Below are 57,671 nucleotides of genomic sequence, written 5' to 3' on the forward strand. Positions count from 1 at the left end.
GGGTGGGGGTGTACATCGGCAACTCGGTGGCGCGGCCGGTGGCGCGGCTGTCGGAGGGCGCGGCGCGGCTGGCGCGCGGGGACCTGGACGTGCGCATCCCGGAGGATGACCCGGGGGAGCTGGGGCACCTGGCCGCGCAGTTGAACCGCATGACGGTGGCGCTGCGGGAACACCAGGCGCGGCTGGTGCAGCACGAGAAGCTGGCGGGCATTGGCCGGCTGGCGGCGGGCGTGGCGCACGAAATCAACAACCCGTTGGGCGTCATCCTCGGGTACGTGCGGCTGTTGCAGCGGCGGGCGGAGGGCGCGCTCGCGGAGGACCTGCGCGTGGTGGAGGAGGAGGCGGTGCGCTGCCAGGACATCGTGGAGGGACTGCTGGACCTGGCGCGTCCGGGGCGCGGACCGCTGGAGCCGGTGCCGCTGCGCGACGCGTGCGAGGAGGTCGTCTCCCGCCTGCGCGAGTCCACGCGCGTGGGGCCCCAGGTGTCGGTCGCGGTGCTCGGGGAGGGCACCGCGTGGGCACAGGCGCCCCGGCTGCGGCAGGTGCTGCTCAACCTGGTGAAGAACGCGGCGGAGGCGGCGGGCGAGGGCGGACGCGTGGAGGTGCGCATCGCGGTGGACGCGGAGGGAGCGTCGCGCGTGGCGGTGTCGGACTCCGGGCCCGGGGTGACGGCGGAGGCGCGGGCGCGGCTGTTCGAGCCCTTCTTCACGACGAAGCTCTCCGGCACGGGGCTGGGGCTCGCGGTGAGCCAGGCCATCGCGGAGGCGCACGGAGGCCGCATCGACGTGGACACGGGGCCCCTGGGCGGCGCGCGCTTCACGCTGTCGCTGCCCGCGCCGTCGCATGAACAGGAGGCGGCGGCATGAGCGACGTGAAGCAGACGCCCGAAGCGCGCGAGATGGAAACCGGCGCCCACGACCTGCGCGGCGGGAAGCCGCTGCCCGATGCGCGCCCCTCGGTCCTCGTCGTGGACGACAAGGAGAACATGCTCAAGCTGTTCGCGCGCATCCTGGGCGACGCGTACGCGGTGACGACCGCGCCCGACGGTGTCCAGGCCCTGGCCCTGCTCTCCGCGCGCACGTTCGACGTGGTCGTCAGTGACATCCAGATGCCGGGCGCGGACGGCTTCGCGGTGCTGCGCGAGGTGAAGCGGCGCGCGCCGGACACGGAGGTCGTGCTCGTCACCGCCTACGCGAGCATTCCCAAGGCCGTGGAGGCCATCAAGGAAGGCGCGTACGACTACCTGTCCAAGCCCTTCGACCCGGACGAGGTGGCCCTGGTCGTCGCCCGCGCCCTGGAGCGCCAGCGCCAGCGCCGTGATGCACAAGGGCTCGCCGCCCGCGTGGCGCGCATGCCCGACTTCCACGGCCTGCGCGGCACCAGCCCCGCGCTCCAGAAGACGCACGCGCTGCTCGCGCAGGTGGCCTCCCGCGACCTCACCGTGGTGCTCACCGGCGAGACGGGCACCGGCAAGGAGCTGGCCGCCCGCGCGCTGCACCGCGAGAGCCCGCGCCGCGACCGGCCCTTCGTCGCGGTGAACTGCGGCGCGCTGCCGGCGGAGCTCGTGGAGAGCGAGCTCTTCGGCCACGCGAAGGGCGCCTTCACCGGCGCGACCGGCGCGAAGACCGGCCTCTTCGAGGAGGCCCACGGCGGCACGCTCTTCCTGGACGAAGTGGGGGACCTGCCCCTGCCCGTGCAGGTGAAGCTCAACCGCGCGCTCCAGGAGAAGGAGATCCGCCGCGTGGGCACCACCACGCCGGTGACGGTGGACGTGCGCGTGGTCGCGGCGACGCACCGGGACCTCGCGGCGGAGGTGGCGCGGGGTCGCTTCCGCGAGGACCTCTACTACCGGCTGGACGGCATGACGGTGCGCATGCCCGCCCTGCGCGAGCGCCGCGAGGACATCCCGCTGCTCGCCATGCACTTCCTCGCCGCGGCGAACCGGCCGGAGCTGGAGGGCTTCACGCCCCAGTCCCTCCAGGCGCTCACCGCCGCGCCGTGGCCCGGCAACGTGCGGCAGCTCCAGAACGCGGTGGCGCGCGCGGTGGCGGTGGCGGCGGGCCCCCGCATCACCCCGGAGGACCTGCCGCCCGAGCTCAGCGCTCCACGTGCCCCCGCGGCCCCGGGACCGCTGCCGGCGGAGGCACTGGCGAAGCAGCCCTACCGCGAGGCGGTGGACCGCGTGCGCGACGCCGTGTCGCGCGACTACCTCACCGCGCTGATGCAGGAGTTCTCCGGCAACGTCACCCACGCGGCCGAGCGCGCGGGCATGGAGCGCGAAAGCCTGCACCGCCTGCTCAAGCGCTACGGCGTCCGCACGGAGGACTTCAAGCGCGGGGACTGAGGCCTAGCGGGGCTCGTGCTGCGAGAGCACCTTGTCCAGCGCCTCCGCCTGCGCGCGAACGTCCGCGTCGGTGTCCTTCATCGCCTTGGCGGCGTGCGTCCGGGCCTTGGCGGCCTCCGTCTTCGCCAGCGCCATGGCCATACACAGGTTCGCCTTCGGGTGGTCCGGAGCCGCCGCCAGCGCGGGCTTCAGGACGGCCGCGGCCTGATCATCCTCCTGCTTCTCCAGGTGGAACATGGCCAGGACACAGGCCGGCTCCACCGCGGAGGGCTGCTGCTTCAGCGCCTCCTGCAGGAGCTCCGTGGCGAAGCCGCGCTGGCCGTGCCCGTCCATCGCGAACGCCATGGCGTGGAGCTCTTCCACGGTGGCGTCCCCCTGCTTCTTCGCCTGCTCCACCAGACGCTGCGCGTTCTCGAAGTTGCCAGCGCGCAGTTCCTTGATTCCTTCGGAATACAGGTAGTTTCCCACGGTGTCCTCCAGTGCACCACGCGGTGCGTTGCACGCATTCTGCGCGACTTTGGGCGGGGGGCCGCAACTTTGGGGAGGCGGTTTCCGAAAAATCGAGAAGACTTCTCCCCCAGGCCCCCCATGATCATCCGCAACACGCCCGTCCGCCAGCCGCTGACCTCCGGTACGGAGTCCACCGCCGCGCGTCCCGCCCCCACCGCGCGCAACGTGGTGAAGGACTCCTTCTCCTCCGGTGGCGCCGCCGCCGCCCAGCGCACGGGCGCCGTCACGGGCGCCCCCCCGGGCGACCACGGCAAGCTGATGAGCGAGTACCTCACCGGCGCGCGCCCGCCCCCGGCGGACTTCGAGCAGGTCATGGGCTACAAGCCCTACGCCATCCAGACGCCGCACGGCCAGCGCATGCAGGATCCGCTCGGCTACGCCTCCGTCCCCGGCAAGATTGGCCCGGACAAGGAGTTCGACCCGGCGGCCAAGACGCACGACTACGGCTACGACCTGCTGCGTTACTACGACCGCAAGGGCACGCCGCTGAAGCCGGAGGCCCGCAAGGCCGCGGACGCGCAGTTCCGCAAGGACATGTTCGACTACGCGAACGACCAGAAGGGCACGATGGCCAAGTTCAAGTACCGCGCGTGGGCACAGATCTACGCCACCGCGGTGGAGCTGAACTCGCGCGTGCAGGGCTACGGCCCTCCGTAGCCGCATGGACGCTGCTGAAGGGCCAGACGCGGGGCTGCCCCCGGACCGCGAGGACGTGGTGGCGGCGCTCCTGGCCCATCAGCGCCGCTTCCTCGCCTTCGTGGAGCGGCGCGTGGGCAGCCGGGCCGTCGCGGAGGACCTCCTCCAGACGGCCTTCGCCCGCACCCTGGAGAAGGGCGGGGCGCTGAAGGACGGCGAGGGCGCGGTGGCGTGGTTCTACCGCCTCTTGCGCAACGCCCTCGTGGACCACCACCGCCGGCAGGCCGCGGAAGGACGCGCGCTGGAGGTGGAGGCCCGCGACGCGGACGCCGCCACCGGCGACCTGGAGCTCAAGGGCGCGGTGTGCGCGTGCCTCACGGACCTGCTGCCCACGCTCAAGCCCGAGTACGCGACGCTCGTGCGCCAGGTGGACCTGGAGGGGCGGGCGGTGCCGGACGTGGCGCGCGAGGTGGGCATCACGCCCAACAACGCGGGCGTGCGGCTGCACCGCGCGCGGCTCGCGCTCAAGCGTTCGCTGGAGCGGGGCTGCGGCGCGTGCGCGGCGCACGGCTGCCTGGACTGCTCCTGCAAGCCCCGCCGCTGAGGCGGACCGCTCAGGGGCAGGTCGCCGCGTCGTCGTTCATGTCGATGTTCACGCCCGTCACCGGGTCGCCCGTGAACACGCCCGCCGCGAGCGCGGTGGCCCGGCACGTGGGCAGCTTCGGGTTGTCCACGACGACGAAGGCCAGCGACACGCGCGAAAGCTCCGTCAGGCCGAAGCCCGTGAGCGCCGCGTTGCCCTGGAGGCTGAGGAAGTCCACCTCGCGCAGCAGCGCCAGTCCGCCCAGGTCCGGCAGCGCCGCGTTCCCCAGCACCTCCAGGGTGGTCAGCCGGGTCAACCGGTCGAGGCCCTCCAGGGACGTCAGCGCGGGGTTGCCCACGGCGGCCACCGTGGCCGCGCTGCGCAGGAAGGGCAGGTGGTGCACGCGCTGGAGCTTCTCGTTGTACTTCACGGAGAAGGACTCGGTCACCTGCTCCAGCGCGGGCATGTCCCCCACGCTCAAGAGCTCCTTGTTGCCCTGGATGTGGATGCGGCCCGCGTAGGAGAGCCGGTCGAGCCCCGCCGTGTCCGGCAGCCGGGGGTTGCTGACGATGACCAGCGCGCCCACGGAGGCGAGCCGGCCCAGCGGGTGGAGACGATCCATCACTGCGTTCTCGCGCAGCTCCAGGGTGCCGCCCACGTCGGTCAACTGATCCAGACCGGAGGGGGCCGGCATCGCGGAGTTGTTCGCCAGGCGCACCTCGCCGTGGACCTGGGACAGGTTCACGAAGGGCGTCCGGTCCAGCCGGAGATGGTCCTCGATGATCAGCGACCCGAGGAGCACGGTGACATGGGGCAGCAGGCCGGGATTCACCAGCGCGTTGTTCGCGCGCAGGGAGATGCTGTCGCGAGGCTGCACCGCCGCCAGCCCCTCCAGCGTGGGGAGCATGGGGTTGTCCTCCACGAGCAGGCTGCGCTCGACCCACACCAGGGCGTCCGAGGCCGTGCCCAGCGTCAGCGAATCCAGCCGGGCGTTGGAATACACCGCCGCGTCGCCGCCCACGAAGCGCAGGCCGGGCAGGGACAGGCGCCGCAGGCTGGCGTTGCCCCGCGCCGTGAGGCTCCCCTCGATGACCGCCAGGGAGGGGAGGGAGGCATCCGCGAGCGTGGGCGCGGAGATGATCAGCTCGCCCCTCAGGTGGGTGACGCCTTCGAGCGCGACCAGGTCCACGGCGCTGGCCACCACGAAGGTCCCGTCATGCACCCGGGCGCCCTGACACACGTACAGGGTGGACGCGAAGCCGCCTTTGTCCAGCTCCCCATCGCGGTCCCGGTCCTGGATGGTGTCCACGCGGGTGCCACCCCGGGCGCAGTTCGGCCCCGCGGGCTCGCCATCGTGGTAGACCTTCAGGTCCGAAGGTTCCAGGCCGCAGGCGTAGGCAGTGGCTTCGACCTCCGACATCGCGAGCGCGGTGTCGCCGTTCAGGTCGAGCCCCGCCTCCACCGCGGTGCCGCCGCTGTCGTCGCCGTCGCACGGCGCGGTGAAGGCCGGAAGCGAGCGCAGGCGGGACAGGACGGGGGCCGGCTCGTCGCAGGCGTACACCTCCCGCGAAATCTCCTCGTCCTCCAGCAGCCCGTTGCCGTTGGCGTCATGGCCGGCGTGTGACACCTGTCCGCCCAGGGGACACTCTGGCGTGCCCGGGGCCACGGGCCGCACGCGCAGGAGCACGTTGGCGACCGAGGTGGCGCAGACGAAGTCGGTGAGCGTCACCTCCGCGTCGTCGAGCTGTCCGTTGCCGTCCCTGTCCAGGCCGGACAGCACCGCCATTCCGCCCAGCGTGCAGTTCTCACCGTGGGGCTCGGCCTGCGTGCGGGTGCGGACCTTGGGGATGGCGGCGTCGCAGACGTAGTCGGTGGCGGTGACCTCCGAGTCGTCCAGCTCCCCGTCGCGGTCCAGGTCCAGGCCGGACAGCACCGCCTCCCCGCCGAACTCACAGTGCTCGCCATGAGGCTCTGGACGGACCCGGATCTTCGCGTCGCGCCGGCTGATGTCCGACAGGTCGATGGCATCACAGCCGCCGGCGAGGAGGGCCAGCACCGCCCCCCACGTCCCCCACATGCGTCGCATTCGATGCCCTCTCTGGTCGGGCCCCGACCTTGCTCCCCTGGCCATACGGAGCGAGGGGATTTTCCAGGCTGTTTCGCGGAGCATCCCATGCGGCCGGACGCGCAAGCCCCTGGAACTCCAGGCTGCCAGTGCCGCCTCCTACCGGAAAAGGCCCCTCGCGGACAAACCCCCGGGCCCGCCTGGTGCCCCGCCTTCCAGTGGAAGGAGCGCGGGCGGCTCAGGGGGCGCCGGGAGGGGGGATGACGCATGTGTGTAAGAGCGCGCCGGGTGCCGCGTTGGCCCGGGGAAAGGAGGCTCCACCATGACGCATCCCCATCCGCATCCCCCTGTTCCGCCTTCACCCCGGCCCCTGCCCGCTCCGGGCGGAGAAGGGCCGGCCGTCGACCCCGTGTGCGGCATGGAGGTGGACCCGCGAGCGCCCCGGGGCGGGAGCTGGGAGCACGAGGGCCACACCTGGTTCTTCTGCGGTCCGAAGTGCCGCCAGCGCTTCCAGGCGGACCCCCGGCACTTCCTCCAGCCCCGGACGCCGCCACCGTCCGCCGCGCCGGGCGCCGTGTACGTGTGCCCCATGGATCCGGACGTGCGCCAGGACGCGCCAGGGGCCTGCCCGAAGTGCGGCATGGCGCTGGAACCCGAAGCGCCGCCCGCCCTCCAGACGCGCGTCGAATACACCTGCCCGATGCACCCGGAGGTGGTGCGCGACGGGCCCGGCACCTGCCCGAAGTGCGGCATGGCGCTGGAGCCGCGCACGGTGACGGTGGAGGAACCGCCGGATCCGGAGCTGCGTTCGATGACGCGAAGGTTCTGGGTGGGCCTGGCGTTGAGCGTGCCGCTGATGCTGCTGGGCATGTCGGACATGTTGCCGGTGCGGCGCGCGTTGTCGCCCTCGGCGCTCGTGTGGGCGCAGTTCGCGCTGGCGACGCCGGTGGTGCTGTGGGTGGGGGCGCCGTTCTTCCAACGGGGCTGGGCGTCGGTGCGCAACCGGCACCTGAACATGTTCACGCTCATCGCGCTGGGCGCGGGAGCGGCGTACGTCTTCAGCGTGGGGGCCACGCTGTTCCCGCACCTGCTGCCGCACGGCGCGCGCACGGGGCACGGCGGCACCGTGCCCGTGTACTACGAGGCCGCCGCCATCATCCTCACGCTGGTGGCGCTGGGGCAGGTGTTGGAATTGCGCGCCCGCCACGCGACGTCTGGCGCGCTGCGGGCCCTCCTGTCACTGGCACCCGCCACGGCGAGGCGCATTGCTGACGACGGCCACGAGGAGGACGTGCCGCTGTCCCAGGTGCACCTGGGACAGCGCCTGCGCGTACGCCCCGGTGAGAAGGTGCCGGTGGACGGCGAGGTGCTGGAGGGCGCGAGCGCGGTGGATGAGTCGCTCGTCACCGGAGAGCCCGTGCCGGTGGAGAAGGGCCCGGGCGCGAAGGTGACGGGCGGCACGGTGAACGGCACCGGAACACTGGTGATGCGCGCGGAGCGCGTGGGCCAGGACACGCTGCTGTCGCGCATCGTCCAGCGCGTGGCCGAAGCGCAGCGCACGCGCGCGCCCATCCAGCGGCTGGCGGACCGCGTGGCCGGCGTCTTCGTGCCCGCGGTCATCGCGGTGGCGGTGGCGACGGCCGGGGTATGGGCAGTGTGGGGACCGGAGCCGAGGCTCGCGCACGCGCTGGTGAACGCGGTGGCGGTGCTCATCATCGCCTGCCCGTGCGCGCTGGGCCTGGCCACGCCCATGTCCGTGATGGTGGGGACGGGGCAGGGCGCGCGCATGGGCGTGCTCATCCGCGACGCGGCGGCGCTGGAGCGGATGGCGGCGGTGGACACGCTGGTGGTGGACAAGACGGGCACGCTCACGGAGGGCAAACCGCGCCTCGTGACGGTGGAGCCCGCGCCGGGCGTGGACGCATCCGCGCTGTTGCGCCAGGCCGCGAGCCTGGAGCGTGGCAGCGAACACCCGCTGGCCGCCGCCGTGGCCGCGGGCGCAAGGGAGCGCGGCGTGGCCCCGGGAGGCGTGGAGGACTTCCAGGCCGTGCCAGGGCAGGGCGTCCGGGGCCGCGTGGACGGACGCGACGTCGCGCTGGGCAACGCGGCGCTGATGCGGAGCCTGGGCGTGGAGGTGGAGGCGCTGACGGAGCGCGCGGAGGCGCTGCGCCAGGAGGGCCAGACGGTGGTGCTGGTGTCGGTGGACGGCCGCGCGGCGGGGCTGCTGGGCGTGGAGGATCCGCTGAAGCCGTCCACGCCGGAGGCCCTGGCGCGGCTGCGGGACGAGGGCCTGCGCGTGGTGATGCTCACCGGTGACAGCCCGACGACGGCGCACGCGGTCGCGCGCAGGCTGGGCATCACGGAGGTCATCGCGGGCGTGCAGCCGGACGCGAAGGGTGACGCCGTGAAGGCGCTGCAAGCCCAGGGACGCGTGGTGGCCATGGCGGGCGACGGCGTGAACGACGCCCCGGCGCTGGCGCGGGCGGACGTGGGCATCGCCATGGGGACGGGCACGGACATCGCCATGGAGAGCGCGGGCGTGACGCTGGTGAAGGGCGACCTGCGAGGCATCGCGCGGGCGCGTGGGTTGAGCCAGGCCGTGCTGCGCAACATCCGGCAGAACCTCTTCTTCGCCTTCGTCTACAACCTGCTGGGCGTGCCGCTGGCGGCGGGCGTGCTGTACCCCGTCCTCGGGTTGCTCCTGAGCCCGCTGTTCGCGAGCGCGGCGATGAGCCTCTCGTCGGTGTCCGTCATCGGCAACGCCCTGCGGTTGCGGCGGCTGAAGTTCTAGTCCGGGGCTGTCGGCCAGCCGTCCGTGGGGGGCGGGATGGTGGCGGACCGGCGCGTGTCCACCATGAGGCCCGAAGTCCGATGGCTTGAAAGGAAACCCACCATGGCGAACGCCGAAGCGATGCGAAGCAAGGAAGCGATGCGCGAGTGCATCGAGAACTGCATGGCCTGTCACCGCATCTGCCTGGAGACGCTGGCGGACTGTCTGAAGCGGGGAGGCAAGCACGCCGAGCCGAAGGTCGTCCGGATGCTGATGGACTGCGCGGACATCTGCGACACGAGCGCGCGCTTCATGATGCGGGGCTCGGACATGCACTCGCGCACCTGCTTCGCGTGCGCGGAGGTGTGCGCCGCCTGCGCGACCGTCTGCGAGCAGATGGGAAATGACGCGATGATGAAGGCCTGCGCGGAGGCGTGCCGCCGCTGCGAGGAGTCCTGCCGGAGGATGAGCGGCGGCGTGATGCCCCAGCCCATCAATCCGGAGGCCGCCCAGCGCGCCGCCGACCTGCCCGCCTGAAGGGGGCGTGCACGAAAGCCCGGGCCCATTAGACTGGGCGCATGAATGCCCGCGAGGAGGGGCGCACCCCCGGTGCGCCCCCCAGTCACATCTCCGTCGTCCGGCTTCCCCACTCCTGGTTCATCCTCTGCTCGTCGCGCGAGCTGGGGGCCACTCCGCTCGCGCGCACGCTCCAGGGCACCCCCCTGGTGCTGTTCCGCGGCGAGGGCGGCAAGCCCGGGGCGCTGATGGACCGCTGCCCGCACCGCAACGTGCCGCTGTCGCTGGGGCGCGTGAAGGACGGGCAGCTGGAGTGCGGCTACCACGGGTGGCGCTTCGACACCGGGGGCCAGTGCCGGCTCATCCCGGGGCTGGTGGGGGAACCCGAGGCCCGCTCCCGCTGCGCCTCGTCCTACGCCACGCGCGAGCAGGACGGCTTCGTCTGGGTCTACTCCACGCCCGGCGTGGAGCCCACGACGGAGCCCTTCCGCTTCCCGCTGCTGGACGCGGCGGACTACACCACCGTGCGCCGGGTGCTGCGCGCGCCCGGGTCGCTGCACGCGGTGCTGGAGAACACGCTGGACGTGCCGCACACGGCCTTCCTCCACGGCGGCCTGTTCCGCACCCCGGAGAAGAAGAACGAAATCGACGTGGTGGTGCGCAGGAGCGCGGACCGCGTGGAGGCGGAGTACCTGGGCGAGCCCGCGCCCAAGGGGCTCGTGGGGAGGCTGCTCGCGCCGGGCGGCCAGGTGGTGCAGCACTTCGACCGCTTCCTGATGCCCTCCATCGCGCAGGTGGAGTACCGCATCGGGGAGAAGAGCCACATCCTGGTCAACTCCGCCATGACGCCGGTGGGGGACTTCGAGACGCTCGTGTACGCGGTGGTGACGGTGAAGCTGCCCGTGCCGCGCTGGCTGCTCAAGGCCGCGGTGCCCTTCGTGCTGCCGGTGGGCCTGCACATCTTCGGGCAGGACGCGCGCATCCTGGCGAAGCAGACGGACTCCATCCGCCGCTTCGGCACGGAGGCCTACGCCTCCACCGAAATCGACGTGCTGGGGCCCAGCATCCTGCGCCTGATGCGCGCCCAGGAGCGCGAGCGCACCGCTCCGCCCCCGGACACGGTGCACGAGACGCGCGTGCGCATGCGCACGTAAGGCCTCAGCCGGCCTTGGGCGCGGGCCGGGGCTGCACGAGCTCCGTGGAGAAGTAGCGCTCCATGCGGTCCGGGAACACCGTCACCACCTGGGCCTGCGGGCCCAGCCGCTTCGCCGCCTCCACCGCCGCCGCGTAGTTGAGGCCGGAGGACGGGCCCACCGGGAAGCCCCGGCGGATGAGCGCCCGCGCGGTGCGCATGGCCAGGTCATCCGACACGTCCAGCTCCACCCGGCCCGGCATGTCCGCCTCGCGGTACAGCTTCGACAGGCCGTCCACCACGCCCGGCACGCGCGCGCTGAAGCTGCAACACTCGATGTCGCAGCCCAGCCCCGCGATGGGCCTCGCCACGAAGGGCGTCACCGGACAGCCCGCTTCCGCGAACGCCTGGAACAGCCCCACGATGGTGCCGCCCGTGCCCACGCCGCTCACCACGCCGTGCACCAGCCCGCCCGGCACCTGCGCCAATATCTCCTGCCCCGTCCACACGCGGTGCGCCTCCGCGTTGTCCGGGTTCTCGAACTGGCGGGGCGCGTAGCCGCCGCGCTCCTTCGCCAGGCTTGCCGCCCGGGCGATGGCGCCCCGGATGCCCTCCGCGCGCGGCACCAGCTCCACCTCGCCGCCGTAGGCGCGGATGGCGATGAGCCGCTCCTCCGTCACGCCCTCCGGCATCACCGCCGTGAAGCGGCAGCCCATCTGCGCGCTCGCCAGCGCCATCGCGATGCTGGTGGAGCCGCTGGACGCCTCCACCACGTCGCCCCCCGGGCACAGCTCCCCCAGCCGCCACGCCTTCTCCAGCATGTACCGGGCGATGCGGTCCTTGGTGGACCCACTGGGATTGAGGAACTCCAGTTTGCACCAGATGGTCGGACCTTCCGGGTCCAGCCGCACGGGCACGAGCGGCGTGGGCCCCACGGCCTGGAGGAAGCGGCCATCAGCGGGAAGCGGGCGGCAGGGAGGGCGCATGGGTCATCCCTACCGCGAAACGCGCCAGCGTGGGAGTCACCCTGTCGGCCAGCGAGCGGCGGCGGACGCCCGGCCCCCTGGCTGTTCCTTCGAAGAAGACATTTTCCCACGTGCGACACTTGGCGCGCCGGGGGCCAGCCATTACGAAGGAGGGCCACGGTTCTCTCATCACGCATGCCCTCCGCGCCCATCATCCTCAACGTCAACGACGACCTGGCCAGCCGTTACGTCACGTCGCGCGTGCTGTCCCTGTCGGGCTTCCAGGTGCTGGAGGCGGGCACGGGCGCAGAGACGCTGGCGCTCGCGGACGAGCAGACCGACCTGGTCATCCTGGACGTCCGGCTGCCGGACATGAGCGGCCTGGACGTCTGCCGGCGCCTGAAGGCCTCTCCGCGCACGCGCAACGCGCTGGTGCTGCACCTGTCCGCGCAGGCGGTGGGCCCCGGAGACCGGGCGCAGGGGCTGGAGCACGGCGCGGACGCGTACCTGGTGGCGCCGGTGGATCCGGAGGAGCTGGTGGCCCAGGTGCACGCGCTCCTGCGCCTGCGCCGCGCCGAGCGCGAGGTGCGCGTCCTCTCCGACCAGGTGCAGCAGCAGCGCCGGCTCCTGGAGCTGGCCATGGCCTCGGCGGCGGACCCCATCGCGCTCTATGACGGCGACGGGACGCTCATCTACGCGAACCAGGCGGTGGCCGCGTCGCGCGGCTCGCACCACGTGCACATCCCGGGCAGGACCATGGACGGGCTGCGCGTGCTGGACCCGCAGCTGGAGCCCTATGCGAAGTCGCTGGACCTGGCGCGGCGCACGGGCCAGGTGCAGCGCGGCCGTGTCTCCCTGTCCTCGGACCGGGGCAACCGGCACTTCGAGTACACGATGTCGCCGGCCACCGGGCCCACGGGCGCGGTGGAGGCCATCATCGCCACCGGCCAGGACGTCACGGAGATGCGCAACGCGGAGGACTTCCGCGAGCAGTTCATCGGCATCCTGGGCCACGACCTGCGCAATCCGCTCAACGCGCTGTCCATGTCCGCGCAGCAGCTCCAGCGGCAGGGCGAGCTGTCCGACCGCCAGCGCGTCTTCACCGAGCGCATCCTCACCAGCGCGGAGCGCATGGACCGGATGATCCGCCAGCTGTTGGATTTCGCGCGGGCGCGGTTGGGCGCGGGGCTGCCGGTGGTGCGCTCGCGGTGCGACCTGTTCGACGTGGTGCGCGGCGCGGTGGAGGAGTCGCGCGCCAGCCAGCCCCACCGCGAGGTGCTGCTGGACGTGCGCGGCGACGGGCGCGGCGCGTGGGACGCGGACCGGCTGGAGCAGGTGGTGGGAAACCTGGTGTCCAACGCGCTCAAGTTCAGCCCGCCGGAGTCGCCCGTGCGCGTGAGCGCGGAGGGCCTGGAGTCCGAGGCCGTGCTGCGGGTGCACAACCTGGGCGCGCCCATCCCGGAGGACCAGCTGCCGCACCTCTTCGCCGCGTGGCGCCGCGCCGGCCGCAGCGACCGGGAGCGCGGCGTGACCGCGGGGCTGGGGCTGGGGCTCTACATCACGGAGCAGCTCGTGAAGGCCCACGGCGGCACCGTGCAGGTGAGCTCCACCCAGGCCCAGGGGACGACCTTCACGGTGCGTCTGCCGCGAGGCTGAAAAAGCTACGGGTTTGACGACTCGTGGACGGATGCGTTGCGGTGGCCCTTCCGGATGCGCAGGGGCGACTCCACCCTGGGGGCATGGTCCCATCCGAAAAGCAAATCTTCGCCCAGAGCGTGGAAGCCCTCTTCGTGCGTGCGTTGGGGCCCTACCTGACGCGTGACGGGCGCCAGAAGCTGAAGGCCGCGGGCCTGAACCTGTCCGAGCCGCTGCGCCCCCACTACGGGCTGGAGCAGTGGCGCCTCTTCCTGGACGTGGCGGCGAAGGACGTCTTCCCTGGCCAGCCCCTGGAAGCGGCCTACCTGGAGCTGGGCGCCCGTTACCTGAAGGGCTTCCAGCAGACGTCCGTGGGGCGGGCGAGCATGCAGCTGGTCACCCACCTGGGCCCGAAGAAGACGTTGGAGCGCGTGCCGTACAACCTGCGCGCGGGCAACAACTTCAACGAGGTGCGGGTGGAGGAGCTGACCCAGCAGGACGCCACCCTGTGGGTGAAGGACGTGCTGGCGGACAACCCCTTCTTCGCCTGCGGTTTCCTCGCGGAGACGCTGCGGGCGTCGGGCGCGGGCTCCCCGGAAGTGAAGCCCATCGCCTTCGACGGGACGGCGGCGACGTACCGGCTGACGTGGTCGCAGGCGAAGTCGCAGCGGCCCGCGGGCACGCTGGCGCCGGTGCGCCGGCTCTACGGGTAGCGCACGGGCGCGGGCGGATCATCCGGCGGCAGGGGGATGAACTCCGTCTCCGTCGGCACCTGGCCGAAGCGGCCTTCCTTCCAGTCCGCCTTGGCGGCCTCCAGGCGCTCCTTGGAGGACGACACGAAGTTCCAGAACAGGTAGCGCGGGCCGTCCATGGGCTCGCCGCCCAGGAGCATCATCCGCGCGGAGGACTCCGCCTTGAGGATGATCTCGCTGCCCGGCTTGAACACCAGCAGTTCGCCGGGCTGGAAGCGCGTGCCCTCCACCTCCAGGGTGCCCTCGACGAGGTAGAGGCCTCGCTCCTCGTACTCGGCGGAGAGCTTCAGGCGGGAGCCCGCCTCCATCTTCGCGTCCGCGTAGAAGAGGTCGGAGTGGGCGCGCACGGGGGATTTGCCGCCGTGCACCTGGCCCGCGATGACGGTCAGGTGGATGCCCTCGCCGTCGATGACGGGGAGCGTGTCCGCGGGGTGGTGGACGAACGCGGGGGCGACCTCCTCGTGCTTCTTGGGGAGGGCCACCCAGGCCTGGATGCCGAAGAGGCGGCCACCGGCGGCGCGCGTGTCCGGGGCGGTGCGCTCCGAGTGGGCGATGCCCTGGCCGGCGGTCATCCAGTTCACGGCGCCGGGGCGGATGGGCTGCACCATGCCCAGCGAGTCGCGGTGGAGGATTTCGCCCTGGAAGAGGTAGGTGACGGTGGAGAGGCCGATGTGCGGATGCGGGCGCACGTCCAGGCCGCGGCCGGGGTCGAAGTCCGCGGGGCCCATCTGGTCCAGGAAGATGAAGGGGCCGACCATGCGGCGGCGCGCGGAGGGCAGGGCGCGGCGCACGTGGAAGCCGTCGCCCAGGTCGCGCACGCGCGGGACGATGAGCGTCTCCAGGGAGGGCGGGGGCTCACGGCCCTGCAGGTCTTCTTCCCAGCTCATGGTGTGGCTCCTTTTCGAGGGGGGCAGTGTGCCCCAGTTCAGGCGGGTGCGCCGCCCTGCTTCGTCATGAGAACCCGCAGTAGCGGCTGAATCCGCCATCATCGGTCCTGCACGCCGAGCCCCCGGGCGAGTCGGGGCAGGCGCAGACGTCGGGCGCGTCGCACTGGCTCGAGTCGGTGCAGGGCTGCTGACAGGTATCCGCGTCGATGTCGTGCGCATGTTCGTGGATGCAGAGGAGTCCCTCGGAGCAGTCCGCGTTCGTGTCGCAGCTGTGCGTGCCGGAGGTGCAGCGTGTGAGCGTGAGCAGGACCGCGAGCCCGAGGAGGCAACGCTTCATGAGGACGCATCCTTTCTTGGAGTGGGGATGCGGCCTTTGTGCAGTCGAGATGCCAGGGCACACCCACGGGCAAGGCCAGGCCGCACCGTGGGGCGGACCGGGGCGGCGGTGTCGCGGCAGGCGTGGTTTTCCTTGGGGATGGGCAGGCGCTTAACCTGGGCCGCGCATGAACCCCTGGCTTTCTTCGATCGTCGTCGCGGCCGCCCTGGCGATGTCACCGATCGTGTTCCAGGCCTGGCGCCGTGAGCGGATCCGGCGTCGCTGGCGGGCGCTCGGGCCAAAGCTGGAGCTGTCCCCTTCGGTGGTGCCTGCACGCCAACTGCTGGTGGGCAGCCACCGGGGGTATCCGGTGGAGGTGTCCCTGCCTCGCACGGGGGGCTCGCGGCTGCGGCTGCTCCTGGATGCGAAGCTGCCGGAGGGCTTCGCGTTGACGCCCCAGCGGCGGGGCTTGCGTGGCGCCTCGGAGATTCAGGACCTCCAGGTGGGGCAGCCCTTGCTGGACGCGGCGTACCTCATCCAGGGGGCGAATCCGGCGGCCGTCCTCCGTCTGATGCAGGAGCCCGCCGTGCGGGAGGCGCTCCTCACGCTCCAGCAGCAGGGCGTGCGGATCCAGCTCACGGGCCAGGAACTGCTCGCTCCCGTGCGAGGGGACTTCGACGAGGAGGCCTGCCGGGCGCTCCTGCGGGACCTGGCGAGGCTCGCCTCGGCGTTGCGGGGGGCGGCGGAGCAGCACCGCTCGCAAGCGGATGCCGCACGTGAAGCGGTCCGGAGCGAGGTCCCCGTCGCTGGGAGCCGTCAGCCCCTGTTCGCGCGCAGGGACTTCCAGGATCTGGCGCGGCTGCGAGCGGTGTTCGGCGAGCGGTGGACGCGGCACAAGGCGTTGGTCTTCGCGGGCGGTTTCGTGGGGCTGTTGGTGGGCGGGGTGCTCTGGGCCGTGGCGCGGGACCTGCCTCGCCCCGAGGGCTGGGACCTGACCGGGCTTCCCGTCGCGCTGGTCTTCATTGGCGCCTCCGTGGCCCACGGGTGGAGCATCCGCCACCAGCTGCTGTGTCCGTCGTGTGGGAACGACGTGCGTCATGTGGATCCGGATCCGCTCGCGTCGGGCGAGGAAGCCCAGCCCACGCTGTCGCTCGACCGCTGCCCGCACTGCGATCTCCGGCTGAGGTGAGCGGCTCACTTCGATGTCGGTGGCAGGCCGGACGGCCTGGCCTCGGCGCTTCCGCCGCTGAACTCAGTGAATGGAGCCCGTGCGGGATGCCGGTACGACACCGGCTTCGCGGAACGTCACATCGGATGGGCCCAGGGCCTCGATGGCTTCGACGAAGTGTTCGTTGACGAAGGTGTACGTGCTTCCGTTCCTGGGACGGAAGAGGTCCACGTCATGGGGGAGGGCATCTCCCTCCAGCCATGGCTCGGGTGAGATTCGCACCTCGTCCCATCCACAGGTCGGGCACTTGGGACCTGTCAGGACTGCGTCCCGGTGCAGAAGCCCGCGCAAGGGAAGCTCCAGCTCATACAGCACGACTCCTGCATCAAGCCCCTGTAACTCCGCGCGCACGGGAACAAGCCCCCGGATCCCCACGGCTTGAAGGTGCCGCAATGCTTCCTGAGTGATCAGCACCTCCCAACCGTATCGAGTGCTCAAGGGGCCAAAGATTCCGTGCGCCGTGCCGTTAAGCGGGCCGAACCGCATGCCGGGTTCCGGGGGCAGGCCGGATGGGAGGAACGGCTGCACGTGGGACGCAAGGCGTGCGTATTCCGCATGGGCTTCGACACGGGGTTCCACCAGCAGGTCGCGTTCGGACAAAGAGGACAGGTCGACGCTGGGATGCGTGAACTCGCCACTCCAGGTCTCATGGCAGGTCGGGCACTCCACACCAGGCAGCCTCCAGACGTGCTCGGCGGAGAGGCTGCCGCTCCAGTGTCTCGGAGTGGAAGGTGCCGGACGTTGGAGTTGGTAGAAGCGCATCGGACTCCCTGCTGGGAATGGCGGTGAGCCTGGGAAACATCAGGGAGGCCGTCATGACGGCGCCCCTTCTTCCTACCAGGACGTCAGCGGGCCTTCTTGCGCGCGAGCTTCTGCAGCCGGGGCAGGGGCCTCGCTGGCTTCTCCAACACGTCCACGAGCCGGTCGAAATCACTGTCGGGCAGCACGACGCGGCCTTCCTCCCCTGCAGTCCATTCCAGCCGGGTGATGGAGGGCGAGTTGTCCTCTGCGAGCATCTGATGCTTTGGGTTCATGAATGTGACGCGGCGGCCTGGACCGGCCTCGAATACCGCCTTGGAAACTCAGTAGAAATCCACTGACGTCCCAGCTGCATTCAATCTGCCACCAGGGTGATGCACGGAGTCAGGCATCACCGGAAAGGCGACATCGCGGGCACATGAAGCCTGCCCGCCTGAGTGCCCGGCGTCCTGCTGGGGAGACGAAGCCGTCGACGGTTCGGGGGGATACGCGGGGCCTCCGACATCCCCTGACCTGGGGGCCAAATGGCGGCACCTGGCGTCCGTTGACGCCGCGCTGTACCTGTGTTCAGGCTGCCTCTCTGGGAGCCCGCCATGTCCCCTCAAATCGCCCTCGCCTTCGCGTCCGAGTCCGCGGCCCATCCAGCGCTCGCCGCCTTCCATCCGGTGGTGCGGCGCTGGTTCACGTCACGCCTGGGGGAGCCCACCCGGCCCCAGGTGGAGGGCTGGCCCCTCATCCACGCCGGCCATGACGTGCTCATCGCCGCGCCCACGGGCAGCGGCAAGACGCTCACGGCGTTCCTGGCCGCGCTGGACTCGCTGTTCCGCCTGGCGCTCGACGGCACGCTGCCCGACCACACCCGCGTCCTCTACGTGTCACCCCTGAAGGCCCTGGGCAACGACGTGCAGAAGAACCTCCTCCAGCCGCTGGAGGAGCTGATGGCCCTGGCGCGCGAGGAGGGCTACGAGCCCCAGCACCTGCGCGTCCAGGTGCGCACCGGCGACACGCCCGCCGCCGAGCGCGCCCAGATGGTGCGCCGCCCGCCGCACATCCTCATCACCACGCCGGAGTCCCTCTACCTCTACCTCACCGCCGAGCGCGCCCGCGCCACCCTGCGCTACGTGCGCACGGTCATCGTGGATGAGATCCACGCGCTCGCCAGAGACAAGCGCGGCAGCCACTTCGCGCTGTCCATGGAGCGCCTCAAGGCCCTCACCGACGTGCGCCCCCAGCTCCTGGGCCTGTCCGCCACGCAGAAGCCGCTGGACGCCATCTCGGGTTTCCTCACCGGCGCGTCCCTCACCGAGTGCAAGCGCGTGGAGGTGGGCCACCAGCGCCCGTGGGACCTGAAGGTGGAGATTCCGGACGCGGAGCTGTCCTCCATCGCGAGCCACGAGATGTGGGGACAGGTCTATGACCGGCTGATCCAACTCGCCAGCGAGCACCGCACCACGCTCATCTTCGTCAACACGCGCAAGATGTCCGAGCGCGTGGCGCACGACCTGGGCGAACGCCTGGGCCAGCAGTGGGTGGCCGCGCACCACGGCAGCATGTCCCGCGAGATGCGCCTGTCCGCCGAGGAGCGCCTCAAGGCCGGCCAGCTGCGCGTGATGGTGGCGACCGCGTCGCTGGAGCTGGGCATCGACGTGGGCAACGTGGACCTCGTCGTTCAGCTGGGCACCACCAAGGCCATCTCCGTGCTGCTCCAGCGCGTGGGCCGCGCGGGCCACCACAAGGCGGGCATCTCCAAGGGCATCCTCTTCGCCATGACGCGCGACGAGTTGGTGGAGTGCGTCGCGCTCCTCAACGCCGTGCGCGAGGGCGACCTGGACGCGGTCCGCATCCCCAAGAAGCCGCTGGACGTGCTGGCGCAACAGATTGTCGCCGCGTGCGCGTGCGAGGAATGGGACGAGCGCGCCCTCTTCAGCATCTTCCAGCGCGCGTATCCGTATCAGGACCTCACCTGGGAGGAGTACCAGCAGGTGCTGGAGATGCTCTCGGAAGGCGTCTCCGAGCGCCGCGGCCGGGGCAGCATCCACCTGCACCGCGACCGGGTGAACCAGCGGCTCAAGGGGCGCAGGGGCGTGCGCATCACCGCGCTCACCAACGGCGGCGCCATCCCGGACACGTTCAGCTTCAGCGTCACCGCGCAGCCGGAAGGCAAGGTGGTGGGCACGCTGGACGAGGACTTCGCGGTGGAGTCCTCGCCCGGGGACATCTTCCTGTTGGGCAGCACCGCGTGGCGCATCCAGCGCGTCATGGGCAGCACGGTGATGGTGGAGGACGCGAAGGGTGCTCCGCCCAACGTGCCCTTCTGGCGAGGCGAGGCGCCGGGCCGCACGGACGAGCTGAGCCTCCAGGTGGGCCGGCTGCGCGAGGAGCTGCTGCGCCACGACGACCCGGCGGGCTTCCTGGAGAAGCTCCTGCGCATGCCGCCGCCCGCGGTGGACGCGCTGCTGGGCTACCTGCGGTTGGGCAAGAAGATGCTGGGGGACGTGGTGCCCAGCCACACGCAGGTCGTCGCCGAGCGCTTCTTCGACGAGGCGGGCGGCATGCAGCTCATCATCCACGCGCCGTTCGGCAGCCGCATCAACCGCGCGTGGGGCATGGCGCTGCGCAAGCGCTTCTGCCGCTCGTTCGACTTCGAGTTGCAGGCGGCGGCCACGGAGGACGGCATCCTCCTGAGCCTGGGCGAGCAGCACTCGTTCCCGCTGGCGGACATCTTCGACTTCCTGCACCCGGACAACGTGGAGGAGGTGCTGGTGCAGGCCATCCTCCAGGCGCCCATCTTCGGCACGCGCTTCCGGTGGGTGGCGTCGCGGGCGCTGACGCTGCACCGGATGATGGGGGGCAAGCGCGTGGCGCCGAACCTCCAGCGCGCGCGCAGCGAGGACCTGCTGGCGGCGGTGTTCCCCGCGCAGGTGGGCTGCCAGGACAACCACGGCGGCGGAGATGTGGAGCTGCCGGACCATCCGCTGGTGAAGCAGACGATGGACGACTGTCTGCGCGAGGCGATGGACATCGACGGGCTGCGCGAGGTGCTCCGGCGCATGAAGGACGGGCGCATCCAGCTGGTCGCGCGAGACGTCCCGGAGCCGAGCGTCTTCGCGCACGCGCTCATCAACAGCCAGCCCTACACCTTCCTGGACGACGCACCGGCCGAGGAGCGCCGCGTGCGCAACGTGGCCCTGCGCCGCGCGATGCCGGCCGAGGACGCGGCGGCGTTCGGCGCGCTGGACGCGAACGCCATCCGGCAGGTGGTGGAGGACGCCGCGCCGCCGATGCGCGACGAGGACGAGCTGCACGACGCGCTGTTGCAGTTCGTGCTGGTGCGCGCGTCGGAGGTGCCGCGAGGGCAAGAGGTGGGGCTGTTCAAGCAGGGGCGCGTGGCGTGGCTGGAGCGGCCGGGCGGGCGGTTCCTGGTGTCGGCGGAGCGGGGCAACGCGGTGCGCGCGCTGTTTCCGGACGCGGTGACGGAGCCGGTGTTGCCGGTGCTGGAGTACGACCGTCCGGTGGAGCGTGACGCGGCGGTGCTCCAGGTGGTGCGGGGGCGGATGGAGATGGTGGGGCCCATCACGGTGACGGAGCTGGCGCGGCTGACGCTGTTGGAGCCGGACGACATCAACCTGGCGCTGCATAACCTGGAGAGCCAGGGCAGCGTGTTGCGAGGCCAGTTCCGCGCGCAGGACGACGTGCCGGTGGCGCGGGACGCGGATGGAAGCCCGGTGCTGGAGTGGTGCGACCGGCGGCTGCTCCAGCGCATCCACCGGCTGACGGTGGGGCGGCTGCGCCGCGAGATCGAGCCGCTGAGCGCGCAGGACTTCATGCGCTTCCTCTTCCGGTGGCACCACCTGGAGGACGTGGACGCGCTGCGGGGTTCCACGGGGCTGCTCAAGGCGGTGCGGCTGCTGCAGGGATACGAAGCGCCGGCCTCCGCGTGGGAGCGCTTCCTGTTGCCCGCGCGCATGCGGGGCTACACGCCGGACCTGATGGAGCGCGCGTGCTACGCGGGCGAGGTGGCGTGGGGGCGGGTGACGCTGAAGGATCCGCCGAAGCCCCCGGGGCCGCGCCGGGGTGCGCCGGTGTTGGAGGCGCCGGAGCCGGTGGTGGCGAAGCGGTCGTCGCCCACGCGCAACGCGCCGTTGACGTTCACGGTGCGGGAAGACCTGGAGTGGATGCTGGCGGCGGCGCGTCCGCACGCGGTGCTGGCGGATGGGGGCGTGTGGACGCCGCCGGACCTGAGCGCGGCGGCGAAGGACGTGGTGGGCGTGCTGGAGCGGCGGGGCGCGTGCTTCTTCCAGGACCTGGTGACGCGGGCGCGGCGGCTGCCGGCGGAGGTGGAGGACGCGCTGTGGGAGCTGGTGGCGAAGGGGCTCGTCACCGCGGACGCGGTGCAGAACCTGCGCATCCTGCAGAGCCCGGTGCACCGCAAGCGGCAGAAGCTGCTCAACCGGGGCGGCCCGGGCCGCTGGAGCCTGCTGGCGCCGTCGGAGCCGAAGTCGCAGGAGGAGGTGACGGAGTCGCTGGCGAAGCTGTTCCTCCAGCGCTACGGCATCGTCTGGCGAGACCTGGTGATGCGCGAGTCGCTGGCGCCCACGTGGCGCGACCTGTTGTTGGTCTACCGGCGCATGGAGGCGCGAGGCGAGCTGCGAGGTGGGCGCTTCGTGTCCGGCTTCGTGGGTGAGCAGTTCGCGCTGCCGGAAGCGGTGGACATGGCGCGAGCGGTGCGGAGATCGGCCCCGTCAGGCCTGCGCATCCAGCTGTCCGGCGTGGATCCGCTGAACCTCACGGGCGTGGTGACACCGGGCCCGCGCGTGGCCGCGCTGCCGAACAACGTCGTCACCTACGTGGATGGGATTCCGCAGGGCGTGGATGCGGTGGAGGACGCGTCGGAGAACGAGGACGCGGAAGTCGATGGGCCGCTCGCCCAGGTGAACTGACCGGAGCAGGACAGGGAGCGGTCGAGACGTTGTGTGCGTCTGGGGTTCATGGGTGGAGTGACTCCCCATGAACCCCCGCATCCGGCACGGAGGCCCCGGTTCGTACGTCAGGGCCGTCCTCGTCCTCACGGTGATGATGGCTGCCGCCTGTGGACACACCCAGCGTCCCGAGCGGAAGACCTACGTCGTTTCCGAAGATGCGCGAGGCGTCGGGACGGCGGAAGGGCCTGGCACCGGCGGCTCTGGCGCGGAGGCCTACTGCGGCGAGCTACAGAAGCAATGTTTCCAGAAGTGCTGGAGCCGCAAGCCCACCGTGGAAGACATGGAGAAGCATTCGGAGGGCCACCATCGTCTCTGCACGAGCCAATGCCTTGAAGCGTTCATGAAATGCCTCAAGGAACAGGAGGCACTGGAGCAACAGGGCGCGAAACGGGAGCTGCGATTCCCTGACATGGCGGCCGCATTGGGCTGGCTCAGGGAGCACAAATCCGAGGTGGCATTGGGAACCGTGGTCGTCGTCGCGGGAGTGGCTTTCTCGCTCGCCGTGGCTCCTGCGGGATTATTGGTGTTGAGTCCCATCTGAAAGGAGGCATCCGTGAGCAAGGCGCCGGAAGTCGATGTGGAGGATGTGCTCTCTGTCTTGAATGACGAGACCCAGCGTCACGAAAAGGGCTCACGAGAATGGAATGCCCTCCAGGTTGCGGCGATCTGCCTTGTCTACGTCCGGCACATGAACAAGCTGGACGACTTCACCAGCTACTACCGTGAGATCCTCGACCCCGATTTCAAGATCAAGGTCGAACGGGATTTCGAGACGCGTGCTGAAGCCGAGGCGTGGCTCAAGGAAGGTACGGCCGCACACGGCATGCACATCCGGATCGGAGGCAAGGGCTTCCTGGTGGTGCAACTGCCAGGACGACTCACCCTGATGAACGCCCCGTTGCCAGAAGAACTGAACGCGATGGAACCGGAGGAGGACTGACCCGGTTGGACAGTTCGGCTTCGCGCGCGATATCCGTCCCGCTGGGAGGTAGCGGTGATTCGATTCGGCCCTTGGAGCACCACCCTGGGACTGGCCGCGGGCTTTGGCGCCCTGGTGTGCGGGCTGCTCCTGACGGCTCGTGGGAACCGTTCGGCGAACCGGATCCTGGCCGGGCTGTTGGGCGTCTCCGTGCTGCGGCTGATGCCCTATGTGCTGGGCTTCGCGGGCTTCTATGACGTCCACCCGTGGCTGTCCTTCGCGCCGTTCGACCTGGGCCTCGCCACCGGGCCCTTGCTCTACCTCTACGTCCACCGCCTCGTGACGCCCACGCTGCCCGGTCGCGCATGGCGGCACTTCGTTCCCGCGGGCGTCATGCTCGGCTACACGCTGTGCGCCTTCGCGCTGCCGCTGGAGCAGAAGCTGCGCTGGAACGACTCCGTCCATGAGCCGTGGGTGGCCCCTCTGGAATCCGCCGCGAAAATGCTCTCGCTCGCGGTCTACCTGGTGGCCACGGTCCGCTTCCACGGCCGCTATCAGCGCTGGCTCGTGGAACATGTCAGCGACCGGGACTCGCACCGCCAGCCGTGGATCGCGACCGTGCTCGTGGCGCTGGAGCTGGGCTGGACCGTCACCGTGGGCTTCGCGTTCGTGGACCGGTTCCTGACGCCCCTGAGCTACTACGACCGCTTCCCGCAATATCTGCTCTTCGCGGCCATCGTCTTCTGGCTGGGATTGGAAGGCTGGCGCCATGTGGGCCACCGCTTCCCCCAGTGGGCACTCCGAGCCGAGGGCACCCCTGTTCCGGACCGGGACTGGGCCGCAACTTCAACGCCGTCATCAACGCCATGCGCGTGGCCGCGGTGCAGGAACGGCTGGCCTCCGGCGACCCGGCCTCCCTGCTGACGATGGCGCTGGACGCAGGCTTCGCATCCAAGGCCAGCTTCAACCGCATCTTCCGCGAACACACGGGCCTCAGCCCCTCAGCGTGGCGGACGGCTCAACAAACGAAAAACCGCACGCCTCCAGGACTTGAGACGACGGACGAGGAGGTCCCGGCCTAGCTCTCAGGGCCATGCTGCTCCCTTCGCTGGCCCTGACCCTGCTCCTCGCGGTTCCTGCTCCACCCTCCATCACCCTGGACCCGGCGAAGGCGCGAGCCGATGCCGCGCTCCTCCGGCGGGCGCTGGAAACCATCCATCCAGGCCTCCACCGCTATCGCGGCAAGGCCGAGACACAGGCCGCCTTCGCCCGGCTGGAGGCGGCGGCGTCACGGCCCATCACGGACCTTGCGCTGTGGCGGGAGGTCTCGCTGCTCCTCGCCGGGATCCACTGTGACCACACCAAGGTGGAGCTTCCGGAAGCGATGGAGGCGTGGCGCCGCGCTCAGCCCTCGCACCTGCCGCTGCGCTTCAAGCTCATCGAAGGCCGGATGATCGTCGTGTCGAACGACGGCCAGCCCGGCGCCCCACCGCCCGGCGCCGAGCTCGTCACCATCAACGGCCTCCGGGTGCCCCAGGTGTTGATCACCCTGGGCCGCACCGTCGCCTATGACGGCCGCACGGATCAGGCCATCGCCGCCAAGCTGGGCTCGGACGGCGACCTGATGGGAGACGACTTCAACGAAGCCTGGCCCGCCTTCCATGGGTTCCCGTCGCGCTGGGAACTCGACTGGAAGCGCCCGGGAGCGCTTCACACGTCACATGTCAGCCTGGAGCCCGTCTCGTTCACCCAGTGGACCGCGTTGCCCTGGCCGGGCAGCCCCTACCGCGACGAGTTCTACAAAGCCATCCACTGGAGGCTCGACGGCAAGGTCGCCACGCTGCGCATCGGCACCTTCGTGAACTACCGCAACCCCGTGGATGCCGACGCCTTCCTGGGCGCCTTCTTCCAGGTGTTGAAGGCCCGTGCGGTCCAACATCTGATCCTCGACCTGCGCGAGAGCGGCGGCGGTTCGGACGACGTGGCGGTCGCGCTGGGGCGCTACCTGCTTCCCGAGCCGTTCACCTGGTTGAAACCCGCCCTGCTCAAGGCGGTCCGCTACGGAGACCTTCCCCAGCACATCGAGAGTTGGGGCAATCGCCAGGAAATCTTCGAGCCGCCCCTGGACGGCTTCCACCGCACGAGGGACGGCGCGTGGGAACGGCTGCCGCGTCCGGATGAAGCGGCGAGGCAACCCCAACAACCCTCGCCAGACCGTTTCACCGGAAGGCTGACGGTCCTCACCGGTCCCATGAACGCCTCGGGCACGACGATGATCCTCGCGCACTTGAAGGAGAAGGGCGGGGCGCGACTGGCAGGCGAGGAGAGCGCGGGCAGCGCGGAAGGCCCCACGGCGGGCCGCATCTTCCTCCTGACGCTGCCTCACAGCGGCCTGCGGATCCGCATCCCCATCGCCTGGAACCGGACGAACGTGGAGCACTTCCTCGCCGGACGGGGCGTCCCCGTGGACGAGACGGTCCTCCCCACGCTCCTCGACTTCGAAGCAGGAAGGGACCGCGTGACCGAGGTTGCGAAGGCCTCCACTCCGCCCGCTGTCCCGTCCCTCGCGTCCGCGCTGGCTGGCAACTGGCGCGGAACGCTCGATTACCGCGACTTCGGAAGCGACCGGCGTGTCGTCCTCCCCACGCTGCTCACCGTGACAGGGGAGGGGAACGAAGCCCGCCTCGCCTTCACGTTCGATGACGGCCCCGGCAAGACGGTCCGCGCATCACAGGTCCTGCGGATCCGCGCGGACGGCGGGGGACTCGAAAGCGAAGAAGAGACCTCCACTGAGCGGATGCGCATCCTCGAACGCCGTGGAGGCCCCGACGCCCGCGAGCTGACCCTGGTGGCGGATGGGTCCGGGCACGAGAACGGAGCGCCTGTCGAAGTGCGCACGGTCCTGACCCGTCGTGGCGACGTCCTCTCCCTCAGCCGGCTCACACGCCGTCCCGGCGAGCCGTTCCTGCTCCGCCATGTGTACCGGCTGACGCCTCGGCCCTGAACCCCCGCCCGCGCGTCCGGTTGCGGGTTGCGTCAAAAGCCCCTGGCTGCCCGGAGGAGTCGCCAGGGGCCTGGCTTGATGGTTGCTGCTGAAAGCGCTCGTTTCAGGGCTTCTGGGTTTCCCAGTGTGCAATCTAGGCTTAATTCTTCTGAATCTAGCTCAAGCAGGATTGAAAATAGTCCACCTGGAGCCTACAATGCATCGCGTCAGCTCTCTGGAGAGGTGCGGTGATGCAGAAGTGGATGGCGATGGTCCTGCTGGTGGGCGTGGCGGTGGCGGGACTCGTGGTGGCCCCGGCGGCGCAGGTGAAGCAGGGCGGTCCCATCAACGCGGCGGACACCGCGTGGCTGCTCACCGCCACGGCGCTGGTGCTGCTGATGACGCCCGGCCTGTCGTTCTTCTACGGCGGCATGGTGCGGCTGAAGAACGTGGTCTCCACGCTGATGCAGAGCTTCATCGCCATGGCGGTCATCAGCCTGCTGTGGGTCGTGGTGGGCTTCAGCCTGTGCTTCGGTGACAGCTTCCACGGCCTCATCGGCGACCCGCGCACCTTCTTCATGTTCAGCGGCGTGGGCGGTGAGACGCACCCGGACCTGGCGCCCACGGTGCCGCTGCTGCTCTTCGCGCTCTTCCAGCTCAAGTTCGCCATCATCACCCCGGCGCTCATCACCGGCGCGTTCGCGGAGCGCGTGCGCTTCAAGGCGTACCTGCTCTTCATGGTGCTCTTCAGCCTCTTCATCTACGCGCCGCTCGCCCACTGGACGTGGCACCCGGAGGGCTTCCTGCGCCAGTGGGGCGTGCTCGACTTCGCGGGCGGCACCGTGGTGCACATGTCCGCGGGGCTCGCCGCGCTCGCGGGCGCCATCGTGCTGGGCCGCCGCCAGGTGCACCTGACGCACGCCACGCACGCTCCCGCCAACGTGCCCTTCGTGATGCTCGGCACGGGCATGCTGTGGTTCGGCTGGTTCGGCTTCAACGCGGGCTCCGCGCTGTCCGCCTCGTCGCTGGCCACGCTGGCCTTCGCCACCACCAACACCGCCTCCGCCGCCGCGATGCTCGGGTGGATCGCCTTCGACTGGCTGCGCGGCCGCAAGCCCAGCGCCATGGGCGCCTGCGTGGGCGCGGTGGTGGGCCTGGTCGCTGTCACGCCCGCCGCGGGCTTCATCACCGTGGGGCAGAGCATCCTGGTGGGCCTGGTCGCCAGCTTCGTCAGCAACGCCGCCGTGCACTTCAAGAGCCGCACCGCGCTGGACGACACGCTCGACGTCTTCCCCTGCCACGGCCTGGGCGGCATCGTCGGCATGATCCTCACCGGCGTGCTCGCGAAGGACGTGGGCCTCATCTACGGCACCACGCGCACCTTCCTCATGCACCTGCTGGCGCTGGTCGTCGTCTCCGTCTTCTCCTTCGTGGGCTCGTACATCCTCTACAAGATCGTGGACCGCATCGTCCCGCTGCGTGTCACCCGTGAGCAGGAGGAGGAGGGCCTGGACCTGAGCCAGCACGGAGAGACCGTGGGCGAGGTCCCCACCGCGGCGCTCGCCGTGCCCACGCCGCCCGCGCCCGCCGCGAGCGCGTCCACCGCGGCGGCCACCCCCCCGGGACACGCCGCTCCGTCGGAGCCCGTGCCCGCGTAGCACCCTGCTTCCAGTCCTGCCGGTGGTCACGGGGCCCCTCGCTTCACGCGGGTGGGCCCCGTGGTGCGTTGGGGCTCCAAGCGTGCGGGCCCCACGAGGCCGGAACCTGTCGGGAAGGGGATGGGCAGCGCCCCCGCTGATCATTCACGCGGGCAGCTCCCTGTCCGGGCCCCGACTTCGACCTGCCATGGATCGAACGTCTGTACATGCACGCGCGCCTGCGGCGTTGAGCCAATGCCAGCCATGAAAAGGCAAAGGCTGGATTCGCCGGAGGAACTGCATGTTGCGGAAGTGCAAGGAATTGAGAATCGCTTTATTGGGAGCCGTGCTGGCGGTCAGCGGATGCGCGAAGGAGGAGTTGCCCGCGCAGGCCCCGCCGGTGCGGGACGTCCCGGATGACGTGCAGGCCGGCCAGGGGAACACCACCAGCCTGGGCGAGCTGCCCTTCGTGCCGGGCCTGTCGGTCGCCGGAACCTTCGCCCAGAAGCTGGAGCAGCCCACGCCGTTGGGGGAGACCACGGCCGTGCACGTGAAGCTGCCGCCTCCGGCCAACCGGCTGCTCGCGGACAGTCTGGTGCGCGTGGTGGGTGACCCGGCCCGGCCCACGGTCCTGTTCCGCTCCGACACGCTGGCCCGGCTGGGCGCGATTCCCTCGAGCCCCGGTCCGGACTTCTTCACCCTCTTCTCGCAGCTGCCGGACTCGGAGCTGGAGCGCCGCAGGGAGAACGAGCGCCGGCTGGCGTCAGGCGAGTTCGGGACGCCCACCCGGGAGACCATCCTGTTCAACGGCCGCCACCCGGCTGCCCGCTACGAGGGGCTTCCCGTGGACGCCGACGCCTTCGGGCAGGGCGGGCTGGTGCCGCTCACGAGCTGTCCCCAGATGCCGTCCTCCACCCAGGCCTGGTGGGAGCGCACGCTGCTGATCCGCGACCCGGCCGTGGTGCTGGACCCGGCGCGCACGTGGGATCCGTGCACCGGCGCGGGGACGAAGGGTGGGGTGTGGACCTTCGCGCACCTCATGCGGGAGATGGCCCAGGGGTCTGGCGCGCGTCCGGAAGCGTTCGTGCTGAACTGGCTGTCCCTCTGGCTCAATGACTTCCAGTCCAACGGCGACACGGTGCCCGCGCGCCGCAAGATGTATGACGAAGTGATTGCCCCCTGGGCCGCCGCCAGCGGCGCGTCCAGCTCCCTCCAGCTCAACGCCTCCACGGGCCGCTGGGAGGTGATGCTCAGCAAGCCGCTGGACCTGGACATCGCGCCCTTCCGGCTGCTGTCCATCGTCAACCGCATCGACCTGGCGGGCAGCTCGGGCGACTACAGCCGGCCGTCCAACCCGGGCGAGCTGCGCTTCCTCTTCGGGCTGACGCGCCCCTCGCCGTGGGGAAGCGGCGGCACGGAGGCGACCTGCAACCTCAAGCCGTTCACCGTCATCTTCGAGTACGGCGTGCCGGGCGAGGGGTGTCCGGCGCTCATGGGTTGGGCGCGGCAGTGGGCCGGGATGGGGAGCTACGCCACCTTCAACGTGGCCTACCGCGCGCGGCTCGCCTTGATGACAGAGAGCGTCGTCCAGCGAGGTCGCGCTCCGGGGAAGGGCAACGGGAACGCGCTCAACCAGCTTCGCACCAACGAAGTGGCCCTGGGGTTTCCGTGGGAGCTGCGGGAGTTCCGGCTCGTGGACGAGCACCCCGTCACCGGCCAGAACACCCCCTCCAACGGGTTCCTGCGCGTTCACACCATGGCGCTGACCCCCGATGACGCGACCCACGACTTCCGGACGGACCCCGACGTGGACTTCGTCGTGCGCACGCACGTCAAGAACGGTGTTGAACAGCCGGTGACCGTGCCCACCCGGTGCTCCGCGCACTTCACGATGCCTCGAACCGTCAATGGCAGGCCATTCCTGGGCGCCAACGCGCAGGTGGCGCCGCCCACCCACTGGGAGGGGCTCACCGTGGTGCCCACCGACGCCACGGAGGTCTGCGCGCGGAAGGAGTTCTCCGCCAACACCTGCAATGGCTGTCACTTCAAGGACACGGGCACCAATGACTTCTCGGGCGTGAACAACCTCGCCTTCACGCACGTCAGCCCGACGTCGGGCATCCCGGCCCGCCTGTCGAAGTTCCTGACGGGTGGGGGCAGCGGCTTCATGTTCGTCGTGCCGGATGCCCAGTTCGGGGCGCAGGTGACGTCGTGGCCGTTCGCGGACCTGCTGCGCCGGCACCAGCGGCTCCAGGAACTGGCCAACTGCACCACGTGCGGATGGTTCATCGACCTGGATGTGGGCTACCTGGCCCGGATGGAGGCGCTCGCCGGCAGCGTGCCCCTGGACCTGCCGCCCGGCTCCCCCGAGCCGGCGCTCACGGTGGGCCCCATCCGCGACGTCGGCGTGGTGAAGCAATTGCTGGAGCTGCGCCCCGGCTTCAGGACGCAGCTCCAGGAGCTGCCGCTCGACTTCCTCCAGCCGCCAGCGGCCCGCGTCCACTGACGTTCAGCTCCGACTACGGGTAGTTGCAGGAGGGCGCGCAGTGGGGCTGGACGAGGACGCCCGTCGAGGCGTTGTAGTAGCCCAGGCAGCACTGCTCGTTGCTGCGACACTGGGACGACGGGCCTCCAGGCTCACACGCGGCGCGGCAGATGCCGTCGTAGTCACAGACCCGGCTGCCGTCCGCACGGCAATAGACCGCGCCCTCCTCGCACAGCTCCAATGCCTGCTCCGTGGTCGCCAGCGATTCCTCCGCGGGCGCCACACCGCCACAGCCCAGCACCGCCACCGCCCACAGCGCCGTCAGGATTCCAGACACTCCCAGCTTCCGCATGCTGCCTCCCGAGCGGCCCTCCAGGACGGGGGCCGTGTCGGGAGTCCGGCGGGTCCAGGATGGAAAGGCAACCCGGTGTCCCGTTTTCCTGTGAAGCGTCTGACTTTGAGCGGGTCGCTAGCGCCTGTCAGAACGCGCAGTCCTGGCCGCGCGTGGGCAGCACGGAAGCGGAGCCGGACAGCCAGGTGTCCAGCGCGCGCGCCGCTTCACGGCCGTCCGCGAGCGCCCAGACGATGAGGCTCGCGCCCCGGCTGGCGTCGCCCGCGCAGTACACGCCCGGCGCGGAGGTGGCGAACTTCGCGTCCACCTGCACCGTGCCGCGCGGCGACAGCGTCACGCCCAGCTCCTCCGGCAGCCGGTCCGTCTGGGGGCCGGTGAAGCCCATGGCCAGCACCAGCAGGTCCACCTCGAACACCTGCTCGGAGCCCGGCACCTCCACCAGCTTCAGCGCACCGCCTGGCTCGCGCTGCACCTCCACGCGCACCGCGTGCAGCCGCTTGAGCTGGCCGTCCTCGCCCTCCAGCCGCTTCGTCATCAGCGCGAAGGCGCGCTCGCCGCCTTCCTCCTGACTGGACGACGTGCGGAACACCAGCGGCCAGCGCGGCCACGGGTTCTCCTTCGCGCGCAGCTGCGGCGGCGCGGGGAGCAGCTCCACCTGCATCACGTTCGCCGCGCCCTGGCGCAGCGCCGTGCCCAGGCAGTCCGAGCCCGTGTCGCCACCGCCCAGGATGATGACCCGCTTGCCTTCGGCCTCCAGGCGCGCGTCCGGCTGCGCGCCCGCCGTCACCACCCGGTTCTGGTGCTCCAGGTAGTCCATGGCCTGCACCACGCCGGACAGCTCGCGGCCCGGCACGTCCAGCTCACGGGCCTTGCGTGCGCCCAGGGCCAGCACCACGCCGTCGTACTGCTCGCGCAGCGCGCGCCAGCCCGGCGTCACGGCCACGTCTTCACCGGTGCGGAAGACGATGCCCTCCGCCTCCATCAGCGCAATGCGGCGGTCCAGCACCGCCTTCTCCAGCTTGAAGTCCGGGATGCCGTAGCGCAGCAGGCCTCCGGCGCGAGCGTCCTTCTCGTACACCGTCACGCTGTGCCCGGCCGCGTTGAGCTGCGCCGCCGCCGCCAGGCCCGCGGGGCCGGAGCCCACCACGGCCACGCGCTTGCCCGTGCGCCGCGCCGGAGGCCGGGCCTTCACCCAGCCCTCCGCGAAGGCGCGCTCCGAAATCTCCTTCTCCATCTGCTCGATGGTGACCGCGTCCCGGTCGATGGCCAGCACGCACGCGGCCTCGCACGGCGCGGGGCACAGCCGTCCGGTGAACTCCGGGAAGGTGTTGGTGCGGCTGAGCACCTGGTACGCCTCCTTCCACTGGCCCCGGTACACCGCGTCGTTGAAGTCCGGGATGAGGTTCCCCAGGGGACAGCCCTGGTGGCAGAAGGGGATGCCACAGTCCATGCAGCGCCCCGCCTGCCGCTTCGCCTCCTCCGGCGCCAGCGGCAGGTGCAGCTCACGCCAGTCCTCCAGGCGCTCCGACTTGTCCCGCTTGGGGGCGGGGACGCGCTGCCACTCCATGAAACCCGTGGGCTTGCCCATGGCTCAGGCCCCCCCGCCGACGACGTGGAGTTGCTGCACGCCCGCGGCCGGTGGCGGCCTGCGCGCCGCCCTGCGCGCCTGGAGCACGCGCTTGTAGTCGGACGGCATCACCTTCATGAACTGCGGCACCATCAGCTCCCAGTTGTCGAGCACCCGCCGCGCCAGTGCGCTGCCGGTGTGGTGCAGGTGGCGTTCAATCATCCCGTGCACGAGCCAGATTTCGGACTCGTCCACCAGCGACTCCAGCTCCACCATCTCCAGGTTGCAGCGCTCGCGGAAGTTGCGCTCGCGGTCCAGCACGTACGCGGTGCCGCCGCTCATGCCGGCCGCGAAGTTGCGGCCCGTCTGGCCCAGCACCACCACCACGCCGCCCGTCATGTACTCGCAGCCGTGGTCGCCCACGCCCTCCACCACCGCCTGCGCGCCGCTGTTGCGCACCGCGAAGCGCTCGCCCGCGAGGCCCCGCAGGTACACCTCACCGGCCGTGGCGCCGTAGAGCACCGTGTTGCCGACGAGCACGTTCTCCTCGGGCGTGAAGCGGCTGCCCTCCGGCGGATAGACGATGACGCGTCCGCCGGACAGCCCCTTGCCCAGGTAGTCGTTGGTGTCGCCCTCCAGCTCCAGCGTCACGCCCGACGCGAGGAACGCGCCGAAGCTCTGGCCCGCGGAGCCCTTCAGCTTCACCCGCAGCTTCCCGTCCGGCAGCCCCTGCGCGCCGTGGCGGCGGGCAATCTCACCCGACAGCATGGCGCCCACCGCGCGGTGCGTGTTCGACACCGGCAGCGACAGCATCAGCGGCGGCCCGCCCGCGAGCACCGGCTGCGCCTTGGTCAAGAGCTCGTGGTCCAGGTGGTCCGACACGTCCTTGCGGTGCGGCGTCTGGCAGTGGCGCGGCTCGCTGGCCGGCGCGGACGGCGCGGTGAGCAGCGCGGACAGGTCCACCCTGCGCGCCTTCCAGTGGTCCACCGCCGCGCGCTGGCGCAAGAGGTCCACGCGGCCCACCAGGTCCTCCAGCTTGCGCGCGCCCAGCTTCGCCATGTGCCGGCGCAGGTCCTCCGCCAGGAGCAGGAAGAAGCTCACCACGTTCTCCGGAGTGCCCTGGTAGCGCTCGCGCAGTGCCGGGTCCTGCGTGGCGATGCCCGCCGAACAGGTGTTGAGGTGGCACTTGCGCAGCATGATGCAGCCCACGGACACGAGGCTCGCCGTGGCCAGGCCGAACTCCTCCGCGCCCAGCAGCGCCGCCACCAGCACGTCGCGCGCGGTGCGCAGGCCGCCGTCCACCTGCACGCGGATGCGCGAGCGCAGGCCGTTGTGCACCAGCACCTGCTGCGTCTCCGCCAGCCCCAGCTCCCACGGCAGCCCCGCGTGCTGGAGGCTGGAGAGGGGAGAGGCGCCCGTGCCGCCCTCGTAGCCCGCCACCACCACGCAGCCCGCGCCCGCCTTCGCGACGCCCGCGGCGATGGTGCCCACGCCCACCTCGCTCACCAGCTTCACGCTCACGCGCGCCTTCGCGTTGACGGACTGGAGGTCGTAGATGAGCTGCGCCAGGTCCTCGATGGAGTAGATGTCGTGGTGCGGCGGCGGGGAGATGAGCGTCACGCCCGGCGTGCTCCAACGCACGCGCGCGATCCGCTCATCCACCTTGTGGCCCGGCAGCTGGCCGCCCTCGCCGGGCTTGGCGCCCTGGGCCATCTTGATTTGAAGTTCGTCCGCGTTGACCAGGTACTCGGCGGTGACGCCGAAGCGCGCGCTCGCCACCTGCTTGATGGCGCTGCGTCGCGAGTCGCCGTTCGCGTCCTTCGTGTAGCGGCGGGACTCCTCGCCGCCCTCGCCGCTGTTGGACTTGCCGCCCAGCCGGTTCATCGCGATGGCCAGCGTCTCGTGCGCCTCCGCGCTGATGGAGCCGAAGGACATGGCGCCGGTGACGAACCGCCGCGCCAGCTCCAGCGCGGGCTCCACCTCGTCCAGCGGCACCGGCGTGCAGCCGTCCGTCACCACGTCCAGCAGGCCGCGCAGGTTGCTGTGCTCGCGCGTCTCGTCGTCCGCCAACTGGGAGTACTCCTGGAACTGCGCCGCGTCGTTCGCGCGCACCGCCGCCTGGAGCTTCGCCACGGTGGAGGGGTTCCACTTGTGGCGCTCGCCCTGCCGGCGCCAGCGGAACTGCCCGCCCACCGGCAAGAGGTCCTCCTCACCGTCCGCTCCGGCGCCGAAGCCGCGCGCGTGCCGCTCCGCCACTTCACGGCCCAGCTCCGGCAGGCCCACGCCCTCCACGCGCGACGAGGTGCCGGTGAAGTGCTTCTCGATGAGGCTTCGCTGGAGCCCCACCGCCTCGAACAGCTGCGAGCCGCGGTAGGACTGGAGCGTGGAGATGCCCATCTTGGACATCACCTTGAGCAGGCCCTCCTCCAGTCCGTGGAGGTACTGGGCCTGCGCCTTGTCCGCGTCCGCCTTCAGCTCACCCGCGTCCGCCAGCGCGCGCAGCGTGTCCAGCGCCAGGTACGGGTTCACCGCGGACACGCCGTAGGCGAACAGACACGCGAAGTGGTGCACCTCGCGCGCCTCCGCCGTCTCCAGGACGATGCCCGTGTACATGCGCGTGCCGTCGCGCACCAACCGCTGGTGCACCGCGGACACGGCCAGCAGCGCGGGGATGGCCGCGTGCGCCGAGTCCACGCCCCGGTCACTCAGCACGAGGATGCTCGCGCCCGCGTCCACCGCGTCCACCGCCGCCGTGCACAGCCGCTCCACCGCGACCTCCAGCGCCGTGGCCGCGCCGCCCGCGTGCGGATACAGCAGGCTCAAGGGACGCGGCTCGAAGAGGCCCGTGTCGCCGCGCAGGTTGGCCAGCCGCGCCAGCTGCCCGTTGGTGAGGATGGGGCCGGGCAGGGACAGCCGGTGGCACTGCTCGGGTGTCTCCTCGAAGGTGTTGCCCTCCGGGCCCAGCGCGGTGGCCAGCGTCATCACCAGCGCCTCGCGCAGCGGGTCGATGGGCGGGTTGGTCACCTGCGCGAAGAGCTGGTGGAAGTAGTTGAAGAGGGTGGGGGCCTGGTCGCTCAGCACCGCGAGCGGCGTGTCCGTGCCCATGGAGCCCGTGGGCTCCTTGCCCGTCTCCGCCATGGGCACCAGCGTGGTGCGCACGTCCTCGTCCGTGTAGCCGAACGCGCGCTGCAACCGCCACAGCGCCTCGCCCTTCAGACGCGCGGGGGCGGGGACCGCGGGCAGGTCCTCGAAGGTGAAGACGTTGCGCTGGAGCCAGCGGCGGTAGGGCCAGCGTGAGGTGATTTCACGCTTCACCTCCTCGTCCTCCAGGATGCGCCCTTCGGTGGTGTCCACCAGCAGCATGCGGCCCGGCGTCAGCCGCCCCTTGCGGCGCACCTGCGACGGGGGCACGTCGATGACGCCCGTCTCCGACGCCAGGATGATGCGGTCGTCCTCCGTCACCAGGTAGCGCGCGGGGCGCAGGCCGTTGCGATCCAGCGTCGCGCCAATCAGCTGTCCGTCCGTGAACGCGATGGCGGCGGGGCCGTCCCACGGCTCCAGCAGGGACGCGGAGTACTCGTAGAAGGCGCGGCGCTCGTCGCCCATCTCCTTGTGACCCTCCCACGCCTCCGGGATCATCATCATCATGGCGTGGGGCAGGGTGCGGCCGCCCAGGTAGAGCAGCTCCACCATGTTGTCGAACTGGGCGGAGTCGCTCTTGCCCGGGACGATGATGGGCCACAGCGGCTCCAGGCTGCCGCCCAGCTTCGCCGTCTGGAGCAGCCCGCGCCGCGCCGTCATCCAGTTGCGGTTGCCACGCAGTGTATTGATTTCACCGTTGTGCGCGATGAAGCGGAACGGCTGCGCCAGCTCCCACGTGGGGAAGGTGTTGGTGGAGAAGCGCGAGTGCACCAGCGCCAGCGCGCTGACGAACTCCGGGTGCCGCAGGTCCGCGTAGAAGCGCGGCAGCTGCCGGGGCAGGAGCAGCCCCTTGTAGATGAGCGTCTCCGACGAACAGCTGGCCACGTGGAAGCGCCCCTGCGGATCCACGCCGCGCGCCAGCACGCGGTTCTCCACCAGCTTGCGGATGCGGTAGAGCTTGCGCTCGAAGGCGCTGGGCACCACGCGCCGCCGCGCGATGAAGAGCTGCCGGATGACCGGCGCCGCCTGGCGAGCGAGCGGCCCCAGCTCCTCCGGCGCCACCGGCACGTCGCGCCAGCCGAGCAGCCGCTGGCCCTCCTCCTCCACCACGTCCTCGAACAGCGCCTCGCACGCGCGGCGCGCCTCCGGCTCCGGCGGCAGGAACACCTGCGCCACGCCGTACTGGCGGCGCGGCGGCAGCTCGAAGCCCATCCGCGGCGCTTCGTGGTTGAAGAAGCGGTGCGGCAACTGCACCAGGATGCCGGCGCCGTCGCCCGTCTCCGGGTCGCGCCCTGCCGCGGCGCGGTGGCTCAGCCGGTTGAGCAGCTCCAGCGCGTCCTCCACGATGCCCCGCGAACGCTGCCCCCGGATGTGGGCCACGAACCCCACACCGCAGGCGTCGTGCTCGGTCTCCGGCTCATACAATCCGTAGCGCGGAGGGCGGGTGAACGGCATCGTCGGGACCCCTTTCCCGCCTGACGCGGGAAGCCAAGCTGTGGAGCATGCAGGCTAACGCGCCGTGTCGCACCCCGTAAAGACAGGGTGGTCCAGGGGGTCGAGTCACCGCGTGGAGTGGTGCCGGGGAAACAGGCCCCGCGTGAAACCTCACGCTGGGTGCGTCCCGCGCCGCGTGCATGGATGGACGGACAACAGCCGTCTGCGATGAACGGCCAACATTCAGGGCAATTGGTTCTTTCCATGCGCCGTGCCGCTTCCCATCCTTCCAGCGACCTTGGCACTGCTTCAGCGGCTGAAGACGGAGACGCGCCCGCACCACGAGCGCACGGAGGGCGTGGTGCGCCTGATGGACGCGCGCCTGACGCCCCAGGATTACCAGCGCCATCTGGAGGCCTTCCACGGCCTCTACCTGCCGCTGGAAGCACTGCTCGCCGGGCCCCTGTCGGCGCTGGAGCCGGCGCTGAAGCTGGAAGCGCGCTGGAAGACGCCGCTGTTGGAAGAGGACCTGCGCGCCATGGGGCACGACACGGCGTCACTCGCGCGGCTGCCGCGTGCCTCGCCGCTGCCATCCCTGCCGGGGCTGGCCGAGGCGCTGGGCTGCGCGTACGTGCTGGAGGGCTCCACGCTGGGTGGCCAGCTCATCCTGCGCCACCTGACGCGCCACTTCGGTCCGGACGCGCGCGTGGGGACCTTCGCCTTCTTCCGGGCCTACGGTGAGCAGGTGGGCCCCATGTGGCGCGCCTTCGGTGCCGCCGTCACCCAGGCGTCCGAACGGGCTGCCTCCGAGTCCTTCGACGCGGCCGTCGTACAGGGCGCCCGCGACACCTTCGACACCTTCGCCGCCTGGTTGATGCGAGAGCACGATGTCCCCGTCCGTCTCTGATGCCGACCTCAGCGTTTGTGATCGCGAGCCCATCCACCTGCTGGGGGGCATCCAGCCCCGGGGCGTGCTCGTCGCGTTCCGGAAGGACACGGAGGCTGTCGCCGTCGTGAGCGCGAACGTCCACGCGCTGCTCGGCGCCGGGCCGGACGCGCTGCTGGGAAAGCCCCTCTCCCGCGTGCTGCCGCACGGGCTGCTCGCGCGCGTGGAGGCGGGCGTGGGCCCGGGGCCCGTCACCGTGGAGGTGTCGGGACAGCGCTGCTCGGCGCTCCTGCACGACAGCGACGGCCTGCGCGTGCTGGAGCTGGAGCCGCTGGCGGACGAGGACGTGGGCGCGGAGGAGACCGCGCTGGGCGCGGTGCAGCGGCTGGTGTCGCCGCTGGCGCGCGCGAAGGGGTCCACCGCGCTGCTCCAGGAGGCCGCGGACGCGGTGCGGGAGCTCATCGGCTACGACCGGGTGATGGTCTACCGCTTCCACGCGGACTTCCACGGCGAGGTCGTGGCGGAGAGCTTGCGCGAGGGCGTGGACTCCTTCCTGGGCCTGCACTACCCGGCGACCGACATCCCCGTGCAGGCGCGCGCCCTCTACACGCGCCACCCCGTGCGCCTCATCGCGGACGTGAACGCGAAGGTCGTGGCGCTGGTGCCCGCGGTGCTGCCCGGCACCCAACGCCCGTTGGACCTGTCCGGCGCCGCGCTTCGCGGCGTGTCGGAGATCCACCTGGAGTACCTGCGCAACATGGGCGTGGGCGCGTCCTTCAGCGTGTCGCTGCTGAAGGACGGACAGCTCTGGGGGCTCATGGCCTGCCACCACCTGACGCCCCGGAAGGTGTCCGCCGCGCGGCGACAGGCGTGCGAGGTGCTGGCGCGGCTGCTGGCGCTCCAGCTCTCCGCGGAGGAGCGCGGTCTGGAGGCCGCTGCCCAGGCGCGCCGCGCGTCGCTGCTCAACATGCTGGTCATGCCGAAGCTGGGCGAGCGCACCCCCGCGAACGCGCTGGAGGCGCAGGCCCCGCTGCTGATGGAGCTCACGGGCTCGCACGGCGTGGCGCTGGTGCTGGGCGCGAGCGCGGGCTCGGAGGCGTCACCGCTGCTGCTCGGCACCACGCCGTCGGCGGAGGAGGTGCGTGCCCTGGTGGCATGGCTTTCGGCGCGGGAGCTGCCGGACGAGGTCTTCTACGTGGACCGGCTGGGGGACGTGTACCCGCCGCTGGCCTCGCGCGCGGACGTGGCCGCGGGCCTGCTGGCGGTGCGCCTGGACCCTTCCGTGCCGCACTTCGCGCTGTGGTTCCGCCCGGAGGTGGCGCGCACCGTGGCGTGGGCCGGCAACCCGCACAAGCCCGTGCGCCCGGAGCCGGGCCATGAACGGCTGCGCCCTCGCGCGTCCTTCGACGTGTGGCGCGAGGAGATGCGGGGCGCCTCCACCCCATGGTCCGCGCAGGACCTGGAGGCAGGGCGCGCGCTGAAGGGCGCGCTGGTGGGCGTGGTGCTGCGGCACGCGGAGGAGCTGGCCCGGCTGTCGCGTGAGCTGGCCCGCTCCAACGCGGAGCTGGACGCGTTCGGCGGCACCGTGGCGCACGACCTCAAGGAGCCCCTGCGCGGCATCCTCCAGTACAGCTCCTTCCTCCAGGAGGACTTCGGCCCCACGCTGGGCGCGGACGGACGCGCGCAGCTGGAGGCCCTGGCGTGGCTGGCGAAGCGCACGCACGAGCTGCTCGACAACCTCTTCGAGTACAGCCGCCTGGGCCGGCTGGAGCTGTCGTGGGAGGAGATGGATCAGCAGGCCCTGGTGGAGGACGTGCTCAAGACGCTGGGCGCGCGGCTGGAGGAGGGCAGGGTGGAGGTCCGCCTGCCCCGCCGCCTGCCCACCGCGGCCTGTGACCCCATCCGCATCCGTCAGGTGTGGGCCAACCTCATCAGCAACGCGGCCAAGTACCAGACAGCCGAGCCGCGCTGGGTGGAGGTGGGCTTCCTGGGGCCGGGAGAAACGCGGCCGGAAGCGGCGCGCCACGTCACCGCGCCCTACCTTTTCTACGTGAAGGACCCCGGCATCGGCATCGCACCGCATTTCCATGAAGCCATCTTCGAGCTGTTCCGCCGCCTGCACCCCGCGCAGGCCTATGGCGGCGGCACGGGGGCGGGGCTGGCCATCTCGCGCCGGCTGGTGTCGCTGCACGGCGGCGCGCTCTGGGTGGACTCCGCGCTGGGAAAGGGCTCCACGTTCTTCTTCACGCTGGGCGAGGAACCGCGACCATGAAGCCGCTCCTGCTGGTGGAGGACAGTGATCCGGACGCGGAGGCGCTGATGCGCATCGCGAAGCGTCTGCCGCTGCCCGTGCCGGTGGTGCGCGTGCGCGACGGCGAGAACGCCCTGGACTACCTCTACCGGCGCGGTGACCACGCGGACGCGGAGCGCCCGGTGCTCATCCTGCTGGACCTGCACATGCCCGGCATCGGCGGGCGCGAGGTGCTCACCACGCTGAAGGCGGACCCCGGCCTGCGCTCCATCCCCGTCATCATCTTCTCCTCCTCCTTGGAAGCGGGGGACGTGGACGGCGCCTACGCGGACGGCGCCAACAGCTACCTCTTCAAGCCGGAGGTCGGTCCCCAGTTGCAGGCCACCGCCGAAGCACTGCATGCCTTCTGGTTCCGGGCCGCGCGCCTGCCCGAGGCCCAGGAGTCAGAGGCATGAGCCTGCGCGTGCTGCTGGTCGATGACGGCATGGCGGACCGGCTCGCGGTCAGCCGTGCGCTGGCGCGTGATCCGGACATGAAATGGGAGGTGGTGCCGGTGTCCTCCGCGGAGGATGCGCTGGCATACCTGTCCGCCAACGCGGTGGACGCGATGCTGCTCGACTACCACCTGCCCGGCATGAACGGCGTCTCCATGCTGCGGCAGCTGGCGGAGCTGGGCCTGCCCAAGGTGCCCGCCGTGGTGGTGCTCACCGGCAGCGGCAACGAGCGCGTGGCGGTGGACGCCATGAAGGCCGGCGCCCAGGACTACCTCGTGAAGGAGGCCTTCAGTCCGGAGCGCCTGCGCCGCAGCCTGCGCACCGCGGTGGACACGGTGCTCATGACGCGCGAGCTGGAGGAGCGCCGCCTGCGCGCCGAGCGCGCCGAGGCCGCCGCCCGCGAAGCCCTGGCCGTGCGCGACGAGCTCTTCTCGCTGGCGACGCACGACCTCAAGGGCCCGCTTCAAATCATGACGCTCAACGCGCAGGTGCTGCGCCGGCAGATTCCCGCCGCGTCGATGACGCCCGGCCTGGAGACGCGCCTGGGCCACATCGTGCGCGCGGCGCACCGCATGGCGGAGCTCATCGACCACTTCCTGGAGGTGACGCGCGGTCAGGAGCGCCCGCTCAAGCGCGAGCCCATGGACCTGCTGGCCATGGTGCGCGGCAAGGTGCGTGAGATGGAAGCCACCGCCTCGCGCCACCGCTTCGTCCTGGAGGCGCCGGACGGGCGCGACTTCACCGGCGAGTGGGACGCGCACGCCCTGGAGCGCGTGCTGGAGAACCTGATGGGCAACGCGGTGAAGTACAGCGCCGCGGACTCCACCGTCACGGTGCACCTGACGGTGGAGGAGGCGGACGCGCAGCAGTTCGTGCTGCTCGCCGTGACGGATCAGGGCATCGGCATTCCTGCGGCGGACCTGCCCTTCGTCTTCGAGCGCTTCCACCGCGGCCGCAACGTGTCCCGGGACGTGTCCGGCAGCGGCGTGGGCCTGGCCAGCGCGCGCCGCATGGTGGAGTTGCACGGCGGCACGCTCGCCGTGCGGAGCGTGGAAGGGCAGGGGTCCACCTTCACGGTGCGCCTGCCCCGGGGCATCCCGCTCAGCGCGGGCCCCACGCCGGCCCCGCCAGGGCCCGCCCCCGCCAGCGGCGGCCCCGAACACACCGCGCCCTAGCGCGGGACTTCAGGGCACCGCGGGAACGCTGCCGCGCAGCATGAAGAACACCACCACGCCCGTCACCGACACATAGAGCCAGATGGGCGCCAGCCACCGCGTCACCTTGCGGTGCCGGGCGAACTGCTGCCGCCAGGAGAAGTAGAAGGCCACCAGCGCCAGCGGCAGCACCGGCATGGACAGCAGCACGTGGCTGGCCAGCAGCGTCAGGTACAGCCCGCGGAAGTCGCCCACGTAGCGCGTGTCCCCGTGCACGAAGTGGTAGGCGAGGTAGCCCACCAGGAACAGCGCGGACGCGATGAACGCGCTCACCATCAGGTTCTGGTGCACCCGCCGCGCGCCGCGCTTGATGGCCACCCATCCGCCCAAGAGCAGCACCGCCGCCGTCGCGTTGAACCCCGCGTTCACCGCCGGCATGAAGCGCAGGTCCACGCCCATGCCCGCGCCTCCGCGCCGGATGAGCAGCAGCCACGCCAGCAGCGCCAGCGCGCCAGCGGACACCACGCCGATCGCGATGAAGAAGGAGCGGTCGTGGGTGGACGGAGACGACGGGGAAAGCCCGGAAGCGGCGTTGGACATGCCCCCTTGTGGCTCGCGCCAGGGCCCGCGTGCAACCGCGCGTACGAGCAGGGGCCTACATCGACCGATATGTCGGTTGAATGGAATCGGTTAGGTTAACTGGATCTCAAACCGGAAAATCCTTCATACTCTTGTTCACTGCGTCACCCCCGACCCCCCCTCTCGGAGGTTCACCGTGTTCAGCGTGCGATGCCTTGCCCCCCTGGCGAGCGCCGCCCTCCTGCTCGCCCTGCCCGCCGCCGCTGAAGAAGCGGTGTGCGCGCCCGTGGCGAAGGTTCCCTTGGAGCGGCATCTAAGGCAGCTCTCTCTCGATTTGCTGGGACGTCCTCCGACCATGGAGGAGTACAAAACGTTCCAGGCGAAAGGCTCCGTCACCGCTGCGGACGTCCGCAAGATGATGGGTGAAGAGTCCTTCTACGCCCGGATGCGCGAGTTCCACCGCGCCCTCCTGCGCTCGAACATCAACTCGAGCGTGCAGGGCAACGGCGACTACCGCGTGTCCGGCACGCCGCTGAGCTTCGCCGGCAACAACTCCAACGCCCTGCGCGGTGGCCAGAGCCAGCGCTGTGACGGAGAGATTGCCCAGGACAGCTGCAAGGCGAACCCGCAGGACGCGCACCAGGACAACTCCACGGCCCCCGCCTGCCGGGACGCGCAGGGCGTGCCGCTGCCGGTCAGCTACGACTACGACACGAACTTCTACCAGTGCCGCCAGCTGGACGTGAACGCCACGGCGCCGGAGCTGAAGTTCGCGGACTGCAACGCGCTGAAGGCGAACGCGACGTACGGCAAGTACGTGAACTTCTGCGACAACCGCTACCTGGCCTCCGCGGGCAAGTCCGTGGGCTACCTGTGCCTGCCGGACCCGAACAAGAACACCACCAACGTGCTGGTGCCGTCGCCGGCCACGGGCGTCATCACCTCCTGGGTGCAGCCGGCGGGTGGGACCGGCACCCTGACGCTGGATCGCTGCGGGTTCGACATCTCCACGAGCCAGGCGGGCGTCTGGAGCCCGAGGCGGGGTTGCGTGCAGCGCGAGGGCTACGTCACCACCACGGTGCAGCCCTACTGGTCCACCACCACGGAGCCCGTGAAGGTGTGCGCCATCGAGGCGCAGGACCGCCCGACGAACCCGTACACGGGCGCGGCCTGTGAGACGTCGCGCTTCAACGGCGACCGCAGCTGCGGCTGCGGCGACAAGATGCGCCGCTGCGAAATCACCGAGGTGCACACCGCGCGCGTCGCCGCCTTCAACGAAGAGCCGCTCTACATCACGGACTCCGTGGTGCGGAACGACGAGCCCTACTTCAACATCCTCACCACCCGCCGCTCCTATGTGAACGGCCCGCTGTCGGAGTTCTACCGGCAGCGCCAGGGCGTGGGCGTCTTCAGCGTGAAGGCCCCCGCGGACAGCGCGGTGCTGCCCTCCGTGACGTACGCCAGCACCACCCAGTGGAGCGAGTACGTCCGCGACAACACCCACTCCGGCGTGCTCACCACGCCCGCGTTCCTCTACCGCTTCCCCACCCAGCGCGCCCGCGTGAACGAGTTCTACGAGGCGTTCCTCTGCAAGCACTTCGCCCCGGCCGCGGACGCGTCCCTGCCGCCCCCGGACGACGCCTGCAACCGCGAGAACAACCTGGCCAAGCGCTGCGGCTGCAACTACTGCCATGCCACCATCGAGCCCACGGGCGCGCACTGGGGCCGCTACGCGGAGCGCTCCGCGCTGTTCCTGTCCGCGGACCAGTTCCCCCGCCTGGACGTGAAGTGCCGCGACTGCGCCATCAACGGTGACACCAGCTGCGGCGGCGAGTGCAGCCAGTACGTGATGCAGGCCTTCGACGGCGACGGCGCCAACTCGCTGGGCCTCTTGAAGACCTACCTCTACCGCACCACGGACGAGGAGAAGAACATCGAGGGCGGCCCGCAGGCGCTGGTGAAGCGCATGATGGAGACGGGCGACCTGGAGCGCTGCACCGTCAAGCGCGTCTGGAACGAGTTCCTGGGCCGCGCGATGACGGCCGAGGAGCAGCGGATGTACCTCCAGACGCTGTCGCAGGACTTCGCCAAGAACAACCACAGCCTCAAGGGACTCATCGAGCAGGTGGTGATGTCCGACGCGTACCGGAGGATCGACTGATGCGCCGCCTACTGTTGACCGCGCTGCTCGCGCTCGCCACGGGCTGCACGCAGGGCTCCGTGGACGTCCCCGCCAAGCCCGTTCCGCTGGACGCCCAGCTGGACCCGGTGCCCAACCCGCACGGGAACACGGACCAGATCGACCCGCTGCCGGACCCGGAGGCCCAGGGCGGCAGCGTGGGCCGCGCGCCCCGCCGCCTCACCGTCGCGCAGCTCAAGGAGTCCATCAAGATCGCCGTGGGCATGGAGTGGGATGAGCTGGAGTCGCGCGCCGCGTCGCTGGGCCGCGCCGACTACGCGCTCATCACCACGGAGAACACGGAGCCCAACCTCGTCTTCGCCCGCTTCCTGGACGACGGCGCGCGCAAGGTCTGCATCGCCCAGGCGCAGAAGGACATCGCGCAGGCGGACGTGACGCTGCGCACCCTGGGCCGCACGCTGCCCACGCCCATGAGCGACCTCACCAAGCTCACGGACGCGCAGGTGAACGAAACGCTCGTGTACCTCTCCACCCGGTTCTGGGGCGCGCCCCTCTCCGGTGACGAGCTCACGCGCTACTCCACGTTCTTCCGCAAGGCCGCCGCCCGGGCCGAAACCCTCAAGAAGCGTGACCAGGCGCTGGCGGTGGTGTGCATCGCCATGCTGACGGACTCGCGCTTCATCACCTACTGACCTTGACGGTGCCTGCGATGAAGAAGACACGCCAAGACGACCTCAGCTGCCCCGAGCGCCGCACCTTCCTCAAGGCCGGAGCCGGCTTCATGGGCTCCCTCCTCCTGGGAGGCATCCCCTTCAAGGCCGTGGCCCAGGCGACCAACCTGGCCGCGCCCGACCGCTGCTTCGTGTTCGTGTATTTCAGCGGCGGGTGGGATCAGCTGCTCGCGTTCGACCCGCGTGACCCGGCGGTGTTCACCGCCGACCGCGTCTCCGAGACGCGCATCATGCCGGGCTACAGCCTGCTCTCCACGGACTCCCGCTTCCAGCAGGTGCCCATCGTTCCCAAGGAGCGCGCGGGCGCCGGCCCCTCGACGATGACCTTCGGGCCCGCGGTGGGCGCGCTGTCGGACCACTACGACCTGATGACGGTGGTGCGCGGCATCAACATGAGCACGCTCACCCACGAGGTGGGCTACCGCTACTTCCTCACGGGGAAGATGCCCATCGGCAGCGCGGCGCGCGGCTCCTCCACCGCCACGGAGATCGTGGGCCAGATGAAGCCCACGGTGCCCATCCCGTCCATCGCCCAGGGCGTGGAGTCCTACAACGACCGCTACGGCGGCTACGCCAACGCGCTGCGCGTGAGCGGCCTGGCGGACCTGGTGCTCACGCTGGATCCGCCCACCGCGGCGCGCCAGCTGGACAGCGAAATCGAGAAGAGCCTCATCGACCTCAACGGCATGCCCATCACCTGCGAGGAGCAGGCGCTCACCGCGCGGGGCGTGGGCTCGGCCTACGAGAGCAGCCGCGGCCAGATGCAGTCGGTGATGGAGAACAAGCTGTCGGACTCGTTCCGCTTCCAGCTGGCGGCCAACCAGTCCGTGCGCGACTTCTACGGGCTCAACGGCCAGTCCTATCCGTACAACAGCGCCGCGGGCCGCGCCGCCATGGTGGCCACCGCCCTGAAGAAGGGCATCAGCCAGTGCGTGTCCATCAACCTGGCTGGCGGCCTGGACACCCACTTCGGCACGCAAGTCACCCATGCAAGCAACCAGCGGGCGGGATTCGACGCGCTGAACCTGTTGGTGAATGATCTCCGCCAGACGTCTCACCCCGGCGGCGGCAACTTCATGGACCACACCACCATCCTGGTGTTCAGCGAGTTCGCTCGCACGCCCACCATCAACGCCACGGGCGGGCGCGACCACCACCTGTCCAACAGCTGCCTGCTGATGGGCGCGGGCATCAAGCACAACCTGGTGGTGGGCCGCAGCGGTGACATCGGCATGTCGCCGGGCACGGTGGACCTGCGCACGGGCGCCAACGACCCCAACGGCTCCAACATCTTCCCCGAGCACATCATCGCCACGGTGCTGGCCTCGGCGAAGTTGGACTACAGCATCACGCGGGTGGACCCGCTGCGGTTCATCCTTGCCTGAACCTTGATGAGCACTCCCTCCTCGCGTCCCCGGCCGCGCCACGGTTCCCCCACCGTGGCGCGTTTCCTCTCCCCCTCGATCCTGCTCTGCGCCGCGGTGTTGTTGTCCGCGTGCGGCGAGGACGCACCCCCGGGCAGCGACCCGGCGAAGCCCGCGGCATTCACGGCCACCCAGGTCTCCACGGCGCAGTCCCTGGCCGCGATGCCCGGCTTCGCGGACCAGTCCGGCGGCGGCATCTTCGCCACCGCGACAGGTGAAGCCGTGCGCTTGCGGCTGGACGGCTCCAGGGCCGCGCTCGCCGCCCATCCGCAGAACACGGCGCCCCTGGGCGCGGTGCGCGCCACCTTCCGCCTGGGGCCGCACAGCGCCCTGGTGGAGACGGACCGCGGCCTGTTCCTGGCGGATCAGGGCTGGCTCATCGAACCGCTGTGGCAGGAGGTGCTGGGCACCGGCATCGTCGCCACCGCGCAGACGGCGGACGGCGCCGCCTGGATTGCCCACCCCACGGGCCTGTTCCAGATCCAGGGCGGCGTGCTCGCGTCGTTGAAGCTGTCCGGGCAGCCGCTCACCGGCATCACCACCATGACGGCCGCGCCCGCGGAGGACGGCCTCGCGGGCCTGTGGTTCGCGCGCGAGGGCAAGCTGAACGTGGTGGTCGCGTCCGCGCCGGGCGTCTACCAGGTGCGCGGCACGGACGCGCCGCTCAACGGCGGTGAGACGGTGCAGACGCTCGCGGGGCTGGGCGCCGGCACGGGCGCGCCGGGCGAAATCTGGGTGCTCACCAGCACCCGCCTGCTGCGCCGGAACACGGACGGCTGGAGCACGGTGGCGCTGCCGTCGCGGCCCGAACAGCTGCTGGGCGCGGGGCGCTACCTCTGGGCCCGCGCGGGCGACCGGCTCTACACCTACGACGCGGACGCGAAGGTCTGGGGCTCCGCGGAGGGGCTGCCTTCCGGGTCGGTGACGCTGCTGGCCGCGGACGAGAGCGGCTGTGCGTGGGTGCGCGTGGGTGACCAGGCCCTGGCCATCAGCCAGACGCCGGCGCCGCGCGTGACGGGCATGCACCAGGGCATGCTGGTGGTGGAGGACGGGCTGATTGTCCAGGCCCACCTGCCGCCGGGCAGCCCGCCGAAGAGCGTCCACTTCCAGCTGGAGGGCCAGGAGGTCGAAGCGACTGGGCCCGCGTTCAGCATGGGCGGCCTGGAGGCGGATGGGGAGACGCTCAAGGCGTTCTCCTTCACCAACCTGGCGCCGGGCGGGCACACGCTGGGCGTGGTGTCCCGCTTCGAGGACGGCTCGGAGGCGCGGCGGCAGATGCCCTTCCTCTACCAGCCGCTCACCACCACCCCCAGCTACGCGCGCGACATCCGGCCCATCCACGAGGCCCGCTGCGCCAAGTGCCACACCACCAGCCCTGGCCGGCCGCTGAACACCTACGACTTGTGGAAGTCCAACGCCCAGCTCATCAACGCGGCGGTGCGCGACCTGCGCATGCCCGCGGACGGGCCGTTGGATCAGCAGGGCATCGCCCTCATCCAGCGTTGGGTGTCGTCTGGCGCGCTGCCCTGAAGTCCCTTCGTCGCGACTGCTTCCCCTGAGTGCATGCGCCCGTCTTCCTCCACCCGGGGAGGACGGGCGCCCCCTTCCGAGGCACCCCCCATGAAACGTCTCCTCCGCGCGACCCCCCTCGCAGCGCTGCTGACCCTGGCCTGTGACGGTGAGCTCAAGCCCGCCGAGCAGCTTCCCTACGTGGGCCCCTGCGAGGGCCTGGCCCCGCTGACGCTGTCGGCGGAGCCCACGACGGTGCGCTCCGAAAGCGTGGCCACGCTGACGGCCGGCGGCGGCAGCGGCCATTACACCTTCCGCGCGGAGGCGGGCGGCTCCTCCGGCGACATGCGCGGCAACCGCTTCGTCGCGGGCTCCACGCCCGGCGAGGACACGCTGACGGTGGTGGACGACCAGTGCGGTGGCTCCACCAGCGTGAAGGTGAAGGTCATCGCGGGCTTCGGCGTCTCGCCCGCGCGCGCGATGCTGCGGCCGGGCACGTCCTTTCAAATCCTCATCGAAGGGCTGGTGGGCACGGCGACCTTCACGCTCACCACCAACGGCTCCGGCGCCACGCTCACCGACGCGGGCGTCTACACGGCGGGGCAGGTGGAGGCGCAGGACGTCATCACCGTGCGCGACACGAAGTCCGGCGACACGGTGGCGCTCCAGTACACCGTGAGCAAGGCCGCGAAGCTGGTGGGCGACCCGCAGTATCTGGGCGTGCCGTCGGGCTCTTCCGCGCCGCTGGGCACGGCGGGCGGCACGGACCGCGTGACGTGGAGCAAGAAGTCCGGCCCCGGCTCCGTGGTGAATGGCCGCATCGTGGTGGAGGCGGGGGCGACCGGCACCGTCGTGCTGGAGGCGAAGGACGCCTTCACCGGTGACGTCGCCCCGGTGTCGGTGCGCGTGCTGGACGAGCTGACGCGGCCCCTGCTGGCGCACGGCAAGCTGTCGGACGTGGCCATGATGGTGACCGCGGACTTCGACGGCGACGGCATCCAGGACCTGGCGGTGGGCCAGCGCGAGAGCGAGCTGTCGCGCCCCACGGGCGGCGCGGTGTTCATCTACAAGGGCAGCGCTTCCGGCCTGCCCGTGAAGCCCACCTGGGTGCTGACCGGCGAGACGGAGGGCGCGCTCTTCGGCGACATGCTGGCCGTGGGCGACCTGGACGGCGACGGGCTCGCGGACCTGGCGGTGTCCTCGCCGGGCGCGGACGTCACCATCGGTGACTCGGGCGCGGTGTACCTCTACACGTTCAAGCCGGGCCAGGCGCCCGCGCTGCTGAGGCCCGCGCTCACCGGCCTGGGCCGCGGCGGGTTCGGCACGGGCATGGCCATCGCGGACGCGGACGGCGACGGCGACATGGACCTGTTCGTGGGCTCGCCCGGCGGCGACCTGTCCACCCTCGCCGGCATCAGCCGGCGCGGCGTCATCGACATCTTCACCCTCACCAAGGGGCAGCCTGTCCCGGACCTGCCGGCGGTGCGCCTGGGCGGCCAGGACGTGAAGGTGACCGGCGAGTTCGAGCTGAAGAGCACCACGGAGCTGGGCCGCGCCATCGTCGTGGCGGACCTCAATGACGACGGCCGTCCGGACCTGGCGGCGCTGCACCGGCTGACCCGCTTCAAGGCGGACAACACCGCCGACGGACAGCAGATGGCCGTGGCGGTGTACTTCGCGCGCGACACGGCGCCGCGCTACCGCTCCGCGCCGGACCAGTACGTGCTGGTGTCCAACACCGCCGTGGAGACGATGGCCAACGAGGGCACCTTCCGCCTGGGCGCCATCCCCGGCGAGGGCAGCCGGCCTCCGTTCCTGCTGGTGATGGCGGACAGGGCGGATGCGCCCGACCTGCGCACGACGGGCGGCGTGGCGGCGCAGGTTGACGCGGGCGGTGCGTACCTGTTCGACCTGCGGGGCGCGACGCTGGCCGCGGACCCGGCGACGGTGAAACCGGTGAAGGTGCCGCTGACGAACGCGTTCGCGCGCTTCTACGGCGACGCGCGGAGCATCACCGCGACGCGCAGCTGGGCGGTGATGGATGTGGACGGCACGCCAGGGCCGGAGCTGCTCCTGGGCGCGCCGTATGCGTCCGTGACGGTGGGCACGACGACGCTGGGCAACGCGGGCAAGGTGCTGGTGTTCCCGCTCACCGGCCTGACGAAGGACACGGCGATGAACAAGCCGCTCGCGGCGCTGGGCGGCGCGGCGAAGGCGGAGGTGCTGGGCGCGGGCCTCTCGGCGTGGAACCTGCCGTCCGGCCCGGTGCTGGTGGGCTTCTCCGGCCGCGCGTCGTCCGCCTCGGGCGCGTTCACCGGCCGCGTGGACATCTTCCAGAAGGCCGGTGCGACGCTCGCGGACTGGTCGCGCAGCGGCCTGGACGTGGCGGCGAAGGCCAGCGTGGAGCGCTTCGGTGAGACCGTGGCGGTGTCGCGTCTCAACGGCAAGGTGATGGCCCTCGTGGGCTCGCCGGGCTTCTCTGGCCCGGGTCCCAACAACGACGGCGCGGACCTCACCGTGGGCCGCGCGTACACCTTCGACACCGCGGAGCCCGGCAAGGCCACCGTGGCGGGAGAGGGCGCCAGCTCGCCGTGGTACGGCGGCCGCAACGTGGGCGTGGACGTGGCGTTCACGGACTTCAACGGCGACGGGCGGCCGGACATGGTGGCCGGCGCCACGGCGCTCGTCATCCCGGCGACGAACTCCGTCGCGACGGAGCGCGACCCCTACGTGGCGAACGCCTGCATGACAGCGGCCACGCAGTCGCTGGGTGGACTGCTGGTGTCGGCGGGGCAGGCGGACGGCACCTTCAAGCCGGCCTGGCGCGTGTTCGCGCCGTCCGTGGTCGCCACCTGCGACGACGCGGCGGCCACGAAGTGCAAGCGCACCACCATCGGCCGCGGCGTGGTGGGCGGCTTCGACTTCAACGGCGACGGCAAGCAGGACCTGGCCGTGCTGCGCGACCGCGGCATGGATGTGTTCCTGGGCCGCGCTCCAGAGGACGCGTCGCTCGCGAAGCTCACGCTCGCCTGCGACCCTGCCTATTCGTGGCCTTCCATCCCCATCGTCTGGCCGCCCGCGCAGTGGAACACCACCGCGTTGCCGCAGACCTCCGCCATCGCCACGGTGGGCGACCTCAACGGGGACGGCTGCGACGAGGTGGCATGGCGTTACTCGGACAACACGCACTCGGGCATCGTGATCGCCTACGGCCACGACGCGGGCGGCGCGCGGTGCGGTGGACGCAAGGTGGGGGCCACCGTGCGCATCGCCGGGGACGCGGAGGTGGGGCGCTCGTTGATGAACCTGGGAGTGGCCACCACGCGCGCGGGGAAGTTCCTGGGGACCTCAGGGGCGGACTTCCTCGCGGTGAGCGCCAACAACTACCTGGTGGACGGCGTGAGCCAGCAAGCGGTGCTGCTCATCCAGACCTCCAAGCTCACCCCTACCGCCTCCCCCGATGAGACGCTGCTGGACGTGGTCAACCTGGCCCCGCTGAACCTCACCTACCGCGCCCGCGCGGTGAGCTTCGGCACCTCGTTGTCGGGCGGTAGGGACCTCAACGGCGACGGCATCCCAGACCTGTGGGTGGGCGCGCCCAACGCGTCGGTGGCCTCGGATGGCGACGGCGCGGCGTTCCTCTTCGCCGGTGGCGCGAAGTCCACGGGCCCGCTGTCGCCCTTCCTGCTGGTGGTGGGTGACGGCGCCGAGCGCTCCTATCTGGGCCAGTCCATCTCCGTCGTCCCCGGCTCCGGAGGCTCGCCGCCCACGGCCGTCATCGGCGCGCCGAGGAGCTATCGCACCGGCACGCAGAACGGCACGGCGTACTCGCTGCCCCTGCCGTTCTGAGTCACGCCGCGGGCGGGGCTTCCGGAGGCACCTTCGCCTCCGGGGCCTCGTCGCGGTTGGCGAGCGCCGCCGCCGTGAGGATGAGCGCGCCGCCCGCCAGGAGCGACGGCGTGAGCGGCTCGCCCAGCAGCGCCACGCCCAGCGTCACCGCCACCAGCGTGTCCAACAGCGCCATGGCCCCCAGCGCCGCCAGCGAGATGCGCGGCAGGAGCCAGTACAGGCACTGGTAGGTGAGCACCGTCCCGCCCAGCGCCAGGTACAAGAGCGCGCCCACCGCCTTGGGCGTCCAGTGCACCGGCTGGTTCCACTCCAACAGCGCGGACGCGGAGAGCAGCAACACCGCGCTGCTCAGCGTCTGCACCAGCGTGAGCAGGTGCGGCGGCACATGTGTCATGTGCTGGCGCACCAGCACGTTGGCCACCGCCACCACGGACGCCGCGACCAGCGTCATCGCGCAGCCCAGCAGCACCTGCCCGGAGAAGCTGAGCGACACCAGCTCCTGGTGCTGGAGCGCCACCACGCCCGTGAGGCCCAGCCCCGCGGCGAAGAGCTTGCGCGCGGTGAGGGGTTGGTCGGGCAGGACGATGCGCCCCACCAGGAGCAGCCACACAGGGAAGGTGGAGAAGAGGAGCGCGGACCAGCTGGAGGGAATCCACTGCTGCGCCACGAAGAGCAGGCCGAAGGGCACCGCGAGCTGGAGCACGCCAATCCCCGCGATGCGCCACCCGGTCCCGCCTCCCAATGCAGTCCCGCGCGAGCGCGCGAAGGGCAGCAGCGCCAGCCCGGCCACGAGCATCCGCGTGCCCACGAAGCGCAGGGGCGGCAGGTCCTCCAGCCCCACCTTCACGGCGGCCCAGGTGGAGCCCCAGAGGATGAAGCAGGTGGCGTAGGCCAGGGACACCTTCCACCGCGGCGCGGGCTTCGCGACGGGGCTCACGACGGTCACGGACGACATGGCGGCGCGGGAGGTAGCACGCGCCGCCCCCTTCCGGGAAACATCCGTTCAGGGCGCGACGCGTCAGCCGCGGGTCTACTCGTCCGGCAGCACCTGCTTCACCCGGAGCACGGGCGCGAGCAGGTCCCCCACGGCGTCCAGGCGCTTCTTCAGCGTCTTGAGGCGGAAGCGGTGCGGGTCCAGGCGGCCGTTCACCTCGCTCCATGCGAGCGGCGCGGAGAAGGGTGCGCCCTCCACGGCGCGCAGGGAGTAGGGCGCCACCACCGTCTTGCCGCGCGCGTTCTGGCCCGCGTCGATGTAGAGCCGTCCGCCGCGCTCGCGGATGGAGCGCTTCGTGGTGGCGATGTCGCTCAGCTCCTCCTCCAGCTCGTGCGCCCGCGCGTCCGCGAACGCCTGGGTGCGCGCGTAGGTGTGGCCCGGCGCCAGGGGGACCAGCACGTGCAGGCCGCGCTTGCCGGATGTCTTCGGGAAGGACTTGAGGCCCAGCTCGTCCAGGCGCGCGTGCAGCAGGGTGGCCACCTTCACCACGTCCTTCCAGCCGCCAGTGCCGGGGTCCAGGTCGAACACCACGAAGTCCGGCTGCGCCAGCCGGGGCGCGTGGGACAGCCACATGTGCAGCGTGAGCGCGGACTGGTTGGCGAGCCACAGGAGCGCGGACGCGTCCTTCACGTTCACATGGCGCAGCGTCTTGTCCTCGTGGCGCACGCGCAGCGTGGGCAGCCACGCGGGGATGCCGGACAGCTCGTGCCGGAAGAAGCCCGAAGCCTGGATGCCCGCGGGCCACTGCTGGTGGGCCAGGGGCCGGTCCTCGAGCAGGGGCAGCAGCAGCGGCGCCACCTGCTGGTAGTACGCGAACACGTCCGCCTTCGTCAGGCCAGACTCGGGGAACAGCACGCGGTCGCCGTGCGTGAGGACCACCTCCGGCGCGCGCGCGGACTTCCCGCGCGCTGTCTTCACGGCGGGCGCCTTCTGGGTCGCGGTGCGCGCGGCGGCCTGCGCCGGTGCGCGGCGTGAGCCCCGGCGGGCGGCGCCCTCGATGGGGGCCGGATGTTCCCGCACGACCTCCTTCGGCACCTTGTCGCTGCGCAGGCCCTGGAACACGGGGTGGCGCAGGCGGCCGTCCTTGGTCCACTCCGTGAAGTTCACCTGGGCCACGTACTTCGGCTTCACCCAGACGGTGTCCGTGTTCTTCGGCGCATCCACGGCGGAGGGCTTCTTCACGCGCGTGGCGTCCAGCAGCCAGCGCAGCTCGCGGCGGTCCGCGGAGGTGTAGCCCGTGCCCACCTTGCCCACGTCGTGGAAGCCGGTCCTGCCCCGCACGCCCACGCGCAGCGCGCCAATCTCCGACTTCGCCCGTGCGTTCTTGATGGGCAGGTAGCCCAGGATGACGACCTCCTGGCCCGCGACCACCTTCAGCTTCAGCCAGTCCCCGGAGCGCGTGCCCGTGTAGGGCGAGTCCTTGCGCTTCGCGATGATGCCTTCCCACCCCTTGCGCCGCGCCTCCAGCAGGGCGCGCGACAGCGGCAGGTCCAGCTTCTCGGAGAGCTGCAGCGGCAGCTTCACGTGAGTCATCAGCTTCTCCAGCCGCGCGCGGCGCTCTTCGTAGGGAAGCTCGCGCAGGTCCTCGCCGTCCAGCCACAGCAGGTCGAACATCACGAAGCGCTGCTCCGCGCCTTCTTCCGTGTGCTGCAGGAGTTGGAAGCGCGAACGGCCCTTCTCGTCGAGCGCGACAATCTCGCCGTCCACCACCACGTCGTGCGCGGGCAGCTCGCGCAGCGAAGCGGTGAGCCGCGCGAAGCGGCCCGCCAGGTCATTGCCCCGGCGGCTCTGGAAGGCGAGCTTCCCGTGCGTGAGGGCGCACACCGCGCGGAAGCCGTCGTACTTCACCTCGTAGGCGTGCGTCTCGTCGTGCACCTCGTCGGACACCGCCAGCCGCGCCAGCATGGGCGGCCACACGCGCTCCAGCAGCGCCTCTGGCGACGAAGGCGGGCGGGCCACCTTCTTCTTCGCGGGCTTCTTGTTGCGCGGCACCCCGGGCTTGCGTGGGCCCTGCGTCTCCACCCGGCCGCTCTTCACGGACTCGGGACGCTCCACGGTGACGTCGTAGCCGGGCCTGGCCTGTTCATCCTTCGCCTTGAAGAAGAGCCACTGCGCCTTGCCAGCGCGCGGACGCGTGCGGATGAGGTGCCAGCGTCCCTTGAGCTTCGCGCCGTGCAGCACGACCTCCAGGTGTCCGCGCTGGAGCTGCGCCTTGGCGTCGCCGGGAGGCACGACCTCGAAGGTTCCGGACTCCCAGAGCAGCGAATCGCCGCCGCCGTACTGGTCATCCGGGATGTGCCCTTCGAAGTCCGCGTAGGAGCGCGGGTGGTCCTCCGTCTGGACCGCGAGCCGCTTCACGGAAGGGTCGTGGCTGGGGCCCTTGGGGATGGCCCAGCTCACCAGCACACCGCCAATCTCCAGGCGCAGGTCGTAGTGCATGCGCGTGGCGTCGTGCTTGTGGATGACGAAGACGGGTGCGTTCGACTTCGGAGCCACCACGTCCGGGGACGGCTCGGGGGTGCGCTGGAAGTCGCGCTTCGTCCGGTAGTGACGCAGCCGCTGCTGGGTGTCGGAGGTCTTCACACTCCAACGCTCTGCACAGGAGAGCGGGCGCGCAATTCCTCCCATCGGTTGGTGGGCGGGCAGGGAGGCAGGCGCTCCCCGTGGACCCGGCATCTGATTTTCCGGCCACACCCTGGAAGGGGTGCCCCGTCCGTCCGCCTGCCCTGGGTGCGGAAGGGGGATGGGTGCATGGGATGGCGGTTGGTTCGCGGAAGCGGCGTCCCCACATTGTTCGGGCCCCAGCACTTGCCGTACCCGGCTGGAGGAGGCACCCATGGCCGACAAGTCCGAAGTGGCTCGCCTGCACAGCCTGGCCCAGCTCGATGCCGACGCCGTGGGCGCGTATGACGTGGCCATCGCCCGCATCGGGCCGGCCCTGGTTCGTGAGCGCCTCAACAGCTTCCGCGCGGACCACCTGCGCCACGTGCAGGACCTCAACACGCTCATCCGTCACTTCGGAGGTGAACCGGTGACGCTGCGCCCGGACCTGAAGGGCACGGCGATGAAGGGCCTGACGGCCATGACGGGGCTGATGGGAACGGAGGCCACGCTGTGGGCCATGCTCGGCAACGAGGAGCTGTTCGACCGGGCCTATGAGCTGGCGCTCCAGTTCGAGTGGTCCCCGGAGGTGAAGGTCCTCATCCGCCAGCACCGCGAGGACGAGCGGCGTCACGGCACGTGGATCCGCGACGCGGTGCGCACCCGTCCCTGGGCGGAGAGCCGCATGCCCTTCATGGACACCGCCGAAATGGGCGCCTGAAGCCGCTACCGCGCGTCGTGGCGAACTGGCATACGCTGCCGCGCGTGAGCGACATCACTGTCTACCAACCCGACTTCCTCTTCGCGGAAGGACGTTTCCACGAAGGCCGTGCGCTGGCGGTGGGCGCGGATGGCCGTGTGCTCGGCGCGGTGCCCGAAGGGGCGCGCGTGGAGCGGCTCGCGGGGCGGGCGCTGTTGCCGGGGCTCGTCAACGGACACTCGCACGCGTTCCAGCGGCTCATCCGCGGACGCACTGAATACGTGGCGTCCGCCGGCGGGAAGGATGACTTCTGGTCCTGGCGCGAGGCGATGTACCACGCCGCGGAGGTGCTCACGCCCGAGGACATCCACGTCGCCTCCCGGCAGGTGTTCCTGGAGATGGCGCTCGCGGGCATCACCACGGTGGGCGAGTTCCACTACCTGCACCACCAGCCGGATGGGACGCCCTACGCGGACCGCAACGCGCTGGCGCACGCGGTCATCCGCGCGGCCACGGACGTGGGACTGCGCATCTGTCTGCTGCGGGTGGGCTACGCGCGCGCGGGCTTCAACGCGCCCTCGAACCCGCGTCAGCGCCGCTTCATCGACGCGGACGTGGACACGTTCCTATCCACCACGGAGGCGCTGTCCCACGCGACGCGCGGTGACCCGCGGGTGAACGTGGGGCTCGCGCCGCACAGCGTGCGCGCGGTGTCTCGGGACTGGCTGACGCAGGTGGCCCGCACCGCGCCCGCCAGCATGCCCATCCACATGCACGTGGCGGAGCAGCCGAAGGAGATTGAGGCGTGCCTCGCGGAGCACGGCCGCCGTCCGGTGGAGCTGGTGTCGGACGTGGGCCTGCTGGGGCCGCGCTTCACGGCCGTGCACGGCGTGCACCTGACGGAAGCCGAGGTGACGCTGCTGGGCCGGGCGCAGGCCACGGTGTGCGCGTGCCCGTCCACGGAGCGCAACCTGGGGGACGGCATCGTGCCGGCGGACGCGCTGGTGAAGGCCGGGGCGCGCGTGAGCTTCGGCTCGGACAGCCAGACGGTGGTGGACCTGCTGGACGAAGCGCGGCAGCTGGAGCAGCACCTGCGCCTGGTGCGGCTGCGCCGGGCGGTGCTGGACCCGGGGACGGGGACGCTGGACGGGCTGTCGGCGCGGCTCTTCGACATGGCCACGGTGCAGGGCGCGCGAAGCCTGGGGATGGGCACGGGCACGCTTTCAGCGGGGTCGCCCGCGGACTTCTTCACCGTGGACCTGCACCACCCGTCGCTGGTGGGCGCGGGACCCACGTCGCTGCTTCCGGGCATCGTCTTCGGAGCGGCGGGAGGGGCGGTGCGCGAGGTGGCGGTGGCGGGCCGGCTCATGGTCCGGGACGGCCGGCATCCGCTGACGGATGAGAGCGGCCGGGCCTTCCAGCAGCTCGCCCGGCGCCTCTACCCATAGGGTTGGGGCACGGTTCGATATGCCGTGCCGGAGCGGGACGTTGACGAAGCGCGACGTGGGGTTTTCCACGGGAGGATGTGGATGCGCTCAAGATTCTGGCTGTGGTTGGTGATGTTGATGGGGCTGGCGGTGGGGGGCTGCGCCGGGCGTCAGGAACTGGAGACGCCGGACTACGAGGCCATCTACGACCTGCCGCTGGAGGAGATGTGGCCGTCGGTCCGTGAGTACTTCACGGACGCGAACCTGCCCTACCGCGAGGACCGGGGCAGCCTGGTGCTGGAGACCGAATGGAAGCAGGAGTTCGGCGGCTCGA

General features: G+C 71.1%; 43 protein-coding genes (1 of these 43 running past the window's edge). 30 read left to right on the forward strand and 13 right to left on the reverse strand.

Annotated features, from left to right (window positions below; translation table 11 throughout):
- Both D7X32_RS08625 and D7X32_RS08630 read left to right on the forward strand, forming a co-directional pair.
- Positions 1-866, forward strand: an 866-nt coding sequence (locus D7X32_RS08625) for a sensor histidine kinase (protein WP_147450077.1), incomplete at its 5' end; no start/stop codon positions are given.
- A gap of 32 nt (positions 867-898) precedes the next feature.
- Positions 899-2,344 (forward strand): sigma-54-dependent transcriptional regulator, encoded by a 1,446-nt coding sequence (locus D7X32_RS08630; RefSeq protein ID WP_120602083.1) that lies wholly within the window; start codon positions 899-901, stop codon positions 2,342-2,344.
- A gap of 3 nt (positions 2,345-2,347) precedes the next feature.
- Here the strand turns inward: D7X32_RS08630 and D7X32_RS08635 are convergent, their stop codons facing one another.
- Positions 2,348-2,812, reverse strand: a complete 465-nt coding sequence (locus D7X32_RS08635) for a tetratricopeptide repeat protein (RefSeq protein ID WP_120602032.1) — start codon at positions 2,810-2,812, stop codon at positions 2,348-2,350.
- Between the two features lie 120 nt (positions 2,813-2,932).
- Here D7X32_RS08635 and D7X32_RS08640 point away from each other — a divergent pair, with 120 nt between their 5' ends.
- Both D7X32_RS08640 and D7X32_RS08645 read left to right on the forward strand, forming a co-directional pair.
- The gene (locus D7X32_RS08640) at positions 2,933-3,511 is read left to right on the forward strand and encodes a phospholipase A2 family protein (RefSeq protein WP_120602033.1); all 579 of its coding nucleotides are present in this window, start codon (positions 2,933-2,935) and stop codon (positions 3,509-3,511) included.
- Between the two features lie 4 nt (positions 3,512-3,515).
- On the forward strand, positions 3,516-4,094 hold the full coding sequence (locus tag D7X32_RS08645) for an RNA polymerase sigma factor (RefSeq protein WP_120602034.1): 579 nt from the start codon (positions 3,516-3,518) through the stop codon (positions 4,092-4,094).
- Between the two features lie 10 nt (positions 4,095-4,104).
- On the opposite strand, the gene D7X32_RS08650 is transcribed toward D7X32_RS08645, so the two are convergent.
- A complete protein-coding gene (locus D7X32_RS08650; protein WP_147450078.1) occupies positions 4,105-6,159 on the reverse strand; it encodes a DUF7151 family protein in 2,055 nt (684 codons plus the stop codon).
- A gap of 301 nt (positions 6,160-6,460) precedes the next feature.
- On the opposite strand from D7X32_RS08650, the gene D7X32_RS08655 reads away from it, so the two are divergent.
- The 3 genes from D7X32_RS08655 to D7X32_RS08665 all read left to right on the forward strand — a co-directional run bounded on the left by D7X32_RS08655 (position 6,461) and on the right by D7X32_RS08665 (position 10,578).
- Positions 6,461-8,929: a heavy metal translocating P-type ATPase gene (locus D7X32_RS08655; protein ID WP_120602036.1), complete on the forward strand. Its 2,469-nt coding sequence runs from the start codon at positions 6,461-6,463 to the stop codon at positions 8,927-8,929.
- Between the two features lie 102 nt (positions 8,930-9,031).
- Entirely contained in the window at positions 9,032-9,445 is a 414-nt protein-coding gene (locus tag D7X32_RS08660) for a four-helix bundle copper-binding protein (RefSeq protein ID WP_120602037.1), read from the forward strand.
- A 41-nt stretch (positions 9,446-9,486) separates the two neighbouring features.
- Positions 9,487-10,578: a Rieske 2Fe-2S domain-containing protein gene (locus D7X32_RS08665; RefSeq protein WP_120602038.1), complete on the forward strand. Its 1,092-nt coding sequence runs from the start codon at positions 9,487-9,489 to the stop codon at positions 10,576-10,578.
- 4 nt (positions 10,579-10,582) lie between these two features.
- Here the strand turns inward: D7X32_RS08665 and D7X32_RS08670 are convergent, their stop codons facing one another.
- On the reverse strand, positions 10,583-11,542 hold the full coding sequence (locus tag D7X32_RS08670) for a PLP-dependent cysteine synthase family protein (protein ID WP_120602039.1): 960 nt from the start codon (positions 11,540-11,542) through the stop codon (positions 10,583-10,585).
- A 174-nt stretch (positions 11,543-11,716) separates the two neighbouring features.
- Between D7X32_RS08670 and D7X32_RS08675 the strand changes: the two genes are divergently transcribed.
- A complete protein-coding gene (locus D7X32_RS08675) occupies positions 11,717-13,177 on the forward strand; it encodes a hybrid sensor histidine kinase/response regulator (protein ID WP_120602040.1) in 1,461 nt (486 codons plus the stop codon).
- A gap of 83 nt (positions 13,178-13,260) precedes the next feature.
- Positions 13,261-13,869, forward strand: a complete 609-nt coding sequence (locus tag D7X32_RS08680; protein ID WP_120602041.1) for a DUF2378 family protein — start codon at positions 13,261-13,263, stop codon at positions 13,867-13,869.
- On the opposite strand, the gene D7X32_RS08685 is transcribed toward D7X32_RS08680, so the two are convergent.
- Positions 13,860-14,795: a pirin family protein gene (locus tag D7X32_RS08685; protein ID WP_120602042.1), complete on the reverse strand. Its 936-nt coding sequence runs from the start codon at positions 14,793-14,795 to the stop codon at positions 13,860-13,862. The two genes, D7X32_RS08680 and D7X32_RS08685, sit on opposite strands and share 10 nt — an antisense overlap.
- 64 nt (positions 14,796-14,859) lie before the next feature.
- Complete coding sequence (locus tag D7X32_RS08690; RefSeq protein WP_120602043.1) at positions 14,860-15,132, reverse strand: hypothetical protein; 273 nt, start codon at positions 15,130-15,132, stop codon at positions 14,860-14,862.
- A gap of 166 nt (positions 15,133-15,298) precedes the next feature.
- Here D7X32_RS08690 and D7X32_RS08695 point away from each other — a divergent pair, with 166 nt between their 5' ends.
- Positions 15,299-16,300 carry a hypothetical protein gene (locus D7X32_RS08695; protein WP_120602044.1) on the forward strand — a complete coding sequence of 334 codons (1,002 nt, stop codon included), beginning with the start codon at positions 15,299-15,301 and terminating at the stop codon, positions 16,298-16,300.
- Between the two features lie 63 nt (positions 16,301-16,363).
- On the opposite strand, the gene sitI6 is transcribed toward D7X32_RS08695, so the two are convergent.
- Entirely contained in the window at positions 16,364-17,101 is a 738-nt protein-coding gene (gene sitI6, locus D7X32_RS08700) for a SitI6 family double-CXXCG motif immunity protein (RefSeq protein ID WP_120602045.1), read from the reverse strand.
- An 83-nt stretch (positions 17,102-17,184) separates the two neighbouring features.
- The gene (locus D7X32_RS08705) at positions 17,185-17,373 is read right to left on the reverse strand and encodes a type II toxin -antitoxin system TacA 1-like antitoxin (RefSeq protein ID WP_120602046.1); all 189 of its coding nucleotides are present in this window, start codon (positions 17,371-17,373) and stop codon (positions 17,185-17,187) included.
- 318 nt (positions 17,374-17,691) lie between these two features.
- On the opposite strand from D7X32_RS08705, the gene D7X32_RS08710 reads away from it, so the two are divergent.
- From D7X32_RS08710 to D7X32_RS08745, 8 genes are all read left to right on the forward strand, one after another.
- Positions 17,692-22,038, forward strand: a complete 4,347-nt coding sequence (locus tag D7X32_RS08710) for a DEAD/DEAH box helicase (protein ID WP_208752361.1) — start codon at positions 17,692-17,694, stop codon at positions 22,036-22,038.
- Positions 22,039-22,105: 67 nt separating this feature from the next.
- On the forward strand, positions 22,106-22,621 hold the full coding sequence (locus D7X32_RS08715) for a hypothetical protein (protein ID WP_120602048.1): 516 nt from the start codon (positions 22,106-22,108) through the stop codon (positions 22,619-22,621).
- A 12-nt stretch (positions 22,622-22,633) separates the two neighbouring features.
- Positions 22,634-23,020, forward strand: a complete 387-nt coding sequence (locus D7X32_RS08720; RefSeq protein ID WP_120602049.1) for a hypothetical protein — start codon at positions 22,634-22,636, stop codon at positions 23,018-23,020.
- Positions 23,021-23,074: 54 nt separating this feature from the next.
- Positions 23,075-23,923 carry a hypothetical protein gene (locus tag D7X32_RS08725; protein WP_120602050.1) on the forward strand — a complete coding sequence of 283 codons (849 nt, stop codon included), beginning with the start codon at positions 23,075-23,077 and terminating at the stop codon, positions 23,921-23,923.
- Positions 23,866-24,081 carry a helix-turn-helix domain-containing protein gene (locus tag D7X32_RS47805; protein WP_120602051.1) on the forward strand — a complete coding sequence of 72 codons (216 nt, stop codon included), beginning with the start codon at positions 23,866-23,868 and terminating at the stop codon, positions 24,079-24,081. Before D7X32_RS08725 ends, D7X32_RS47805 begins: the two co-directional genes overlap by 58 nt.
- A gap of 11 nt (positions 24,082-24,092) precedes the next feature.
- Complete coding sequence (locus D7X32_RS08735; protein WP_120602052.1) at positions 24,093-26,003, forward strand: S41 family peptidase; 1,911 nt, start codon at positions 24,093-24,095, stop codon at positions 26,001-26,003.
- Positions 26,004-26,233: 230 nt separating this feature from the next.
- Positions 26,234-27,640: an ammonium transporter gene (locus D7X32_RS08740; RefSeq protein ID WP_120602053.1), complete on the forward strand. Its 1,407-nt coding sequence runs from the start codon at positions 26,234-26,236 to the stop codon at positions 27,638-27,640.
- A 280-nt stretch (positions 27,641-27,920) separates the two neighbouring features.
- Positions 27,921-30,125 carry a hypothetical protein gene (locus D7X32_RS08745; protein WP_120602054.1) on the forward strand — a complete coding sequence of 735 codons (2,205 nt, stop codon included), beginning with the start codon at positions 27,921-27,923 and terminating at the stop codon, positions 30,123-30,125.
- Positions 30,126-30,138: 13 nt separating this feature from the next.
- Here D7X32_RS08745 and D7X32_RS08750 read toward each other — a convergent pair whose 3' ends face one another.
- From D7X32_RS08750 to gltB, 3 genes are all read right to left on the reverse strand, one after another.
- Entirely contained in the window at positions 30,139-30,456 is a 318-nt protein-coding gene (locus tag D7X32_RS08750; RefSeq protein ID WP_120602055.1) for a hypothetical protein, read from the reverse strand.
- 127 nt (positions 30,457-30,583) lie between these two features.
- Positions 30,584-32,044 carry a glutamate synthase subunit beta gene (locus tag D7X32_RS08755; protein ID WP_120602056.1) on the reverse strand — a complete coding sequence of 487 codons (1,461 nt, stop codon included), beginning with the start codon at positions 32,042-32,044 and terminating at the stop codon, positions 30,584-30,586.
- A 3-nt stretch (positions 32,045-32,047) separates the two neighbouring features.
- Positions 32,048-36,619, reverse strand: a complete 4,572-nt coding sequence (gene gltB / locus D7X32_RS08760; protein WP_120602057.1) for a glutamate synthase large subunit — start codon at positions 36,617-36,619, stop codon at positions 32,048-32,050.
- Positions 36,620-36,896: 277 nt separating this feature from the next.
- On the opposite strand from gltB, the gene D7X32_RS08765 reads away from it, so the two are divergent.
- From D7X32_RS08765 to D7X32_RS08780, 4 genes are read left to right on the forward strand one after another with little or no spacing between them, the layout of a single operon-like run.
- Positions 36,897-37,505, forward strand: coding sequence for a biliverdin-producing heme oxygenase (locus D7X32_RS08765; RefSeq protein WP_120602058.1), 609 nt, complete (start codon positions 36,897-36,899; stop codon positions 37,503-37,505).
- Positions 37,486-39,756 (forward strand): ATP-binding protein, encoded by a 2,271-nt coding sequence (locus tag D7X32_RS08770; protein WP_120602059.1) that lies wholly within the window; start codon positions 37,486-37,488, stop codon positions 39,754-39,756. Before D7X32_RS08765 ends, D7X32_RS08770 begins: the two co-directional genes overlap by 20 nt.
- Entirely contained in the window at positions 39,753-40,190 is a 438-nt protein-coding gene (locus tag D7X32_RS08775; protein WP_120602060.1) for a response regulator, read from the forward strand. The genes D7X32_RS08770 and D7X32_RS08775 overlap by 4 nt, the downstream gene beginning before the upstream one ends.
- Complete coding sequence (locus tag D7X32_RS08780) at positions 40,187-41,404, forward strand: hybrid sensor histidine kinase/response regulator (protein ID WP_244238918.1); 1,218 nt, start codon at positions 40,187-40,189, stop codon at positions 41,402-41,404. The genes D7X32_RS08775 and D7X32_RS08780 overlap by 4 nt, the downstream gene beginning before the upstream one ends.
- A 9-nt stretch (positions 41,405-41,413) precedes the next feature.
- Here the strand turns inward: D7X32_RS08780 and D7X32_RS08785 are convergent, their stop codons facing one another.
- Positions 41,414-41,983 (reverse strand): DUF420 domain-containing protein, encoded by a 570-nt coding sequence (locus D7X32_RS08785; RefSeq protein ID WP_120602061.1) that lies wholly within the window; start codon positions 41,981-41,983, stop codon positions 41,414-41,416.
- Positions 41,984-42,317: 334 nt separating this feature from the next.
- Here D7X32_RS08785 and D7X32_RS08790 point away from each other — a divergent pair, with 334 nt between their 5' ends.
- The 5 genes from D7X32_RS08790 to D7X32_RS08810 all read left to right on the forward strand — a co-directional run bounded on the left by D7X32_RS08790 (position 42,318) and on the right by D7X32_RS08810 (position 51,615).
- Positions 42,318-44,123 (forward strand): DUF1585 domain-containing protein, encoded by a 1,806-nt coding sequence (locus tag D7X32_RS08790; RefSeq protein ID WP_244238919.1) that lies wholly within the window; start codon positions 42,318-42,320, stop codon positions 44,121-44,123.
- Positions 44,123-44,794 carry a hypothetical protein gene (locus D7X32_RS08795; RefSeq protein ID WP_120602063.1) on the forward strand — a complete coding sequence of 224 codons (672 nt, stop codon included), beginning with the start codon at positions 44,123-44,125 and terminating at the stop codon, positions 44,792-44,794. Before D7X32_RS08790 ends, D7X32_RS08795 begins: the two co-directional genes overlap by 1 nt.
- 17 nt (positions 44,795-44,811) lie before the next feature.
- Entirely contained in the window at positions 44,812-46,218 is a 1,407-nt protein-coding gene (locus tag D7X32_RS08800) for a DUF1501 domain-containing protein (RefSeq protein ID WP_120602064.1), read from the forward strand.
- A gap of 6 nt (positions 46,219-46,224) precedes the next feature.
- Positions 46,225-47,787, forward strand: coding sequence for a hypothetical protein (locus D7X32_RS08805; RefSeq protein WP_120602065.1), 1,563 nt, complete (start codon positions 46,225-46,227; stop codon positions 47,785-47,787).
- Positions 47,788-47,877: 90 nt separating this feature from the next.
- Positions 47,878-51,615 carry a VCBS repeat-containing protein gene (locus tag D7X32_RS08810; RefSeq protein ID WP_120602066.1) on the forward strand — a complete coding sequence of 1,246 codons (3,738 nt, stop codon included), beginning with the start codon at positions 47,878-47,880 and terminating at the stop codon, positions 51,613-51,615.
- A 1-nt stretch (position 51,616) separates the two neighbouring features.
- Here the strand turns inward: D7X32_RS08810 and D7X32_RS08815 are convergent, their stop codons facing one another.
- Both D7X32_RS08815 and ligD read right to left on the reverse strand, forming a co-directional pair.
- Complete coding sequence (locus tag D7X32_RS08815) at positions 51,617-52,570, reverse strand: DMT family transporter (RefSeq protein WP_120602067.1); 954 nt, start codon at positions 52,568-52,570, stop codon at positions 51,617-51,619.
- 75 nt (positions 52,571-52,645) lie between these two features.
- The gene (ligD, locus tag D7X32_RS08820) at positions 52,646-55,192 is read right to left on the reverse strand and encodes a DNA ligase D (protein ID WP_208752363.1); all 2,547 of its coding nucleotides are present in this window, start codon (positions 55,190-55,192) and stop codon (positions 52,646-52,648) included.
- A gap of 253 nt (positions 55,193-55,445) precedes the next feature.
- On the opposite strand from ligD, the gene D7X32_RS08825 reads away from it, so the two are divergent.
- The 3 genes from D7X32_RS08825 to D7X32_RS08835 form a co-directional block, all read left to right on the forward strand.
- Complete coding sequence (locus D7X32_RS08825) at positions 55,446-55,931, forward strand: ferritin-like domain-containing protein (RefSeq protein ID WP_120602069.1); 486 nt, start codon at positions 55,446-55,448, stop codon at positions 55,929-55,931.
- Between the two features lie 44 nt (positions 55,932-55,975).
- Positions 55,976-57,358 (forward strand): formimidoylglutamate deiminase, encoded by a 1,383-nt coding sequence (hutF, locus tag D7X32_RS08830; RefSeq protein ID WP_120602085.1) that lies wholly within the window; start codon positions 55,976-55,978, stop codon positions 57,356-57,358.
- 81 nt (positions 57,359-57,439) lie between these two features.
- A protein-coding gene (locus D7X32_RS08835; RefSeq protein WP_120602070.1) for a hypothetical protein crosses the window boundary here: on the forward strand, positions 57,440-57,671 show its beginning. Its footprint extends 1,247 nt past the window's final position; only the first 232 of its 1,479 coding nucleotides appear in the window; its start codon is at positions 57,440-57,442; its stop codon lies off the right edge, out of view.

It is taken from the genome of Corallococcus carmarthensis (genome assembly GCF_003611695.1).
GTDB lineage: Bacteria > Myxococcota > Myxococcia > Myxococcales > Myxococcaceae > Corallococcus > Corallococcus carmarthensis.

Bases quoted from the DNA above. Each gene is read 5' to 3' on its own strand.
- D7X32_RS08630 (WP_120602083.1), top strand. From the start codon at position 899: ATGGAAACCGGCGCCCACGACCTGCGCGGCGGGAAGCCGCTGCCCGAT.
- D7X32_RS08640 (WP_120602033.1), top strand. From the start codon at position 2,933: ATGATCATCCGCAACACGCCCGTCCGCCAGCCGCTGACCTCCGGTACG.
- D7X32_RS08645 (WP_120602034.1), top strand. From the start codon at position 3,516: ATGGACGCTGCTGAAGGGCCAGACGCGGGGCTGCCCCCGGACCGCGAG.
- D7X32_RS08650 (WP_147450078.1), bottom strand. From the start codon at position 6,159: ATGCGACGCATGTGGGGGACGTGGGGGGCGGTGCTGGCCCTCCTCGCC.
- D7X32_RS08655 (WP_120602036.1), top strand. From the start codon at position 6,461: ATGACGCATCCCCATCCGCATCCCCCTGTTCCGCCTTCACCCCGGCCC.
- D7X32_RS08660 (WP_120602037.1), top strand. From the start codon at position 9,032: ATGGCGAACGCCGAAGCGATGCGAAGCAAGGAAGCGATGCGCGAGTGC.
- D7X32_RS08665 (WP_120602038.1), top strand. From the start codon at position 9,487: ATGAATGCCCGCGAGGAGGGGCGCACCCCCGGTGCGCCCCCCAGTCAC.
- D7X32_RS08670 (WP_120602039.1), bottom strand. From the start codon at position 11,542: ATGCGCCCTCCCTGCCGCCCGCTTCCCGCTGATGGCCGCTTCCTCCAG.
- D7X32_RS08675 (WP_120602040.1), top strand. From the start codon at position 11,717: ATGCCCTCCGCGCCCATCATCCTCAACGTCAACGACGACCTGGCCAGC.
- D7X32_RS08680 (WP_120602041.1), top strand. From the start codon at position 13,261: ATGGTCCCATCCGAAAAGCAAATCTTCGCCCAGAGCGTGGAAGCCCTC.
- D7X32_RS08685 (WP_120602042.1), bottom strand. From the start codon at position 14,795: ATGAGCTGGGAAGAAGACCTGCAGGGCCGTGAGCCCCCGCCCTCCCTG.
- D7X32_RS08690 (WP_120602043.1), bottom strand. From the start codon at position 15,132: ATGAAGCGTTGCCTCCTCGGGCTCGCGGTCCTGCTCACGCTCACACGC.
- D7X32_RS08695 (WP_120602044.1), top strand. From the start codon at position 15,299: ATGAACCCCTGGCTTTCTTCGATCGTCGTCGCGGCCGCCCTGGCGATG.
- sitI6 (WP_120602045.1), bottom strand. From the start codon at position 17,101: ATGCGCTTCTACCAACTCCAACGTCCGGCACCTTCCACTCCGAGACAC.
- D7X32_RS08705 (WP_120602046.1), bottom strand. From the start codon at position 17,373: ATGAACCCAAAGCATCAGATGCTCGCAGAGGACAACTCGCCCTCCATC.
- D7X32_RS08710 (WP_208752361.1), top strand. From the start codon at position 17,692: ATGTCCCCTCAAATCGCCCTCGCCTTCGCGTCCGAGTCCGCGGCCCAT.
- D7X32_RS08715 (WP_120602048.1), top strand. From the start codon at position 22,106: ATGAACCCCCGCATCCGGCACGGAGGCCCCGGTTCGTACGTCAGGGCC.
- D7X32_RS47805 (WP_120602051.1), top strand. From the start codon at position 23,866: ATGCGCGTGGCCGCGGTGCAGGAACGGCTGGCCTCCGGCGACCCGGCC.
- D7X32_RS08735 (WP_120602052.1), top strand. From the start codon at position 24,093: ATGCTGCTCCCTTCGCTGGCCCTGACCCTGCTCCTCGCGGTTCCTGCT.
- D7X32_RS08740 (WP_120602053.1), top strand. From the start codon at position 26,234: ATGCAGAAGTGGATGGCGATGGTCCTGCTGGTGGGCGTGGCGGTGGCG.
- D7X32_RS08745 (WP_120602054.1), top strand. From the start codon at position 27,921: ATGTTGCGGAAGTGCAAGGAATTGAGAATCGCTTTATTGGGAGCCGTG.
- D7X32_RS08750 (WP_120602055.1), bottom strand. From the start codon at position 30,456: ATGCGGAAGCTGGGAGTGTCTGGAATCCTGACGGCGCTGTGGGCGGTG.
- D7X32_RS08755 (WP_120602056.1), bottom strand. From the start codon at position 32,044: ATGGGCAAGCCCACGGGTTTCATGGAGTGGCAGCGCGTCCCCGCCCCC.
- gltB (WP_120602057.1), bottom strand. From the start codon at position 36,619: ATGCCGTTCACCCGCCCTCCGCGCTACGGATTGTATGAGCCGGAGACC.
- D7X32_RS08770 (WP_120602059.1), top strand. From the start codon at position 37,486: ATGTCCCCGTCCGTCTCTGATGCCGACCTCAGCGTTTGTGATCGCGAG.
- D7X32_RS08775 (WP_120602060.1), top strand. From the start codon at position 39,753: ATGAAGCCGCTCCTGCTGGTGGAGGACAGTGATCCGGACGCGGAGGCG.
- D7X32_RS08780 (WP_244238918.1), top strand. From the start codon at position 40,187: ATGAGCCTGCGCGTGCTGCTGGTCGATGACGGCATGGCGGACCGGCTC.
- D7X32_RS08785 (WP_120602061.1), bottom strand. From the start codon at position 41,983: ATGTCCAACGCCGCTTCCGGGCTTTCCCCGTCGTCTCCGTCCACCCAC.
- D7X32_RS08790 (WP_244238919.1), top strand. From the start codon at position 42,318: ATGGAGGAGTACAAAACGTTCCAGGCGAAAGGCTCCGTCACCGCTGCG.
- D7X32_RS08795 (WP_120602063.1), top strand. From the start codon at position 44,123: ATGCGCCGCCTACTGTTGACCGCGCTGCTCGCGCTCGCCACGGGCTGC.
- D7X32_RS08800 (WP_120602064.1), top strand. From the start codon at position 44,812: ATGAAGAAGACACGCCAAGACGACCTCAGCTGCCCCGAGCGCCGCACC.
- D7X32_RS08805 (WP_120602065.1), top strand. From the start codon at position 46,225: ATGAGCACTCCCTCCTCGCGTCCCCGGCCGCGCCACGGTTCCCCCACC.
- D7X32_RS08810 (WP_120602066.1), top strand. From the start codon at position 47,878: ATGAAACGTCTCCTCCGCGCGACCCCCCTCGCAGCGCTGCTGACCCTG.
- D7X32_RS08815 (WP_120602067.1), bottom strand. From the start codon at position 52,570: ATGTCGTCCGTGACCGTCGTGAGCCCCGTCGCGAAGCCCGCGCCGCGG.
- D7X32_RS08825 (WP_120602069.1), top strand. From the start codon at position 55,446: ATGGCCGACAAGTCCGAAGTGGCTCGCCTGCACAGCCTGGCCCAGCTC.